Here is a 56,820-nt window from a genome sequence, read left to right as displayed (position 1 = left end):
GCAGCACCTGACCCAGCTCGACGGCCTCGCCGCCGCGGCCGCGCACGAGCTCGGCACGCCGCTCGCGACGATTTTTTTGATCTCGCGCGAGCTGGAAAAGACGGTGAAGGATCCGATCTTTGCCGCCGACCTGAAGACGCTGCGCGAGCAGACCCAGCGCTGCCGCGACATCCTCAGCAAGATCACCCAGCTCTCCTCCACCGGCGCGCCGTTCGACCGCATGAAGCTGTCGGAGCTGATCGAGGAGGTGGTGGCCCCGCACCGCGATTTCGGCGTCGAGATCAAGGTGCGGATCGCGGTGACCGCGGCCGTCGAGCCGGTCGGCTCGCGCAACCCGGCGATCCTCTACGGCGTCGGCAACATCGTCGAGAATGCCGTCGATTTCGCCCATACCACCGTCGAGGTGAACGCCTGGTGGAACAAGGACACGATCGAGCTGTTGATCTCCGACGACGGCCCGGGCATTCCGCCTGACATCCTCAACCGGATCGGCGAGCCATATCTGTCGCGACGGCGCACCCACGATGACGGCGGCGGCGAACGGCGCGGCCTGGGCCTCGGCGTGTTCATCGCGCGGACCCTGCTCGAACGCACCGGCGCCAAGGTCTCGTTTACCAACCGGACCTTTCCGGAACACGGCGCGGTGGTCCACATCACATGGCCCAGGCAGCGTTTTGAGGCTATCGAGACGCTCGAAGAAACAATAGGATAGACCGCGACCTTGCGTCGCACAAAAGGGCCGATCGACTATTGGCGGCCTTGGCACCGCCCGATTGCGAGGCCATATGTAAACGCGCTGGAGAGAGGACAACACCTTGAACGCCATCGCCGAACTGAATGAACAGGCCGACCGCTCGCTTCTCATCGTGGAGGACGACAAGCCGTTTCTGGAGCGCTTGTCGCGCGCGATGGAGACCCGCGGCTTCGCGGTGACGTCGTGCGATACCGTCTCGGACGGCCTCGCGCAAATCGGCAAGGCGGCTCCCGCATTCGCGGTTGTCGACTTGCGACTCGGTGACGGCAACGGCCTCGACGTGGTCTCGGCGCTGAAGAAGAAGCGCCCGGATGCACGCGCGATCGTGCTGACCGGCTATGGCAACATCGCCACCGCCGTGACCGCGGTGAAGATGGGCGCGATCGATTACCTGTCGAAGCCCGCGGACGCCGACGACGTCGTCGCCGCACTGCTCTCGACCAGCGCGGAAAAGTCCGAGCTGCCGACCAACCCGATGTCGGCCGACCGCGTGCGCTGGGAGCACATCCAGCGCATCTACGAGATGTGCAACCGCAACGTCTCGGAAACCGCGCGCCGCCTCAACATGCACCGCCGCACGCTGCAGCGGATTTTGGCCAAGCGCGCGCCGAGGTGACGGTGTCGTAGGGTGGATTAGCCGAAGGCGTAATCCACCACCGTTTGTCCCGGCGGAAACGAAAGAGGTGGGTTACGCCGAGCAGATGCGCTTCGCGCATCTGCAGGGCTAACCCACCCTACGAACTACGAACTCATTCCCAAAAATCCGCGTGTCCCTGCGGATCGACCAGGCGGTTGATCCGCAAGGCCGCCGCCATCGCAAAACGCACCGTCATCTGCTTGCGCGTGGCGGCGGCGAGCTTGTGCTCGGGCGCCTCGCAATGCATGTGCGCGCCATAGGCATCCGCGATGATCAGGCCGGTGTCACCGGGAAAGATCTCGCAGGGCAGATCCTGCGTGAAGGCGAAGAACAGGCGGTCGCAATGGACGCGGTATTCGTGCCATTTCTGGTCGGCACGCAGATCCTCGACCGACGACTTGATCTCGACGATCCAGATCTCGCCGCGCTCGTTCAGCGCCACCAGATCGGCGCGCCGGCCCGAGGGCAGCGGCAATTCGCTGATGCAGGAGAAGCCGAGCGAACGGAGCAGCCGCGCCGTGCCGCGCGCGATGGCGAGCGCGGTCTCTGACTGGCGGCGATCGGGCGGCGGCGCGAGGGCGATGCGGGCGGTGTTGTCCATGGCGGTGAGGATAGCCGATTCCTCCGTCGTCGTCCTGGCGAAAGCCAGAACCCATTACCCCAAGAGATTGTTGTCGCGCGAGCTGATAGCCACCAGTCTTCGCCAAACTACGCCCTGTGGTAATGGGTCCTGGATCTGCGCTTCGCTTGTCCAGGACGACGGGAAAAGCGGAACCCTCCTCGCTCAAATCACTTATCACGCAGCCGCCACACCTCGGCGGAACCACGGGCCGCGCGCGCATGATCGACGATCTCTGGTACAAGAACGGCGTGATCTACTGTCTCTCCGTCGGCTCCTATATGGACGCCGACGGCGACGGGGTCGGCGACTTCAAGGGCCTTTTGCGCCGGCTCGATTATCTGCACGGGCTCGGCATCACCACGATCTGGCTGATGCCGTTCCAGACCTCGCCCGGCCGCGACGACGGCTACGACATCGCCGATTATTACAGCGTCGATTCCCGCTACGGCACGCTCGGCGATTTCGTCGAGTTCGCGCAAGGCTGCAAGCAGCGCGGCATTCGCGTCATCATCGACCTCGTCGTCAACCACACCTCCGACCAGCATCACTGGTTCAAGGAGGCGCGGCGCGACAAGAGCTCGCCCTATCGCGACTGGTATGTCTGGTCCGACAAGAAGCCGGCCGGCGCCAACAGGGGCATGGTGTTTCCCGGCGCGCAGAAATCGACCTGGACGCGCGACAAGGAAGCCGGCGCGTATTACTTCCATCGCTTCTACGATTTCCAGCCCGATCTCAACACTTCGAACCCGCATGTGCAGGCCGAGATCCTCAAGATCATGGGCTTCTGGATCCAGCTCGGCGTCTCCGGCTTCCGCATGGACGCCGTTCCCTTCATCATCGCCACCAAAGGCGCGAAGGTGAAGAAGCCGGTGGAGCAATACGACATGCTGCGCGCGTTCCGCGAATTCCTGCAATGGCGGCAGGGCGACGCGATCATTCTCGCCGAAGCCAACGTGCTGCCGAAGACGGACATGGAATATTTCGGGCGCGACGGCGATCGCATGCACATGATGTTCAACTTCCACGTCAACCAGCATCTGTTCTATGCGCTGGCATCCGCGGATTGCCGTCCGCTCGCCAAGGCGCTGAAGGCAACAAAGCCGCGGCCGGCGACGGCGCAATGGGGCCTGTTCCTGCGCAATCACGACGAGCTCGATCTCGGCAGGCTGACCGAAGCGCAGCGCGAGGTCGTGTTCAAATGCTTCGGCCCCGACAAGGACATGCAGCTCTACGACCGCGGCATCCGCCGCCGTCTTGCGCCGATGCTGGGCGGCGACCGCCGGCGGCTCGAGCTCGCCTACAGCCTGATGTGCACGCTGCCGGGAACGCCCGTGATCCGCTATGGCGACGAGATCGCGATGGGCGATGATCTGTCGCAGCCCGAGCGCAATTGCGCGCGCACACCGATGCAATGGTCGACCGAGCCGCATGGCGGCTTCACCAAGAGCGACAAGCCGGCCTGCCCCGTCATCGACGCGGGTCCTTACGGCTTTCCGCACGTCAATGTCGCAAAACAGCGGCGCGATCCCAACTCCATGCTGAACTGGACCGAGCGTATCGTCCGCATGCGGAAGGAAGTGCCGGAGGTCGGCTGGGGCGATTTCACGGTGATCCCTGTGCGCGATCCCGCCGTGTTCATCATGCGCTACGACTGGCGCAACAATTCCGTGCTGTTCGTGCACAATCTCGACGAGAAGCCGCGCGAGATCGCGTTCTCGGCGGGACTGCCTGGCGAGACCGGCGCGCACCTCATCAACCTGCTCGCGGAAGACCACAGCCACGCCGACAAGCGCGGCCAGCACCGCGTCGTGCTGGAGCCCTATGGCTATCGCTGGTACCGCGTCGGCGGACTGGATTATCTGTTGAAGCGGAGCGATATCGACGCGACTACGGTGCGGGGGAAGAAGCATCCGGGGTGATCACGTCGTTTTGGCGAAAGCCAGGACCCATTACCCCTGGAGGTCGTTGGCGCGCGAGCTGATGACCACCAGCCTTCGTCAAACTACGCGCTGTGGTAATGGGTCCTGGATCTGCGCTTCGCTTGCCCAGGACGACTTTGGAGAATGACGCTGTCGATAAATTCTCCCTGTCGTCCCGGCGTAGCGCGCAATTGCGCGCTAGGCCGGGACGACAGCTAAGGCACCTGCACGATCACCCCTTCATTCCCGCGCAGATCCAGCACCCCTTCGAGCTTCTCGCCCTCACGATCGAGGAACGTCGACAGCAAGATCTCGCTGCCGAAGCGGATCGCGCTGGTGGTCACCGCGATCGGGTCGGGGCCGAGATTGAGCACTGCTATCACCGACTTGCCTCCGGCTGCGCGGCGATAGATCAGGAGATCGCCTTGCGCCGCGATCGGGTGATAGTCGCCGGCGACCAACGGCAGGCATTCGCTTCGCAACGCGATCAGACGCTTGTAGAGGCTGAGGATCGAGCGCGGATCGGCTTCGAGATTGGCGACGTTGTTGTGGATATGGTCCTCCGGCAGCGGCAGCCATGGCCTTACACCGGAGAAGCCGCTGGTCTGCGAAGAATCCCACTGCATCGGCGTGCGGCAGCCGTCGCGCCCCACCCCGATGCCGGGCACGTTCTTCTCGAAGGGATCGCGCACGTCCTCCGGCGCGATCGCGAGCTGGTGCATGCCGATCTCGTCGCCATAATAGAGCGTCGGTGTGCCGCGCAAGGTCAAGAGCAGCATGGCGGCGACGCGGGCCTGCTCGGGGCCGACGCGGCTTGCCACGCGCGGGCGATCGTGATTGCCGAGCACCCAGTTCGGCCAGGCGCCTTTCGGCAGCGCCCTCTCGTAATCCTCGATGATCGTCTCGATCGAGCGCGCGCTCCAGAAGGTCGAGAGCAGCGCGAAGTTGAACGGCATCTGCGCGCCGGTGAGATCGTTGCCGTAATAGGCCATCAGGCGATGCAGCGGCAGATAGATCTCGCCGATCAGTACGCGGGCGCGATACGCATCCGTGACGCGCCGCATCTCGGCGATCACGTCGTGCACCTCGTCCTGGTCGGTGGAATATTGCGTCAGGATCGTCTCGTGCGGCGGCCGGCCCTCGACGTAATGCGGGTTCGGCGGATTGTCGCGGAATTCGGCGTCCTTGATCAGGTGCCAGATCACATCGACGCGAAAGCCGTCGACGCCCTTCTCCAACCAGAACCGCATCACGTCGTAGATCGCGGCACGGACATCGGGATTGCGCCAGTTGAGGTCCGGCTGCTGGGCGAGGAAGGCGTGGTAGTAATACTGCCCCGTCGCCTCGTCGAAAGCCCACGCGCTGCCGCCGAATTCGGACAGCCAGTTGTTCGGCGCGCTGCCGTCCGGCTTCGGATCGCGCCAGATGTACCAGTCGCGCTTGGGATTGTCGCGCGAGGCGCGGCTTTCGACGAACCAGGGATGCTGGTCGGAGGTGTGGTTCGGCACGAGGTCGAGGATCAGCTTGAGGCCGTTGTCGTGCGCGGCGGCGAGCAGCGCGTCGAAATCCGCCATCGTGCCGAACAGCGGCTCGATGCCGGTATAGTCCGAGATGTCGTAGCCGAAATCGGCCATCGGCGAGGGAAAGATCGGCGACAGCCAGATCGCGTCGACGCCGAGCGATTTCACATAAGGCAGCCGCCGCAGAATGCCGGAGAGGTCGCCGACGCCGTCGCCGTCGCTGTCCTGAAAGGAGCGCGGATAGATCTGATAGAAGACGCCGTCGCGCCACCAGTTCTCGCCCTGAGCCATCTTTCGAAAATCCACCCGGAAATCTGTGCTTCGCGCGAGAGAACGCGGCAGCGACGCCCCGGTTCAGATTGGCGAGCCAATTGGGACGGCCGTGTGACGGCGGGCGCAGCTGTTCCCCGGCGCATTCCCCGTCCTTGGCACGAATCTTTTGCTTGGCGGCATGGCAAAAATCGGCATTGTGGCGCCCATGACCGAGCAAAATGACACCCAAGAATCCTCGCAGGCCAAGGCGGGCGCGATCATCGTTCCCGTGACGCTGTTCGAACAGAACTGCACCATCATCTGGGACGAGCCTAGCAAGAAGGCCGTCGTGATCGATCCCGGCGGCGACGTGCCGAAGATCCTGGAGGCGATCAAGCAGACCGGCGTCACCGTGGAGAAGATCTGGCTGACCCACGGCCATATCGACCATGTCGGCGGCGCGGCGGATTTGCGCGACGCGCTGAAGGTGCCGATCGAGGGGCCGCATCAGGCCGACAAGTTCCTGCTCGACAATGTGGTCGAGAGCGGCGCGCGCTTCGGCATGACCGGCGTGCGCAATTTCGCGCCGGACCGCTGGCTCGAGGAAGGCGACACCGTGTCGATCGGCGGCCTCACGTTCGACATCCTGCACTGCCCCGGCCACTCGCCGGGCAGCGTGGTGTTCTTCAACAAGGACCTGCGCTTTGCCCATGTCGGCGACGTCCTGTTCGCGGGCTCGGTGGGACGGACCGATTTGCCCGGCGGCAGTCACGCGACGCTGATCAACTCGATTCTGACCAAGCTGTTGCCGCTCGGCGACGATGTCGGCTTCATCTGCGGCCATGGCGCCGGCTCGAGCATCGGCCAGGAGCGGATGACCAATCCGTTCATCACCGGCGAGATGTAGGCGCTCTTTGTTTGAGCATGATCTAATCGGAAAACCGCTTCACACTTTTCCGGATCATGCTCTATTCGGCGGCGTCTGCGAGCGCCGCCGCTTCGCCGAGGTTACGCTCGCCCCATTCGCGGATCGCAGCGACGACGGGCACAAAACTCTTGCCCTTGCGGGTGAGGCGATACTCGACCTTCGGCGGCACCTCGCCGAAATCCTTGCGGTCGATCAGGCCGCTCTCCGTCAGCGCCTTCAATTCACGGCTGAGCACGCGCGGGGTGATCTCGGCGCTGCCTTCCGTGCCGCGCAGCAGGCCGCTCCTGATCTCGCCGTAGCGGCGCGGGCCGTCCTTGAGATCCCAGACGATCCGCAACTTGTACTTGCCGCTGATCATCTTCTGAAACGCCGCGACCGGACAGGTGCGCGCGGGGATCGCTCTTGCCTTCGCCATGTCGTCTCCTCCATGCGCAGCCAGCTGGCTCAAGGATAGGAGCGACGGCGAAAAAGTCCATACTATCAATTTTGTCCATACTTGCAGGATCGCGCCCAAGGCGCAGATGATGACGCACATGACGAACAGGGAGCGTCACATGAAGCAGTTCATGATCAGATACCAGTTCAGGAACGGCACGACGGAGGAATGGCACCGGGAGATCGGCCGCTTCATCAAGGCGATCGACGGCGATCCGGAGCTGAAAGGACGGATCGGCTACCGCGTCCTGAAGGCCCGCGACGACGGCAGCTACTTCCACCTCGCCAGCGCCAGCGACGATGCCGCGCAGAAAGCACTGCAGTCGCGCGACTTCTTCAGGGCCTATCAGGAGATGACGCGAAAGGTCGCCGGCGGCGAGGTGACGGTAACGCCGATCGAGGTGATCGATCAGACGGGGTAGCTCCGCTGAGCCGACGCGACCGCGTCACCACAAACTCCGCCGTCGTCCCGGCGAAGGCCGGGACCCATACGCCGGAGATGGAGTTTTGCGAAGATTAGTCGTTCGGTACTCCGACCGCGCGCCATCGATAGATTCCGCGGTATGGGTCCCGGCCTTCGCCGGGACGACGAGTTGGGAGCGGAGCTACTTCATCAATCCCGCGGCGGTCAGTGCGCGGGTGATGATCTGGCCGAGATCGAAGCCGCGGGATTCCTCCTGCTTCGGCTCGGCCGCCGCTTCGGCGACCTTCGCCCGGATGGAGCGGGCGAGATGCGGCGCGGGCGTCAGCGCCGGCTTCGCCTCCGCCTTCTTCTTCGCCTCCGCGATCCAGCCGGTCAGGCCGAAGAACTTTGCGATGTGATAGGACGAGGAGATGCCGGCCTCGATCAGGAAGGCGCCTTCCATGCCGTAGCGCTGGTCGTTGTCGGCGAGCCCCAGCGGCGTGCCGTGCGCCATGTCGGTGATGGCGTAGGACTCGACCAGCGTCTCGCCGTCCTTGTTCCACCAGGCCTGGCGCGGATAGCCGTCGACATTGGTCTCCGCCATCGGCACTTCGGGCAGATCGTGCAGATCGAGCCACTGCTTGACGATCTCGTTGGCGTTGCCGGGATTGACGGTGCGGTCGGCGCTGCCGTGCCACACCGACATCTTCGGCCAGGGACCACGATGATCGGAGGCGTTGCGCACGAGATCGCCGAGCTCGCGCGCGGGACGCGCCGGCGAATGAAACATGCCGTCCAGCGCCTCGCGCAAATTCGAGGCGATGCCGTAGGGCAGGCCGGCGATGACGGCGCCGGCCGCGAAGACGTCCGGATAGGTCGCGAGCATCACCGACGTCATGCCGCCGCCGGCGGAGAGGCCGGTGATGAAGATGCGCCTGGGATCGATGCGATGCGTCTCGACCATGTGCGCGATCATCTCGCGGATCGAGCGCGCTTCGCCGCTGTCCCGCGCGGTGTCTTCCGGATTGAACCAGTTGAAGCAGGTGTTGCCGTTGTTGACGCGCTGCTGCTCGGGCATCAACAGCGCGAAGCCGTAATGCCGCGCGAGCGTCGACCAGCCGGCGCCGAGATCGTAGCCAGCCGCGGTCTGTCCGCAGCCATGCAGCACGACGACCAGCGCGCGCGGCTTCTGCAACTGCGCCGGCACGAACGCGAACATGCGCAAGGCTCCGGGATTGTCGCCGAAGCCCGTGACCTCTTCCAGCGGACTGGATGAATCAGCGCTCCGGCCGAACTCGGCGAAGCGCAGACCGTCCAGCTTTGGCAGACGTCTCAACAAATCGACATTTCTTGCTAACGACACGGCAATTTCCTGGTGGGCGACGTACAACGTACAGCCCAACCAGATAGTTGCTGCATTGCGAAATAAAAAGACCGTGTGCTGTCTATCTCGCGAAAATCACCGGAAATCCCGCAGGAATCCGCACGTATTAACCGCACTGCCTCAACTTGATGCAGATGCGCGGCGCATCCACGTCAGAAATGCGGTGCAGATCATGATTAACGTCACAAACAGCACGAGCGAGACAAAAAATCCTGCGCGCGCTGATTGCAATGATTCGATCGCGAAGAATACCGCGCCGATTGCGGCCACTCCGGCCGCATTTCCGATCTGTGCTGTCGTGCCGTACATGCCGGAGGCCGAGCCTGCGGCGACAGGCTTGACCGTCGAGAGCACGGCACCGGACAGCGGCGCCATCACCAGCCCCTGGCCGTAACCAAAGATGCTCATGGTGAGCGCGAGTGCGAGCGGCGACGGCGTGTCAACATAGAGCACAAGAAGCGCGAGCGCGCCGAGGCCTGCGATCTGCAACGCGCAGCCTTCGATCAGCACCTTGGTGCCGCGATGCCGCGCCCTCGCGCCGCTGTGACGCGAGGCCACGACGAAAGCGATGGCAAGTGGAATGCAAACCATGCCGGCCGCGAGCGGCGGAATCTTCAGGCCACGCTGCATGAACAGCGTCATGACCAGATAGAACGAGAGATTGGCGAAGAAGAAAAAGAACGCCGCCCCAAGGCCACGCAGGAAGGCGGCGTCCGTCAGCAGTGTGAGATCGATCAGCGGCATGCCGCCGGCGCGCGCAACCGCGTGTTCTAGCTTCAGGAATGCCGCGAGGATCGCGCCCCCGATCGCCATCACCGACCACAGCCACGGCGCCCAGCCGACATCATGGCCGAACAGCAGCGGCCCGATCAGGCACAACAGCCCTGCGAACAGGACCATGCTGCCCTTGATGTCGAGCCTGGTCCCGGCCCGCCGCGGCACCGACGGCATGACGCGCCAGGCGGCCGCGGCAATGACGAGACCGCAGGGCACGTTGACGAAGAACACCGACCGCCAGCCTGTGCCGGCGAGATCGAGCGTGACGAGAAGGCCGCCGAGCAGGAAGCCTGCTGCGCCCGCAAGGCCGAGCACGATGCCGTAGACGGCAAAGGCGCGGTTGCGCGTCTCATCGGTGAACAAAAGATGCAGCGTCGCCAGCACCTGCGGAACCATCAGCGCCGCGGTCGCGCCCTGCGCCAGCCGCGCGATGATCAGCTCGACGCCGGATTGCGCGAGGCCGCACCACAGCGAGGTCGCCGTGAAGCCGAGCACGCCGGCCAGGAAGATCGTCTTGGTGCCGTGGATGTCGCCGAGCCTGCCGCCGGTGACCACCAGCGTGGCATAGGCGATCAGATAGATCGCGATGACGGATTCGATCTGGGCCGGCGTCGCGTGCAGGTCCACCGCGATGGTGGGAATGGCGACGTTCACGATGAAGGCGTCGACGCCGAACATGAACTGGGCGGCGACGACGATCGCGAGTACCCACCAGCGGCGGGTCGAATCGATCGGCTTTGTGACGGTTTGATGCATTGGCGCGCGAGCTTTCCGGAATTTATTTGCGGGCGATGCTCGCAGATCGGGATCATCGGCGCGATTACCTCCGAGGTAGGGCGTGCTTTCCCCTTGCCGCTTTGGCCCGATTGCTGCATGTCGGTTCCCGCTGAATTGGCAGGAGTTCGGAAGCCTTCCGATGTACGACTACGACATGGTGGTGATCGGCTCGGGCCCATCGGGGCGCCGGGCCGCGGTGCAATGTGCCAAGCTCGGCAAGGGCGTGCTGGTCGTGGAGAAGGGCCGGCGGGTCGGCGGCGTCTCCGTCCACACCGGCACCATTCCCTCGAAGACGCTGCGCGAGACCGTGCTGAACCTGTCCGGCTGGCGCGAGCGCGGCTTCTACGGCCGCTCCTACCGGGTGAAGCAGGACATCGCGGCCAGCGATCTGATGACCCGGCTGCAGAAGACGCTCGACCACGAGGTCGAGGTGCTTGAGCATCAGTTCAGCCGCAATCTGGTGCGCACCGCCAATGGCGAGGCACGCTTCGTCTCGCCGCACGAGGTCGAGATCACCAGCGCCATCGGCGAGACCAAGACGGTGTCGGCCGCCTTCATCCTGATCGCCTGCGGCACGCGCCCGTTCCGGCCTGACTATGTGCCGTTCGACGGCACCAGCGTGCTCGACAGCGACGAGATCATCGAGCTGCCAAAACTGCCACGGAGCCTCGCCGTGATCGGCGCCGGCGTGATCGGGGTCGAATATGCCACCATCTTCAGCGCGCTCGACGTGCCCGTCACCCTGATCGAGCCGCGGCCGACCTTCCTCGACTTCATCGACAAGGAATTGATCGACGAGTTCATGCACGAGCTGCGCGACCGCAATGTCGCGCTGCGGCTCGGCTCCAAGGTGACGTCGATCGAGAAGACGCCACAGGGCCACATCGTCACGCATCTGTCGGACGGGCGTCACGTCACCACGGAAATGCTGCTGTTCGCGGCGGGACGCGTCGGCGCCACCGACCGACTCAACCTGGAGGCCGCCGGCATCGCCGTCGACCACCGCGGCCGCATCACGGTCGATCCGGTGACCTTGCAGACCAGCGTGCCGCACATTTACGCCGCCGGCGACGTGATCGGCTTTCCGAGCCTTGCCTCGACCTCGATGGAGCAGGGCCGCGTCGCCGCCTGTCATGCGCTCGGCATGGAGCCCTTGGCGCCGCCGGAGTTCTTTCCCTACGGCATCTATTCGGTGCCGGAGATCTCGACCGCCGGCCTCACCGAGGAAGAGGTCCGTACGCGCGGCATTCCCTACGAGGTCGGCATCGCCCGCTTCCGCGAGACCTCACGCGGCCACATCATGGGGCTGAACAGCGGCATGATGAAGATGATCTTCTCGACCAAGACGCGCCGCCTGCTCGGCGTGCACATCCTCGGCGAAGGCGCCACCGAGCTGATCCATATCGGCCAGGCCGTGCTCAACCTCAAAGGCACGATCGATTATTTCATCCAGAACACGTTCAACTATCCGACGCTGGCCGAGGCCTACAAGATCGCCGGCCTGGATGCGTGGAACAGGATGACGCGGTAGTGGTAGGTTTTCGCCTCTCCCCGCGCGCGGGGAGAGGCCGGAATTCAAACGCAGTTTGAATTCCGGGTGAGGGGGAGTCTCCGCGAGTCGTCTGTCCATTGGAACGACGCCCTCTCAACACGTCATTGCGAGCGCAGCGAAGCAATCCAGAGTCTTTCCACGGAGGGATTCTGGATTGCTTCGCTGCGCTTGCAATGACGGGGTGGGAGCCATCTCGAAAACCCAACAATCTCCGTCCCCGCGGAGACTCCCCCTCACCCCTACCCTCTCCCCGCAAGCGGGGAGAGGGAGAAGCACCACGCATGCCTGCATTCCGCCGCGCGGGACATCGCGCGATTGCGTTCGTCGTCTCCGGCACGTAGCCTCACGCCACCAACAAGCAGAAAAATTCAGCCGGAGAGAACGCCATGGCGCGCCTGAAGTTCGGAGCCTTCCTTGCCCCGCATCACCCGATCGGGGAGCATCCGATGCTCCAGTTCCGGCGCGATCTCGACCTCGTCGAGCAGCTGGATGCGCTCGGCTATGACGAGTTCTGGTGCGGCGAGCATCATTCCTCCGGCTGGGAGATGATCGCTTCGCCCGAGATGTTTCTGGCCGCAGCCGGCGAGCGCACCAAGCGGATCAAGCTCGGCACCGGCGTCATCTCGCTGCCCTATCACCATCCCTTCAACGTCGCCCAGCGCATGGTGCAGCTCGACCACATGACCGGCGGCCGCGCCATCTTCGGCTCCGGTCCCGGCGCGCTGGCCTCCGACGCGCACACCCTCGGCATCGACCCGATGACGCAGCGCGACCGCCAGGACGAGGCGATCGCCGTGATCCGCCGCCTCTTCAACGGCGAGCGCGTCACCGCCAAGAGCGACTGGTTCACCATGAACGACGCCGCGCTGCAGATCCTCCCCTTGCAGGAGGAGATGCCGTTCGTGGTCGCTTCGCAGATCTCGCCGTCCGGCATGACGCTCGCCGGCAAATACGGCATCGGCATCATCTCGCTGGGCTCGATGACGACGCAGGGCCTGATGTCGCTGCAGCAGCAATGGCAGTTCGCCGAGGATGCCGCCAAGAAGCACGGCACCACGGTGAGCCGCGCCGACTGGCGCGTGCTGCTGACCTTCCATATCGCCGAGACTCGTGAGCAGGCGCGCAAGGAAGCCGGCGCCGGGCTGATGCGCTGGCACAACGAATACAATGTCGGCACGCTGCAGCGGCCGGGCCTTACCGCGTTCTCCTCGCCGGACGAGGCCGTGGACAAGACCGCCTTCGTCGAGGGCGCCGCGTCCACCATCGGCACGCCCGACGATCTCGTCAAAACCATCAAGAACGTGATGGACGTGTCCGGCGGCGTCGGCGCCATCATCGGCTTCGTGCACGACTGGGCCAATCCGGAGAATACGCGCCGGAGCTGGGACATGGTGGCGCGCTACGTCGTGCCGGAGATCAACGGCTACATCGATGGCTTGCGCAAGTCGCAAAAATTCGTGATCGAGAACCGCGCGATCTTCGAGCGTGCAGGCCAGGCCGTGATGGCCAAGATCATGGCGAACGAGAAGGCTGCCGAGGCGCTGAAGGTCACCGGCCCCGGCCGCGTCGCCATTCCCGCCGTCAACGCGCCGGATCTGAATGCGGCGGCTAAACGAATGGGATAGACCGGTACGGCTGCGAATGCGCAGGGGCATAGCGGCACATCGTTCGGTCCGGACTGTGCTATGCTGCGAGTAAAGCGGAGCTATCAGCATGTCGATGCAGGGCGGGTCCTCTTCCAAGGTCCCCTTCGCGCCGCCCAGGCGTAATGAGCTGACGCACATTCCCGGCGACGAGGGTTTGCCGATCATCGGCAAGACGTTTCAACTACTGGCCGATCCCAAGGGTTTCATCGAGGCGTACGCCACGAAACACGGGCTCGTCTTTCGGACCCATTCCTTCGGCCAGACCAACGTCGTGCTGCTCGGGCCCGAGGCCAACGAGCTCGTCCTGTTCGACCAGCAAAAACTATTCTCGTCGACCCATGGCTGGAACCATGTGCTCGAATTGCTATTCCCGCGTGGCCTGATGCTGCTCGATTTCGACGAGCACCGCCTGCATCGCAAGGCGCTGTCTGTCGCGTTCAAGTCTGGACCGATGAAGTCTTATCTCGACAAGCTCGACAAGGGCATCGCAGCGCGGATCGCGCAGTGGAAGGCGAAGCCTGGCTCGATTCAGCTCTATCCGGCGATGAAGCAGTTAACGCTCGACCTCGCAGCGACATCGTTTCTTGGCGCCGATATCGGTCCCGAGGTCGAGGGGATCAACCGCGCCTTTGCCGACATGGTCGCGGCCTCCATCGCTCCGATCCGCCGCCCGTTGCCGGGCACGCAGATGGCGCGCGGCGTGGCTGGCCGCGAGCGCATCGTCGCCTATTTTCGCGAGCAGATTCCGCGTCGTCGCGCCAGAAGCGGCGGAGAGGATCTATTCTCACAGCTCTGCCACGCGACCCACGAGGATGGCGCGCTGCTGTCGGAGCAGGACATCATCGACCACATGAGTTTCCTGATGATGGCCGCGCACGACACGCTGACCTCGTCGCTGACCTCCTTCATCGGCGAGCTCGCCGCCAACCCGGACTGGCAGGGCAAGCTGCGCGCGGAGGTTCTGGCGCTCGGACTTGCTCCTGATGCCCCCAGCAGCTTCGACGATCTCGAAAAAATGCCTCTGTCGGAAATGGCATTCAAGGAGTCGCTAAGGATCAGGCCACCGGTGCCCTCGTTACCGCGTTATGCCATGCGTGATTTCACCTTTATGGGATACTCCGTTCCTGCTGGGACCCGGATCGGCGTCAACCCGCTGTACACGCATCACATGAAGGACATCTGGCCCGAGCCGGGCCGCTTCGATCCCTTGCGTTTCACCGAGGAAGCCCAGCGTGGCCGCCACCGCTTCGCCTTCGTGCCGTTCGGCGGCGGCGCGCATATGTGCCTCGGCCTGCACTTCGCCTATATGCAGGCCAAATGTTTCGCGCGACACTTCCTGCAGAACATCGAGGTGTCGCTGGCGCCGGGCTACAAGCCGGACTGGCAGATGTGGCCGATCCCGAAGCCGCGGGACGGGCTGCGGGTGACGGTGAAGGCGGTTTAGGCGACCCTTCGTAGGGTGGGTTAGCCGAAGGCGTAACCCACCTCTTTAGTCTCCGCGGTAACAGAAGTGGTGGGTTACGCCGGCGCCTGCGCTTCGCGCAGCCGCTGTCTAACCCACCCTACGGCACCGTCGCCGGAGCGGCTACGCCCCCTGATCGAACGCCTTGCGCAAGGCCGACAAGCCCTGCTGCTGCTGGCTCCAGTTACGGCCGCCGGTCATGGCGCCGTCGATGACGAGGTCGTGGCCGTTGATGAAGCTGGATTCGTCGCTGGCCAGGAACACCGCGGCCTGGGCGATATCATCAGGGAGACCTGCGCGCGGGATCGGCTGCGCGGTCTTGTAGACCTCGCGCATCACCGCCGGCGTCTTCTCCGCGGCGTCGGTCGAGAGCCCCAGCGCCTTGCCGAAGATACCGGTCGCGATCGCGCCTGGTGAGATCGAGTTGACGCGCACATTGGACTCGCCGAGCTCCATCGCCACGCATTTGGTGAGATGGATCACCGCAGCCTTGGCCGCGCCATAGACGATCGACGAGGAGAAGCCGGCAAGACGGCCTGCGATGCTGCCATTGTTGATGATGCTGCCAGATCCCTGCTTCTTCATATGGGGCGCGGCGTGCTTCATGCCGAGCACGACGCTGCGCACCAGCGTCGCCATCGCCGCGTCGAAGCGGTCGACCTCGAGACCCTCGATGCCACCGGTCTGCGCCGGGCCGCCGGCATTGTTGAACAGGCAATCGATGCGGCCGAACTTCTCCACCGCGAGCGCGATCAGCGCCTGCATCTGCGCTTCGACCGTCACGTCGGTCTGGAGGAAGACGCAGTTGGCCCCGAGCTGCCGCGCCAGCGCCTCGCCTTCCGGTATGCGCCGCCCGGCGATCACAATTTTGGCACCTTCGGCAACGAAGACTTCCGCAGTCCGCAATCCGATCCCGCTCGTCGCGCCCGTGATCACCGCCACCTTGCCGTCCAGCCTGCCCATGGAATGTCCCTGCTTTCGAACCCCTTGACGCCGAATGGCGAACACCGATCGACGACGGCACCGCGACAGCCGGCGCCGCGACGGTCACTATTCCTGCCGGCTTCCGACAAGGCAAGCTTTGCTTGCGCGCCCGACATGCGTAACATTCAGGGCGAACGCACGTCGCAACCGGGCTGCGCATGCAGAAGCTGATCGAGGAGTTCCGCAAAGGCTGGCAGGGCGTGGCACCGCCGTCGCTCGGCCTCAGCATCGCCTTTGCGATCGCCTGCCTGCTGGTTGCGACGCTGGCGCGCTGGGGCCTCGCCCATGTCCGCCCCGACGTCTACTTCACGCCTTACTTTCCGGCCGTGTTCTTTGCCGCCGCCTTCGGAGGTTTTCGGCTCGGCATCGTGACGGCGATCATCGGCGGCGTGCTTGGCGTGGTCCTGAATTTCAGCGATGCCATTGCCGACAACGCCCGCTTTGCCCTGCTGGCGCTGTACTGGGTGGTCTGCGCACTCACCATCTGGGGCGTCGAGCATTATCGCACGCTCCTGATCGAGCAGCGCCGGATCTCCAAACGCCTGATCGAGGAAGAAGACTACCGCAAGCTGCTGGTCGACGAGCTCCAGCACCGGCTGAAGAACAAGCTCTCGACCGTGCACGCCGTGATTCACCAGGTGCTGCACGACCAGCCGCAGGTCTGGGCCCGGATCGATCCGCGGCTGCGCTCGCTGGCCACGACCGACGATCTGATCTCAAGGATCGACAAAGGGGGCTGCGACATCCGCGACCTGCTGATCGCCGAACTCGGGCCCTACGGCCATGTCCGCTTCACCCTCAACGGCGACCGGCTGTTCCTGCCACCGAAGCTCGCAGTCACGCTGTCATTGATGTTTCACGAACTCGCCACCAATGCAGGAAAGTATGGTGCATTCTCCGCGCCCCGCGGCCTGCTGCAGGTGTCATGGACCGTCAGCGACGACCGCCTGACCGTCACCTGGGACGAAACCGAAGGGCCGAGCGTGGACAAGGTGTCCGAGCCCGGCTTCGGCACCAAGCTGCTGAAATCGGCGCTTTCGGCTTTCGACGGCAGGACCGAGCTCTCCTATCTCAAATCCGGGCTGCATTGCATCATGCAATGCCGCATCCCCAAGAACGGCTAGCCTCGATCCAAGCGAAAGCGATCCGCGCACTCCGCTCGCAGTTTCGCATGCGTCGTTGACGCTCTGTTAATGACGATTTTCTGCGCGCGTCGCATCGCCGCAAAACACCCCCGTATTTCTCCGTACCCCTTAACCAAACTTAAGAGGGAGCTGCGCATGATAGCGTGCATTGCAAAGGCGCGCTGAACAACAAGATTCATGACTTCTATGAACGACAACAAATATTCCGGCGCGAATGAAGCCGAACTCGGGTTTCTCAAGGAAATCGTTAGAATGCTGCCGGCCGGCCTGACCGTGCAGGACGCCCATGGCGAGCTTCTGCTGGTTAACGATGCTGCCGCGGCCCAGCTCGGCATGGACGGCAGCCGGCCCTCTCCGGATCTGGCGCCGCGCCGCGAAGCCTGCCGGAGGGCGCTGAGCGCCGGCCGGGCCGTCGTCACCGAGGAAGCGCTTCACGACGGCGCCGCGCGCCAGGTGCTGCTCACGACCCATCGTCCCGTTCGCCTCGCCGGACGCGAGCTCCTGATCTCGGCCTCCTCCGACATCACCGAGCAGAAGAATTTCGAGGACCAGCTGTTCCGCTCGGCCTATTTCGACGAGCTGACCGGCCTGCCCTCGCGCCGCGTGATCGAGCATCGCGCCAACAGCCTGCTCGCGCGCGATCGCAGCAGTGAGCGTTTCGCGCTCGCCTTTCTCGACGTCGACAATTTCAAGCACATCAACGACTATTACGGCCACGCCGTGGGCGATGCACTGCTGGTCGAGCTGTCGAAGCGGCTCGGGCGCGACCTGCGCGATTCCGACATGCTGTCGCGCATCTCGGGCGACGAATTCCTGCTGCTGCTCTCTCCGATCCAGAGCCAGGAGGAAGTCGCCGAGTTCATGCAATCGACGCTGGAGCGGCTGACCGCGCCGTTCTTCATCGACCATTCGGAAGTCTTCGCCTCGACCTCGGTCGGCATCAGCCTCTACCCCGACCACGGGCGCAGCTTCGAGACGCTGCGGCAGAACGCCGACATCGCGATGTACCGCATCAAGAACAACGGCAAGGGACTGGCCGCGTTCTTCGACGCCAGCATGGAGCGCGAGGCGCTGGCGCGGAGCAAGATCGAGCAGTCGCTGCGGCTCGCCATCCTGGAAAAGCGCTTCTGCTGCGCCTTCCAGTCCAAGGTCGACATCCGCACGCAGGCCGTGAAGGGCATCGAGGCCCTGGTGCGCCTGCGCGACGACGAAGGCGTGATCCAGGCGCCGGGCTCGTTCATCAACCTCGCCGGCGAGCTCGGGCTGATCGACGAGCTGACCCATCTCGTGCTGGCCGAGATCGTCAAGTCGATCGACCTGATCAACGACACCTTCGGCGCGGAAGCGACCATCAGCATCAACGTCGCCGCCAAGCAGGCCGGCAATCCCGAGTTCATGCGCAGCTTTGCGCGGGCGCTGGAGGAGACCGGCTTTCCGCAGCGCTTCATGATCGAGGTGACCGAGGACGCCTTCGTCGCCAAGAATCATTTCCAGGCCGAGATCCTGCCGATGTTCCGCAAGCTCGGCGTCGGCATCTCGATCGACGATTTCGGCACCGGTTATTCCTCGCTCTCGGCACTCGCCGACATCACCGCGGACGAGATCAAGATCGACCGCTCCTTCATCACTGACATCCACAAGCGTCCGCGCAGCCAGGGCATCTTGCGCGCGATCGAATCCCTGAGCGAGGCGCTCGGCATCACCGTGATCGCCGAGGGCCTCGAATCCTACGAGGAGCTCGCCTATCTCCAGGCCGCGACCAAGATCCGCTACGCGCAGGGCTATTACTTCTCGCGGCCGATCTTCCTGGAGGAGCTGAAGCTCGCAACGCCGGTCTCCAGCGAGTCGCGTCCCGGTATCGCCAGCCGCCCGATGCAGCAGAACCGCCAGGGCTATTCGCGGGCGAGCGGGTATCGGAGGTAGGGTGGCAAGCGCCGCTCCAATCTCGGTGTCGTCGCCCGGCTTGACCGGGCGACCCAGTATTCCAGAGACAGTCGTTGTTGAATCGATAGGCCGCGGCGTACTGGATGCCCCGGTCAAGCCGGGGCATGACAATGGAGGGTGTGGCCTGCGCCCCAACGCCCAATTCCCCCTTTGAAATTACTGTCCTTTTGCTAATACACAGGCGGGCTTCCCGCGAGGCACGTCATGTCCGTTCCCACTTCTGCCGTCAGCGACCCCGCCTATCTCCGTGCGCGCGCGATGGTGACGCTGTTCGAGCGGCTGGAGAACCTCTGCGAGGGCGCGATTGCGATCGATCGCGGCGGGCGCGTCGTCTACGTCAACGAGAAATATCTGGCCTCGCTCGGCCTCGAGCATACGGCGGACGCGATCGGCCGGCCGATCGAGGAAATCATCCCGAACAGCCTGATGCGGAAGGTGGCCGAGACCGGCGAGCCGATCCTGCTCGACATCATGGAGCTCGGCGGCGAGCAGCTCGTGGTGACGCGGATGCCGATCGAGGACGAGAACCGGAAGGTCATCGGCGCGATCGGCTTCGTGCTCTACGACCATCTGGAGAGCCTCAAGCCGCTGCTCGCCCGCGTCGCCCAGCTCGAGAGCGATCTGCGGCTGGCGCGACGGCAATTGTCCAACGCCCGTGCCGCGCGCTTCACCTTCGCCGATTTCGTCGGCACGACGCCGGGAATCGCGCAGGCCAAGGAGCTCGCAGGCCGCGCCGCGCGGCAGAGCGTCACGGTGCTGCTCACCGGCGAAACCGGCACGGGCAAGGAGATGCTGGCGCAGGCGATCCACAACGCCTCCTCCCGCGCCGACAAGCCGTTCGTCAGCGTCAATGTCGCCGCGATCCCCGAGACGCTGATCGAATCCGAATTCTTCGGCACCGCGCCCGGGGCCTATACCGGCGCCGACCGCAAAGGGCGCGAGGGGAAATTCCGGATCGCCGACGGCGGCACGCTGTTCCTCGACGAGATCGGCGAGATGCCGCTGCAGCTGCAGGCGAAGCTCCTGCGCGTGCTGCAGGAGCGCGAGATCGAGCCGCTCGGCTCGGACAAGATCAGCAAGGTCGACGTCCGCGTCATCGCCGCGACCAATGTCGATTTGCGCAAGCGCGTCAGCGACGGCGCATTCCGGCCCGATCTCTACTATCGCCTCAACGTGCTCTCGGTCGACCTGCCGCCGCTGCGTCAATGCCTCGACGATCTCCCCGACATCTGCGCCCGGCTGCTCGACGACATCAGCGCGTCCGGCGACTACGTCAAGGCCAAGATCACGCCGAGCGCGCTGGCCGCACTCGCCCGCTATGATTGGCCGGGCAACGTCCGCGAGCTCCGCAACATCCTCGAGCGCGCGCTGATCCTCAGCGATTCCGGGCGGCTGACCGGCGACGATTTCGTCCGCATTCTCCCTGTTGGCGCCGAGGTCAGGCTCGCACCGCCCGAGCGGCCGGCGGGAACGGTGGTGCCCTATGCGGAGGCCGAGGCCGAGTTCGAGAAGCACACGCTCGAACAGGCGCTCGCCGCCAGCAACGGCCAGATCTCGGAAGCCGCCAAGATGCTGCAGATCTCGCGCGCGACCTTCTACAAGAAGCTCGCCAAGTTCGGCCTCGCCACGGGGCCAGCCTCCGTCTGAGTTTCGAGACTCAGCCGTCCAGAGTCTCGGAATCCTGACACGCGACCTGGCCGCTCTTTCCCGAGGCCTTTGCTGAATCTGCTGGGTTTTCAGCCAATTTGCGCAAACCTGTGGCATCTGGCGCGGAGCTTGCTCTTCGCTTTGCACAATGACGCGTGCTGCACATGCGCATTCGCAACCAGGGAGGACGCAAGATGAGTGAAGCGATCTCGGTCCATCAGCTTCAGACCAGACAGCCCTCGCACGTCACGGTCGCCACCGCGAGCCTGATCGGCACGGCGATCGAGTGGTACGACTTCTTCCTCTACGGCACCGCCGCGGCGCTGATCTTCAACAAGCTGTTCTTTCCGACCTTCGACCCGATGATGGGCACGCTACTGGCGTTCGCGACCTACGCGCTCGGCTTCATCGCGCGCCCGCTCGGTGGCATCGTGTTCGGGCATTACGGCGACAAGATCGGCCGCAAGACCATGCTCTATCTGACGCTGCTGATCATGGGCGCGGCGACCGCGGCGATCGGCTTCCTGCCGACCTACGAGACCGCCGGCATCTGGGCCGCGATCCTGCTGGTGACATGCCGCCTGATCCAGGGTTTTGGCCTTGGCGGCGAATGGGGCGGCGCGGTGCTGATGGCGGTCGAGCATGCGCCGGCGGACAAGAAAGGGTTTTACGGCAGCTGGCCGCAGCTTGGCGCGCCGCTCGGCCTCGTGCTCGGCACGCTGGTGTTCTCGGTGGTGTCAGCAATGCTGACCGATGCGCAGCTCTATGCCTGGGGCTGGCGCATCCCGTTCCTGTTCTCGATCGCGCTGGTGCTGGTCGGCCTGTGGATCCGCTTCACCATCGCGGAATCGCCGGAGTTCCAGAAGGTCAAGGACACCAAGCAGGAAGTGAAGATGCCGATCCTCGAGGCGATCAGGATGTACCCGAAGAACATCCTGCTCGCGATGGGCGCGCGCTTTGCCGAAAACGGCTTCTTCTACATCTACGCGACCTTCGTGCTCGCCTATGCCACGCAATCGCTCGGCATGAACAAGCAGGACATGCTCAACGGCGTGCTGATCGGCGCGGCGATCGAGACCTTCACCATCCCCGCCTTCGGCGCGCTCTCCGACCGCCTCGGGCGGCGGCCGATCTACATCTTCGGCGCGGTGTTCTCGGCGCTGATGTCGTTCCCGCTGTTCATGCTGCTTTCGACCAAGAACCCGCAATACGCCTGGATCGCGATCGTGCTCGGTCTCGCCGTCGGCCACGCCGCGATGTACGGCCCGCAGGCGAGCTTCCTGTCGGAGCTGTTCGGCACCAAGGTGCGCTATAGCGGCGTCTCGCTCGGCTACAACCTCGCCTCGATCTTCGCCGGCGCGCTGTCGCCGCTGATCGCGACGGGATTGATGACGGCCTACGCGCCGGCGACCTGGCCGATCTCCCTCTACATGATAGCGCTGGCGCTGATCACCGTCGTCTCGGTCTATTTCGCCACCGAAACGCGCAAGGTCGCCCAGCCCTGAACGGGCTGAGCGCGGCCCCCGCGACGCCGGAGCGGCTGGTCGCCAGCCGCTCCACGCGGTACGAATAGAGGCAAGCGAGAAGAACCGGCATGCGGTCCGCAACAGACATGGGAGGGAATGCCATGAGCCAGCATCCTGCCTTGCCCTATTTGCGTAACGCCGAGAAGGGCAAAGTCGTCACCGCGGCGGAAGCCGTCATGCTGATCCGTGACGGCGACACGGTCGCCACCGGCGGCTTCGTCGGCATCGGCTTTGCCGAGGAGATCGCGATTGCGCTGGAGGAGCTCTATCTCTCCAACGAGGGCGATGCGCCCTACACCCAAGGCAAGCCGCGCAATCTGACGCTGGTCTATGCGGCCGGCCAGGGCGACGGCAAGCAGCGCGGCCTCAATCATCTCGCGCATGAAGGCCTGGTCCGGCGCGTGATCGGCGGGCACTGGGGCCTTGCCCCCAAGCTGCAGCAGCTCGCGATCGCCAACCAGATCGAGGCCTATAATTTGCCGCAGGGCGTGATCACGCACCTGTTCCGCGACATCGCGGCGCATCGGCCCGGTCACATCACCCGCGTCGGCATGGGCACCTTCGTCGATCCCCGGCATGGCGGCGGCAAGCTGAACGCACGCACCACCGAGGACATGGTGGAGCTGATCACGCTGCGCGGCGAGGAGTGCCTGCTCTACAAGACGTTCCCGATTCAAGTCGGGATCATCCGCGCCACGACAGGCGATCCCGACGGCAACCTCACCATGGAGAAGGAGGCGCTGACGCTGGAGGCGCTCGCCATCGCCATGGCGGCGCATAATTCCGGCGGCATCGTCATCGCCCAGGTCGAACGCGTCGCCGAGAGCGGCAGCCTCAATCCGCGACAGGTCAAGATCCCCGGCATCCTCGTCGACTGTGTCGTCGTGTCGAGACCTGAGAACCATTGGCAGACCTTCGGCACGCAATATAATCCGGCCTTCTCGAGCGAGATCCGCGTCCGCGCCGCTTCCCTGCCAGTGATGCCCGTCAGCGAGCGCAAGATCATCGCCAGGCGCGCCGCCCTCGAGCTCAAGGCCAACAGCGTCGTCAATCTCGGCATCGGCATGCCCGAGGGCATCGCTTCGGTCGCCAATGAAGAGCGGATCATCGACCTCATCACGCTGACGGCGGAACCGGGCGTGATCGGCGGCATCCCGGCGAGCGGGATCGATTTCGGTGCGGCGATCAACACCCAGGCGGTGATCGACCAGCCCTATCAGTTCGATTTCTACGACGGCGGCGGCTTAGATGCCGCCTTCCTCGGCCTCGCCCAGGTCGACCGCGCCGGCAATCTCAATGTCAGCAAGTTCGGGCCGAAGCTTGCGGGGGCCGGCGGCTTCATCAACATCAGCCAGAACGCCAAGGAGGTCGTCTTCGTCGGCACCTTCGGCGCAGGCAAGCAGCGCATCGCGGTGAATGACGGCAAGCTCGCCATCCTCGACGAAGCCAAATCACGCAAGTTCGTCGACAAGGTCGAGCACGTCACCTTCAGCGGCCCGTTCGCCGCCGCGCGCAAGCAACGCACGCTCTATGTCACCGAACGCTGCGTGCTCGAGCTCAGGCCGGACGGGCTCGAGCTCACGGAAGTTGCGCCCGGCATCGACATCGAGCGCGACATCCTGCGCCTGATGGACTTCAAGCCGCTGATCCCGCGCGATCCTGCCCTGATGGATGCCCGCATCTTCCGCGACGGACCCATGGAGCTGCGCGAGCGCCTGCTCACCATCCCGCTCGACCAGCGCTTCACGCTGGACGAGCAGCAGAACCTGTTCTTCGTCAATCTGGAGCGCTATCCGCTGCGCAGCAAGGCCGAGATCGACGCCATCGCGGCGCTCGTCGAAGCAAAGCTCGCTCCGCTCGGCCGCCGGGTTTACACCATCGTCAATTATGACAACTTTTCCATCCTGCCGGAGCTGATGGACGATTATTCGGCCATGGTGCGCAGCCTGGTCGACCGCTTCTATTCCGGCGTGTCGCGCTACACCACGTCGGGCTTCCTGCGCATCAAGCTCGGCGAAGCCCTGGAGAAGCGCGGCGTCGCGCCGCATATCTTCGAGAGCGCGGAGGAAGCCCAGTCGGATCGACGTCAGGCCGAGGGGGCCGACGCATCGCACACCATGCGGCAAGCCCAAAAATGATGCATGCTCGAAAGGCCGACACGCTCGGCCGGAGGTTCAATTGCAATGTTCGTAGTGTTGTGCAAATCGCTGTTATCGAGAAACTTTGAATCAGGAGGGACCATCGTGCGTCGATCATTCATCATAACAACAACCATCCTCGCTCTCGCCGCGAGCACCTCCGCACGGGCCGACGATTTCAAGGTCGCGCTGATCTACGGCAAGACCGGTCCGCTGGAAGCCTATGCCAAGCAGACCGAGACCGGCCTGCAGATGGGTTTTGAATACGCCACCAAGGGCACCATGACCCTCGACGGTCGCAAGATCGTCATCATCACCAAGGACGACCAGGGCAAGCCGGACCTTGCGAAGGCCGCGCTCGCGGAAGCCTATCAGGACGACAAGGCCGACATCGCCATCGGCACGACCTCGTCGGCCGCGGCGCTCGCGATTCTCCCGGTCGCCGAAGAGAACAAGAAAATCCTGATCGTCGAGCCCGCCGTCGCGGACCAGATTACCGGCGAGAAATGGAATCGCTACATCTTCCGCACCGCGCGCAACTCCTCGCAGGACGCGATCTCCAACGCGGTCGCGATCGGCAAGCAGGGTGTCACCGTCGCGACGCTGGCGCAGGACTACGCCTTCGGCCGCGACGGCGTCGCCGCCTTCAAGGAGGCGCTGGCCAAGACCGGCGCGACGCTGGCAGCGGAAGAATATGCCCCGACCTCGACCACCGACTTCACCGCGGTCGGCCAGCGCCTGTTCGACGCGCTGAAGGACAAGCCCGGCCGCAAGGTGATCTGGGTGATCTGGGCCGGCGCCGGCAATCCGCTGGCAAAGCTCCAGGACATGGACCCGAAGCGCTACGGCATCGAGCTCTCCACCGGCGGCAACATCCTGCCGGCGCTCGCCGCCTATAAGAGCCTGCCCGGCATGGAAGGCGCGACCTATTACTTCTACGAGATCCCGAAGAACCCGGTGAACGACTGGCTGGTCGCCGAGCACCAGAAGCGCTTCAAAGCGCCGCCGGACTTCTTCACCGCGGGCGGTTTCGCGGCCGCGATGTCCGTCGTCGCCGCTGTCACCAAGGCGAAGTCGACCGACACCGAGAAACTGATCACGGCAATGGAAGGCCTGGAGTTCGACACGCCGAAGGGCAAGATGGTGTTCCGCAAGGAAGACCATCAGGCGCTGCAGAGCATGTATCACTTCAAGGTCAAGGTCGATCCGAACGTCGCCTGGGCCGTGCTCGAGCCGGTGCGCGAGCTGAAGATCGAGGACATGGACGTTCCTGTCCGCAACAAGCGGTGATGGCTCCGCCTCTCCCATCGGGAGAGGTCGCGCCGAACGCGCGGGTGAGGGGTTAAGCTCTCTCGTGGGACCTCAGTCCCCTCACCCGAATTGCTGCTGGACGATGCGTCGCATCGCCAGGCGCAAATCGACCTCTCCCCCGGGGAGAGGTTTACCGTCCCAGCCGAGACACCTTACCGACATGACGCTCACCCTCGAAACTCGCGACCTCACCATCCGCTTCGGCGGGCATGTCGCGGTCAACAACGTCACCTGCACGTTTCGCCCGGGCGAGCTCACCGCCATCGTCGGGCCGAACGGCGCCGGCAAGACCACCTATTTCAACTTGATCTCGGGCCAGCTGCGCGCATCGAGCGGCAGCATTCTGTTCGACGGCACCGACATCACCCAGCATTCCGCGCCGATGCGGACCCGTGCGGGTCTCGGGCGCGCGTTCCAGCTGACAAATCTCTTTCCGAACCTCACCGTGGAAGAGAATGTCCGCCTCGCGGTGCAGGCGGCGAACGGCACCCATTACGACATGCTGCGGCCCTGGACGGTGCGCCGCGACCTGATCGCGCGGGCGGATGCCATCCTCGACCAGGTCGCGCTCGGCATTCGCCGCGGCGTCACTGCTACCGCGCTGTCGCATGGCGACCAGCGCAAGCTCGAGGTCGCCCTGATGATCGCGCTGGAGCCGAAAGTGTTCATGTTCGACGAGCCGACCGCCGGCATGAGCATCGACGAGGTGCCTGTCGTGCTCAACCTGATCGCACAGCTCAAGCAGGACAGGAGCAAGATCATCCTGCTGGTCGAGCACAAGATGGATGTGGTGCGTTCACTCGCAGACCGCATCATCGTGCTGCATAACGGCCAACTCGTCGCCGACGGCCCGCCTGCCGAGGTGATCGCCTCGCCGATCGTGCAGGAAGCCTATCTCGGCGTAGCACCGAAGAGCGCAGCATGACCGATCTCCTGAAACTCTCCGGCGTGCACACTCATATCGGGCGCTATCACATCCTCCAGGGCATCGATCTTGCCGTCCCGCAAGGACAGGTCACGATGCTGCTCGGCCGCAACGGCGCCGGCAAGACCACGACGCTGCGCACCATCATGGGCCTGTGGCAAGCCTCCAGCGGCGAGATCAGCCTCGCGGGGATGCGCATCGAGAGCCGCGCCACGCCCGACATCGCCCGGCTCGGCGTCGGCTACGTGCCGGAGAGCATGGCCGTGTTCTCCGACCTCACGGTGAAGGAGAATCTCGTTCTCGCGGCGCGCGACGCACCGATGGACGACAAGCAGCTGGAATGGATTTTCGGCTTCTTCCCGGCGCTGCGCCGGTTCTGGCTGTCGCGCGCGGGGAGTCTCTCGGGCGGACAAAAACAAATGTTGTCTATCGCGCGCGCGATCGTTGAACCGCGAAAACTGCTCCTGATCGACGAGCCGACCAAGGGGCTGGCGCCCGCCATCGTGATGGCGCTGATCGAGTGCCTGAAGGAGATCAAGCGCAAGGGCGCGACGATCCTCCTGGTCGAGCAGAATTTCTTTGCCGCCCGCGAGCTCGGCGACAATGTGCTGGTGATGGACAACGGCACCATCGTCCATCGCGGCGAGATGGCGGCGCTCGCCGCCGACGTGCCGCTGCAGGAGCGGCTGCTCGGCCTGAGCCTGGAGGCGCATCAGTGACTGACCTTGCCGCAACCGATCCCCTGCCGAAGCCGAAGCGCGACATCGCGCCGGTCCTGCTGCCGATCGCTCTCGCGCTTCTGATGATCCCGCTGATCGGCTCGACCAGCTCCTGGCTGACCCTGACCGCCGCGAGCCTTGCCATGGGCATGATGATCTTCATCATGGCCTCAGGGCTCACGCTGGTGTTCGGCCTGATGGACGTGCTCAATTTCGGGCATGGCGCCTTCATTGCCGTCGGGGCCTATGTCGCGACCCTGGTGTTGGCGCCGTTCGCGGCGTCGATCCAGGCGGATTCGCTCTGGATGAACCTCGCGGTGCTCGCCCCGGCCGCGCTGCTGTCGATGGCGGTGTCGGGCGCGCTCGGCCTCGTCGTCGAGCGCGTGCTGATCCTGCCCGTCTATGGCCAGCATCTGAAGCAGATCCTGATGACGACCGGCGGCCTGATCGTCGCCGAACAGACGCTCTATGCGCTGTGGGGGCCGCAGATCATCCCGATGCCACTGCCGGCCTCGCTGCGCGGCTCCTTCATCCTCGGCGACGTCGCCATCGCCAAATACCGCGTGCTGGCGATGCTGATCGGGCTTGCCGTCTTCATCGCGATCCAGGTCGTGCTCAACCGCACCAAGCTCGGCCTGTTGATCCGCGCCGGCGTCGAGAACCGCGAGATGGTCGAGGCGCTCGGCTATCGCATTCGCCGGCTGTTCCTCGGCGTGTTCATGACGGGCTCGGCGCTGGCCGGCCTCGGCGGCGTGATGTGGGCGCTGTATCGCGAGCAGGTCCACGCCTCCATGAGCGACGACCTCACCGTCCTGATCTTCATCGTCGTCATCATCGGTGGCCTGGGGTCGATCGGCGGCTGCTTCATCGGCGCGATCCTCGTCGCCATGGTCGCCAATTATGGCGGCTTCCTGGTGCCGAAACTCGCCCTCGTCTCCAACATCCTGCTGATGGTCGCCATTCTGATGTGGCGGCCGCGCGGCCTCTATGCGGTGACCAGCCGATGATGATCCTCTCCGGCGATCCGCCGCGCAGCCGCATTCTTACCCTTGTTCTCGTCGTCATCATCCTGGCGCTGGCGGCGACGCCGTTCCTGTTCCCGGGCGCCAAGGCGCTGAACGTCGCGGCCAAGATCTGCGTCTTCGCCGCGCTGGTCGCCTCCTACGATCTCCTGCTCGGCTATACCGGCTCGGTGTCGTTCGCCCACACCATGTTCTACGGCATCGGCAGCTACGCCATCGCGATCGCGCTGTACGGGATGGGCCCGAACTGGGCGGCGGTCGCCACCGGCATCGTCACCGGCCTGCCGCTTGCGGCGCTGCTTGCGCTCGCGATCGGCCTGTTCTCGTTGCGGGTGGCCGCGATCTTCTTTGCCATGATCACGCTCGCGGTCGCCTCCGCCTTCCAGGTGCTGGCATCGCAGCTGTCCTGGCTGACCGGCGGCGAAGACGGACGCAGCTTCCAGCTGCCGGAGCTGCTGCGCCCCGGCACGGTGCTGATCTCCAAGAACCTGTTTGGCTTCGAGATCAACGGCCGCATCCTGACGTTCTATCTGGTGTTCGCGGTCTCGGCGCTGATGATCCTCGCGCTGCTGCGGGTGGTGAACTCGCCGTTCGGCCGCGTGCTGCAGGCGATCCGCGAGAACCGCTTCCGCGCCGAGGCGCTCGGCTTCCGCACCGTCTTCCATTTGACCTACGCCAACTGCCTCGCGGCCCTCGTCGCCGCCAGCGCCGGCATCCTGAACGCGCTGTGGCTGCGCTATGCGGGTCCCGACACCTCGCTCAGCTTCTCGATCATGCTGGACATCCTGCTGATGGTCGTGATCGGCGGCATGGGCACGATCTACGGCGCGATCATCGGCGCCACCATCTTCATCCTGGCGCAGAACTATCTGCAGTCGCTGATGGGCGTCGCCTCGAAGGCGGCGTCGGAAGCCGGCCTGCCGCTGCTGCCGGGGCTGCTGCATCCCGACCGCTGGCTGCTTTGGCTCGGGCTGCTCTTCATCGCCAGCGTCTACTTCTTTCCGACCGGCGTGGTCGGACGGCTGCGCCATGGCGGCGGCAAGAAGACCGCGGGCGCCTCGCATTAAGCATCGATTAATGATGCAGCGCAGCGGTTGTTGCTGGCGCAGCGCAACTGCGACGTGCTTCGCGCCTGCCGGCACACGAGCGCGACAGCACAACCGGATTTAATCCTTAGGTAACTGGTTTTCCTAAGCTTTGCGCCATTTGTGAGGTGTATTCCTGTTCCTCCAGGGAGGGGGAATGCGCCAGGTCTTTTCCACGATGGCAGCCGCAATGTCCGTAGCCGCGAAAAACGGCTGGGCCGCCTTGGCGCGTCGTGGCCCTGTCCTGTGGCTGACCCTGTGCGGCGTATTGCTGGTCGCGGGGATCTTCGCCGTGACCGCCATGGCCGTCGGCGAATTTCGCGAACGGACCCTGGCCAACCGCGAGCGCGAGCTGGAAAATACGGTGCAGCTGATCGCGCGGCACTTCGATCAGCAGTTTGAAGACTCCGATGTCGTTGCCGCCGATCTGATCGGTCAGATGAACCTGCCGGAGATCAGCTCGCCCGCGATGTTCCGCGAGCGCCTATCGGGCCTTGCGGCGAACCAGATGCTCCGCAGCAAGGTCAGCTCGGTCTCCTATCTCGGCGACATCGCGATCTACGATGCCGACGGAGAGCTCATCAACTGGTCGCGGGCCCAGCCGCTGCCCAAGATCAACGTGTCCTCGCGCGCCTATTTTCAGACGCTCAAATCCGATCCGATGGCCGAGCCGGTCATCCTGGAATCGGTCCGCAGCTTCATCATCGGCAAATGGACCACGGTCGTCGCACGACGGCTGCGCGGCGCCGACGGCACCTTCTTCGGCGCGATGGTCCGCCGGATCGATCCGGACAGCTACCAGAACTATTTCGCATCCGTGGCACTTGCGGAAGGCACGGCGATCTCGCTGTTCGACCGCGAAGGCAAGATGCTGGCGCGCTACCCGCATGCCGAGGAGCTGATCGGCAGGAGCTTCAAGGATGCGCCGCTGATGCGGAAGGTGCTGACCAAGGGCGGCCAGCACACGCTTCGCGTGATTAGTCCGGTCGACCACGAGGAGCGGCTCGGCTCGGCGGCGTCACTGCAGCATTTCCCGCTGGTCATCGTCGCCACCAACACCACGGCTGCAGCGCTTGCGGACTGGCGGCAGCAGACCGGCTTCATGGTCACCACGGCCGCGCTTTCGGCCGCCGTGATCGCCCTGATCCTCTATCTGATCATTCGCCAGATCCACCGGCAGAACCGCGAGGCCCAGGAGCGGATCGAGGCGGAGCGCCTGCGGCTCGACACCGCGCTCAACAACATGTCGCAAGGGCTGATTCTCTACGACGCCGCCGGTTACATCGTCACCTGCAACCGCCGCTACGCCGACATGTTCGGCCTTTCCCACGACGTCATCAAGCCCGGCTGTCACATCCGCGAGGCGATGTATCATCGCAAGGAACGCGGCGCGTTCGGCGGCGACGTCGAGGCATTTTGCGCAGATGTCATGAGGATCGTCGCCGAAGGCACGGTCTCCAGCAGGGTCCACGAGCTGCCCAACGGCCGCGCCTTCCAGGTCATCAACACCCCGCTCGCGCAAGGCGGCTGGGTCGCGACGATCGAGGAGATCACCGAGCGGCGCAATCTGGAGCAGGAGCGCGACCGCAACTACATGTTCCTGCGCGAGATCATCGATCACATCCCTTCCCAGATCACGGTGAAGGACGCTCGCACACGGCAATATCTGCTGATCAACCGGACCGCCGAGGAGCAGTTCGGCCAATCGAGCGAAGCCATTATCGGCAAGACCCCCCGCGACATCTACCCGGATGACTCCGCCAGGATTGTCACCGAGGACGACGGCGAGGCGCTGCTAACCGACACCGGGTTGTTCAAGGACGAGCATCCCTGGCCGAGCCTGACCAAGGGGATGCGCTACATCACCTCGACCCGGATCGGGATTCGCGACAAGTCCGGCGAGCCGCGCTATCTCATCAGTGTCGTCGAGGACGTCACCGAGCGGCGGCGTGCCCACGAGAAGATCGCGCATATGGCGCATTACGATGCGCTGACCGACCTGCCGAACCGCACGCTGTTCCGCGAGCAGATCGAGCGCGAGCTTGCGAAGGCCGCCGGCGGCGAGCCATTCGCGCTGCTCTATATCGACGTCGACGAGTTCAAGGGCATCAACGATTCGCTCGGCCATCACGTCGGCGACGAGCTGCTGAAGGCGATCGCGACCCGCCTGCGCGGCTGCCTCAAGAAGGGCGACCTGATCGCACGGCTCGGCGGCGACGAATTCGCGGTGATCCAGACCGGGATCCGATCCTCCGCCGACGTGCTGTCCTTCGTCACGCGGATCTACGAAGCGATCCGGCAGCCCTATCACTGCCTCGGCCACCAGCTCTCCACCGACGCGAGCATCGGCATTGCGCTGGCGCCGCAGGATGGCAGCGATCTCGACCAGCTCATCAAGAACGCCGACCTCGCGATGTACGGCGCCAAGGCCGAGGGCCGCCGCACCCACCGCTTCTTCGAACCAGAGATGGATGCGAGCGCCAAGGCGCGCCTGACCATGGAGCAGGACCTGCGCCAGGCCCTGGTGAACGGCGGCTTCGAGATCCACTATCAGCCGCTGGTCGATCTGCGTTCCGGCGAGGTCTCCGGCTGCGAGGCGCTGCTGCGCTGGCGCCACCCCGAGCGCGGCATGGTCTCGCCGGCGGAGTTCATTCCGATCGCCGAGGATACCGGCCTCATCAACGAGCTCGGCGACTGGGTGCTGCGCATGGCCTGCAACGAAGCCGCGACCTGGCCGACGCATATACGGGTTGCGGTCAACGTCTCGCCGGTGCAACTCAAATGCGACACGCTGGCGCTCAGGATCGCCGGCGCGCTCGCCGCCTCTGGCCTTGATCCGCGCCGGCTCGAGCTCGAGATCACCGAGGCCGTGCTGATCCGCGATGACGAGGCGGCGCTGTCGATCCTGCACCAGCTCCGTTCGATCGGCGTGCGCATCGCGCTCGACGATTTCGGCACCGGCTATTCCTCGCTCAGCTACCTCAAGCGCTTCCCGTTCGACAAGATCAAGATCGATCGCTGCTTCGTCGCCGACATCGCGGAGACCAGCGGCGCGCCCGTCATCGTGCAGGCGGTGGTGAACATCGCCGCCGCCAGCAGCATGACCACGGTCGCCGAGGGCGTCGAGACCGAGGCCCAGCGCGAGATGCTGCGTAACCTCGGCTGCACCGAGATGCAGGGCTACCTGTTCAGCGCGCCGAAGCCGGCCGCCGAGGTGCGAAAACTGTTCGGCCCCGGCAATGCCGCGCCGGTGGCGGCGGTGGCCTGAGATGGCGAAGCCGGGCAAGGCGCGGACCGGGAGCGTCGACGCTGCGGATTCCTATGCCGCGCGGCTGATGCAGCATCTGGTGGTGCCGACCTTCGTGATCGACCCGAAGCGCCGCGTCGTGATCTGGAACAGGGCCTGCGAGCGGCTGACCGGCGTCACCGCCTCCGAGGTGATCGGCACCAGCAAGCACTGGCAGGCCTTCTATGAGACGAGGCGCCCCTGCCTTGCCGATCTTGTCGCGCTCGACCGTCCCGAGCGGCTGCCGGAATTCTATTCGGAATATGCCGCGCGCGGCCATAACGGGCTCGGCTTTTCCGCCGAGAACTGGTGCGTGATGCCGAAGCTCGGCAACCAGCTCTATCTCGCCATCGATGCCGGCCCCATCCACGACGAGGCCGGCCAGCTGATCGCGGTGGTGGAGACGCTGCGCGACCTCACCGACCAGAAGCGCGCCGAGATGGCGCTGAAGGAGCTCGCCACCAAGGACGGGCTCACCGACCTGTCGAACCGCCGCTCGTTCGACCAGATGCTGATGAGCGAATGGGCCCGCGCCGAGCGCACGCAGAAGCCGATGGCGCTGCTGTTCGTCGACGTCGATCATTTCAAGCTGTTCAACGACCACCACGGCCACCAGACCGGCGACGAATGCCTGCGCGCGATCGCCGCCGTCGTCAGCCGGCATGCCGTGCGCCCGCTCGACCTCGCCAGCCGTTATGGCGGCGAGGAATTCGCGCTGATCCTGCCGGACATGGATTGCGATGCCGCCTGCGTCATCGCCGAAGAGATCCGCATCGCCGTCATGGCCTTGCGGATCGCCCATGGCGCCCATGGGGCCGGCGACCACGTCACCCTCAGTGTCGGCGTCGCCAGCCGCATTCCCGGCGCGGCCGACGGCGGCCCCGACCGGCTGCTGGGCGAGGCCGACGAGGCGCTCTATGTCGCCAAGCGGCTCGGCCGCAACCGCGTCATCTGCGCCGAAAGGGTGCTGGCCGAGTTCGCGGCCCTCGGCCGGGAGGCGGCACCGGTTCCGGCGCCTTTCCGGCGCAAATCGGCCTAGCCGCCGTGCGGCGAGAAGCGGTTGCCCGCCCCGCGCCAATCGGCTAAATGAACGCCACTGCACCCGTAGCTCAGCTGGATAGAGCGTTGCCCTCCGAAGGCAAAGGTCACACGTTCGAATCGTGTCGGGTGCGCCAGCGATCCCAATGGCCTGCCAGACCAACGGCGACGCGGCACCCCCCAATCTGGTGAATGCCGTCCAGGCGGGCGCCCGCCCCTCTCCCTCCGTGAGGGTTTCAGATCGAGCCCGCGACCGGCGACACGATCATCTCCTTGCCGCAGGCGCTACACCGCGCACTCGTGCCGACGACCTCGCAGGCCGGGTCGCCTGAGCCGATGCTGCGCCGGCATTTCGGACAGACATAGCCGTCAGCTCTCTCGACGAAATCGCTGGATGGCCCGACATAGGCGCAGATCATGTGATGCAGGATCCGGTCGAATGCGAGACCATTTCGGCAGACCGGGCACATCGTTTCATCCGCGCTGATCTGCACCTTCGTTTCCTTTCGATGCGACGTCTTCGACCCTATTGCAGGCCCAGCAGCCGGACCAAAGCTGCGGCAAATCGGGACGCCAGGTTCGTGTAGTACATGTGAACGGAAACCGTCGAATTCAGCGGGGGCGGAGCGGCGTCGGCGACGAAGCGGATGCGCGCGATCTGGGCAGCCGTGCGCTCGCGCGTCAGCGGTTGCCGGCCTGCGGCGTAGACGACCGAGACCGGCAGTATCTCCGCGATCGTTCCGGCGATGCGGCGGTTGCCGAACACCACGAGCACTTGATTGCCGACCCTCGGCTCGACCAGGCGCGCATTCGGAATGTACCAGTCGACGAAGATGTCGGTGGGATCGAGGATTTCGGCGATCGCCGTGCCCGCCACGAGCGATTGCCCGACATTGGCGAGATTGGTCGAGACGATGCCGGCGACGGGCGCCAGCACCTGGCCGCCGGCGAAATTCCGCTCCACGTCGTCGAGATGGTCGCGCAGCTGCTGGCCAAAATCGTCCAGATCCGCCAGCTGGGAGATGGACTCCGCGATCTCCGCCTCCTGCGAAATGACGGACTTGCGGGCGAGACCGCGCTCCCGCAGCAGTTCGAGGCGAAACGCCAGGCTCGCTGCGCTCGACGCTTCGATCTGGTCGACGGCATCTTCCGTCAACGTCCTGTACGCTTTCGCCGCTTCGAGCGTTTCCTGCGCGACGCGTGCCCTGATGCGCAGCTCCGATCGCCGGCTCGCGATGTCGGCCAATGCGCGCATATAGGTCGCCACGATGTTGTCGCGCTCGGGCGACCGGATCTGTGCGATCCCGTCCCCGGCCTTGACCGTGGTGCCCGGCGTCACCATGACCTCTGCGACCTGCACCAGATAGGGAAGCGAAACGACGTGCGGTGGGGACGAGACGGTCCCCGGTCCGCTCAGATAGACCAGTGGCGCGCCGAAATAGACGACCAGGAAGGCGAGCACGCCGAAAACGGCCGTCGCATAGGTGAGGCGCACGAGCCGTCCCGCAGCGCTGCGGCGGCTTTCCACGGGATCGGGGACATTCGGGTCCAGCCTGTTGATCGCGACATTCATCGGCGTGCTCCTCCCCTAGCCGGAAAACAGTGCGCGACGGACGCGCGGCGGCACGAAGTCATCATTCACTGAAGCGGCGAAGATGATCTCGGAGGAGTAGGAGACCAGCCGGGCGCATTTCAGATAGACGCTCTGATAGACCGGGAAGACCAGCGCGGCCCCGAGATCGAGAATTCTCGGCGCACGCTTGAACATGACGAAGGCGAGGCCGAGGTTGAAGAACGAGATCCATGTCAGCAGGACGTAGATCGCGGCGAGAAGCCAGAAGGCGTCGGCGCCGAGCAATGCCACGAGATAGACGAGGTAGAACGGAAAACTGAGCGTGGGGATCAGGTCGAACAGGATGAAATCCAGCCTCTGCAGCGTGTCGGGGAACCGCTCGAAGCGATGGAAGAATCGCAATTCGCCATACATGATGAGGCGGATTCGCAAGGCGTCGCGATCCCACCGCGCGCGCTGGCGCAGCAGGCCGAGGCCGCTGACGGGTCCTGCCGTCTCGACCCACGCTTCGGGCACGAAGCGAACGAGATAACCCAGCCGTCGCAGCCGCAGGCTGAACTCCAGATCCTCTCCCGGACCAACGTCGAGCCCGCCCTGCCGCATGAAGACGTCGCGACGGTACATGGAGCAGGCGCCGGACAGGCAGGCGATCGCATCGACGGTGTCGAGGATCGTCCTGCCGGCGCTGATCGACATCAAATATTCGATGCTTTGAAGCCGCGTCCAGATCGAGCTGGCTTCGTTGCTGATTGCGATGTTGCAGCTCGCGCCCGCGACGCGCGGATCCGTGAATGCGGATGCGAGCCCGGCGACAGCCGCCGGTTCGAACAGCGTGTCGGCATCGACCGTCAGGAGCAGCTCGCCGCTGGCGAATCGGGCGGCGGCGTTGATCGCGGCACTTCGGCCGCAACGCGTGCCGTGGCAGATGACCATATCCACCAGCCCCGCCGCGCGTGCCCGCTCGGCGATTGCGCGCGTGTCATCGGTGGAGCCGTCATCGACGACGATGATCTCGAGCGGCGGCAGGGTCTGCCGACGCAGCGACTCGATCGAACGAAGCAGTCCGGGCCCGCCGTTGAAAGCGGGCACGATCACGCTGACCGATGCGCTGATCGGCGTTTGCCGTTGGGGCAGCGCGCCGGCCAGGCCGAGCAGGGAGAGCGACAGCAGTGAAAACGTGTAGCGGGGAATATCGAAGATGATGACCGCGAGCGCGAGCTGAATCCAATTCGTGTCGGCGATCAACTGCAATGCTTCGAGCATGCTGACCTACCCTCCCCGGATAGCGAGCGCGCACCTGGACGAGAACAAGCCAGCTACTCGCGCGAGACCGAGGAAACATCGGTGGACCGGCCCGCCTCGTCTGCGTCTCTTCCGAAGACGGGCCGTCAACTCGGAGTTTAGCATATCCCTTTGCCGCAACCGGGCGAAGGGCTTTGCGAAGAGGGGCGACGCGCGGGAACCCGATCGGTTAGAATTCGCGGAAAATCGGTATGGATACGACGTTAGGCCACGGCATGAGCGCCGCGGTGCATGCGCCAGTTGCGACATCCAGCTACAGTTTTGAGAACCGGACGGGAAAGAGGGCTCCATGCAGGCATGTCGAACGATCGTTGCCGGATTGTTTGGATTGTTGCTGGCTGGGGCTGCATCTGCCGGCGAACCGACCGAATGCGACCGCCTGGCCGGCTCGCCCACCGACCCAAACCGGGCCGGCGCGGGAATTGGCCTGTACGGGATCCAAGCGGCTGAGGCCATCCTGGCTTGCGAAAGGGCATCGGCTGCCGACCCGAGCAATCCGCGCCTCCTCTTCAATCTCGGCCGGGCGCATGACGCGAGCAGCCTCGTCGACAAGCGGCCCGACCAGAAGGCAGAGGCCGGACGCAATTTCAAGGTCGCGGCAGACCAGGGCTATCCCGCGGCGCAAGTCGCCCTGGCGGCTTTCTATTGGTACGGCTGGGGCGGCTTGCAGCGGGATACGGGACAGGCCATGCATCTGTTGGCAAAGGCGATGGCGTCGGACACCAAGGAGGCCAACGCGCAACGCCAGAACCTGTTTGGAGACACGACCTTCAATCCTGACGCCAACGAGACACAAATTCGCATCATCAAGGACGCCGCCGATGCCGGTGATGCCGACGCGCTCTATGCGCTCAGCCTGCCGTTGAACCTAAGCGCGGGCCCGGACGCGCAAGCAGAACTTGCTCGGCTCCTGCACAAGGCGGCGGCGCACGGCAGCGCTCCCGCGGCTCGCGATCTCGCAAGGCTGTATTTCCGGGGCAGTCACGGCCTGGCGAAGAACCCGGAGGAATCCTCGCGCCTTTTTCAACAGGCCGTGGACGGCGACGATCCCCAGACGTGGGACTCGGTCGCGATGCTCTATGAGCGAGGCAATTTCGGCCTGCCGAAGGACGAAAAGCAAGCCGCCCGGCTCTACCAGCAGGCAAGCAACGAGGGCAATGCATCCGCGCAATACGACCTCGCGAGGTTCTACGAGGAGGGCAAGGGTGGACTGCCCCGGGATGCCCGTGAGGCGGCACGCCTCTACGGACTGGCAGCCGATCAGGGCAACAGCAATGCAGTCCTCGCACTCGCGCGCTACATGGCAGAGGGTGGCGGAGGCTTTGAGGCGAGCAAGGCCCGGGCGGTCGCTTATCTCAGGCGCGCCGCACGCTGGAGCACGCGGGCGAAGGACGAATTGGCGAGGATGGGCGCACAATAATTGCGCAGGACCCGGTAGAACTACCGGGAAACACGCAGGCCGAGGCCGTATTCCCCTCGCATCATCCTCGGCGACGTAACACGCACGTAACCGTATTCGAGTTTGCGGCACCGGCGAGGCGCCGGCTTTAACCTCATTCCAAATACCCGAAGCCTAACGTCCTCCCCCGAAGACCGACCGTCGCAGGGAGCAACGTTGCTGGCCGCTCGCGCAAACAAAGGGTTGTTGGCGGAGTTCGCGCAGGAGGGACAGCCACCTCCCATGCGCCGCATCGCCTCGACGCGTCCGGTCGTCGTGCTGATGCTATGCGGCGGATTCCTGATCGCGCTGGTCGTCTGCACCATCGCCCTCATCCTGTCCAACCTGCGCTATCACGCGATCGAGGAGAGCAAGCAGCAGCTGCTCGCAACCGCCACCGTGCTGGCCAATCAGGCGGCGCGCGATTTCGACGCCGCCAATCTGATCGAGGCGAGCCTGATCGAGCACATGCAGACGCTCGCAGTCGTCTCCGACGAGGTCTACGCGCGTGCCATGGCAAGCCGTGACATCCAGCTCATGCTGGAGGACAAGATCGGCGGCTTCCCGCATATCGAGGCCGTGATGCTGGTCGGCGCCGACGGCAAGGTGATCAACTCGTCCGTGGCGTGGCCGACCCCACCCCTCAATATCGCGGATCGGGATTATTTCCGGACGCTCAAGGCCGACCCCGCCCTGAACACGAAGCTGGGCCGGCTGGAGCGGGATCCGCGCAGCGGAGCCTGGACGATCCCGCTGGCGCGGAAATTCATGGGATCCGACGGAGAATTCCTCGGCCTCGTGGTCGGCACCATCAAGGCTCAATATTTCGAGGAGCTGTACCGGACGCTGGTCCGCGGCCCCGATGAATCCATCACACTGCTTCGCCAGGACGGCACGATGCTGGCGAGCCATCCGCATGCCGATAGCGCGATGGGCAGATCCCCGCTCGGCAAGTCCCTGTCCGAGGGCAAGCTGAGCGAGATCACGCGATCCGGCGGCGGCGTGGTCCGGTGGCGTGACGAGGCCAGCGGCTCCGAGCGCCTGATCGCGGCCGCGCACCTTGCCGGCCTTCCGGTGCTCCTGACCACCAGCACCACGTTGTCCGCCGCACTGGCCGGCTGGTGGACCGAGGCCCTGTTCCTGATCGGACTCACGATCGTGCTGGTCGTCGCCATCGGCGGCACCGGAGCCGTCGTCGTCCAGTATTTCCGCAAGCAGAGCATCCAGCTCGACGCCACGCTGAACAACCAGTCGCAGGGCGTGTGCATGTACGATGCGCATCACCGCCTGATCGTGTGCAACGACCGCTACGCGGAGATGTTTCATCTCCCTGGCGAGCTCACGCGGCCCGGGACCACGCTGCGACAGATCTTCGACCATCAGATCTCGCAAGGTCTCCATTCCCAAAGCGGCGGCGAGAACCATATCCGCGGGCTGATGACCATCGTGACAGCCAACGAGCCGGCGAGCATCGTCGCGGAGATGTCGGACGGACGTGCCGTCGTGATCGTGTTCCGGCCGGTGCCGGGCGGCGGTTTCGTGATGACGGTCGAGGACATCACCGAGCAGAAGCGCGCGGAGAAGCGGATCGCCCATATCGCACATCACGATGCGCTGACGGGCCTGCACAACCGCGCTTCGTTCTCCGAATATCTCGCGACCATTGTGGACGAGGCGATCCGGGCCGGCGAGACATTCGCGATCCTGTGCCTCGATCTCGACCGCTTCAAGGAGATCAACGACCTGCATGGCCATCTCGTCGGGGACGCCTTGCTGCGCGAGGTGGCGCGGCGCCTGCAAGAGGTCGCAGGGGACGCCTTCCTGGCGCGGGTCGGCGGCGACGAATTCATCGTGGTCCTGCTCGGCGATGCGCAGGCCGCGGCGGCAGGTCAACTGGCGGAGCGGCTGCGGACGGCTCTCGTCGGCGATATCGAGCTTGCCGGCCGGCAGGTGCGCATCGGATTGAGCGTCGGGATCGCGCGCGCGCCGGCCGACGGAAACGACCCGACCACGCTGCTGGCCAATGCCGACATCGCGCTCTACCGCGCCAAGGCGGAGGGACGCAACGCGATCCGTTTCTTCGAGCCGGAGATGGGGGCGCAGCTGCGCGACCGCAGCGAGTTGCAGCACGATCTTCAGTCCGCCGTGGCCAATGACGAGCTGCGGCTCGATTTCCAGCCGCTGGTACGGATCGGCGGCGAGATCGTCGGCTTCGAAGCATTGGTCCGCTGGCATCACCCGCGTCGCGGCCTCGTCCCACCCGGCACCTTCATTCCGCTCGCCGAGGAGAACGGGCTGATCGTCGCGATGGGAGAATGGATCCTGCGTGAAGCGTGCCGCGAGGCCGCATCCTGGCCGAACGAATTGAAGATCTCCGTGAACCTGTCGCCGGTGCAGTGCCGCAACGACGACATCGTGCGCCTCGTCCACGAGATCCTGATCAGCAGCGGGCTGCGTCCGCACCGGCTCGAGCTCGAGATCACGGAGGGCGTGCTGATCGACGACTTCTCCGGGGCGGTCTCGATCCTGCGCAGGCTCAAGGCGCTCGGCGTGCGCATCGCGCTCGACGATTTCGGCACCGGCTATTCGTCGATGTCCTATCTCCAGGCCTTCCCGTTCGACATGATCAAGATCGATCGCAGCTTCATTTCGAACCTCGATCACGCGCAATCGAAGGCGATCCTGCGCGGCGTCATCGGGCTGGCGCGCGGGCTCGAGCTTCCGGTCACCGCGGAGGGCGTGGAGACGCAGGCCCAGCTCGACGTGCTCTCCCACGCAGGCTGCGACTATGCACAGGGCTTCCTGATCGGACGGCCCGGCGCGATCCGGCAATACGCACGGATCGTCGGCCGGGATCGGTCCGAGGCGTGGGCCGGCCTTGCATCCACGGCTTGAGCGGACGGCATGATCGACCGCTCCAGATACGATTTGTCGATCTCCAACGAAGGGCTGGAACATGACCATCAGGATGATCCTGGCCGCGGCGGCGCTGAGCATCGCGGCCCAGGCGGCGACGGCCGAGGAGCTGACCGGCGTGCTGGACAAGATACGGCGCACCGGCACCATCACGCTCGGCCACCGCGAATCGTCGATCCCGTTCTCGTACTACGACGAGAATGAAAGGGTCGTCGGTTACGCCATGGACCTCTGCTACCTCGCGGTCGACGCAGTGAAGGCGCGGCTTGGCCTGCCGAAGCTCGACGTCAAGCTGGTGCCGGTCACGCCATCGGGTCGCATCCCGTCGATCCTCAGCGGAGCGATCGATCTCGAATGTGGAACGACCACCAACAATCTCGAGCGGCAGAAGGTGGTGTCGTTCTCGACGACCTATTTCGTCGCCGCGAACCGCTTCGCCGCCAGGGCGGCCGCCAAGCTCCGGACGCTGGATGACCTCAAGGGCAAGGTCGTCGTATCCACCATCGGATCCACCAACATCAAGCAGATCAGCGACCTCAACGGACGGCAAAACCTCAATCTCACCATCCTCGCGGCCAAGGACAATGGCGAGGCATTCCGGATGCTGGAGTCAAATCGCGCCGATGCCTTCGTGATGGACGACATCCTGCTCTACAGCCGGGTGGCGGATTCGGCGAATCCCGGCGACTACACCGTATCCGACGAGGCGCTGTCGATCGAGCCGTACGGCATCATGATGCGCCGCGACGATCCCGCGTTCAAGAAGGTGGTCGATGACGCAATCGCCGCCGTCTATCGCAGCGGCGAGATCGAAAAGATCTACGCCAAATGGTTCCAGGCTCCGACGCTGCCGAAGGGCATCAATCTCAACGTTCCGATCAGCGGGCCGCTCAAACGCGCGATCGCGGATCTGATCGACAGCGGCGATCCCGACGCCTATCGGGCCGGCGGCACAAAGTAAGATCGCGATCACCGGACCTCGCGCTCCGACCTCGACAGGCCGGAGCGCAACGGCATGGCCGGACCTGGCGTCAGCGAACTACACGTCCAGCGCGTCTGCTTCACCTAGAGTCCCGGTCAGGTCAGCATTGAAATGATCGCCTGAACCTGATCGGACGCAGACGTCACCAGTCCGTCATATGACGTTTGGCCGTGCGCGGCGGCCTTCAGGATGCATTCGGCGACGGCCGCTTTCAGGCCGAACACCGATTGATCGGCCGGCACACTCGCCATCACGGTCTCGAGTGCCTGACGCATCGTCTGAATGAGCTCGGAGCTGTATTGCATGGGCCGTCCTCCGAGGCTCATATGGGACCACATTCCAAGCCCTGCCACTCACAAGCCTGAGAGTGCTCTTTGAACCCGTCGAGACTGAACGCCTCAATTCAAACGCCAGATGGACGCATTGAGCACGCCGGCAAAGGCCATCCAGCGGCGACGAACAACAACAACTGAAGCCTCCAACACCTCGCGCTTCTCTCTCCGCGATTGTATCATCTTGGCATGAGCGATTCCGACACGGTGACGGGCGCAGCCTCGCCCGTGCGCAAGATCATCCATATCGACATGGATGCTTTCTATGCGTCCGTGGAACAGCGCGATCATCCGGAGCTGCGCGGCAAGCCGGTTGCGGTCGGAGGCTCGGCGGAACGCGGTGTCGTTGCCGCCGCCAGCTATGAGGCCCGCAAGTTCGGCGTCCGCTCCGCGATGCCCTCGGTCACTGCGAAGCGGCAATGCCCCGAGCTGATCTTCGTCAAGCCGCGCTTCGAGGTCTACAAGGCGATCTCCAGGCAGATCCGCGAAATCTTTGCCGAGCACACGCCGGTTATCGAGCCCTTGTCGCTGGATGAAGCCTATCTCGACGTGACCGAAAACCTGCAAGGCATCCCGCTGGCACGGGACGTCGCCTTGCGCATTCGCGAGAAGATCAAATCAGAGACGGGCCTCAACGCCTCGGCCGGCATCTCCTACAACAAGTTTCTGGCCAAGCTTGCCTCCGATCATCGCAAGCCCAACGGTCAGTTCGTGATCTCGCCGGAGATGGGTCCTGCCTTCGTCGAGACGCTGCCCGTCGGCAAGTTCCATGGCATCGGTCCGGCGACGGCTGCGAAGATGAACGCGCTTGGCCTGTTCACCGGCCTCGACATCCGCAACCAGACGCTGGAGTTCATGAACGCGAATTTCGGCAAGTCGGGCGCCTATTATTACTGGATCTCGCGCGGCGTCGACGAACGGCCGGTCCGGGCCAACCGGATCCGGAAGTCGATCGGCGCAGAAACCACGTTCTCGACCGACCTCGACGCATTCGACGCGCTGGTCGGCGAGCTCAAGCCTCTCGTCGACAAGGTCTGGCGCCATTGCGAGGCGACCGGCAACCGCGGCCGCACCGTCACCTTGAAGATCAAGTTCGCCGACTTCGAGATCATCACGCGCAGCAGGTCCGTCACGGCGACGGTTGCGGGCCGGGACGAACTGGAGCGGCTCGCCTGCGGCCTGCTCGAAATCGAAATGCCCCTGCCCAAGCGCGTCAGGCTGCTGGGAGTTTCGCTGTCCTCCCTCCAGGTCGGGGACGATGCGGAGCCGCAGCTCACGCTGGGCATCTGAGCCAGGCCAGCCCTCGGCAAACGCGACATCTTTATCCGCGACGCGGCGGCCGACCTGTCGTAGAGACACCGGATATGCCTTAATTGCCATTGATGCTGGAATGCTTGCCTTATTGATACGTCTGGGACTGCGCTTCGAAGACCGGATCGAGGAGCGGCGGTTTGTCGACCAATACGTCCGGGGCAGCCTCGGGTGGACGCAGATCGCGATGCTGCTCGGCGCCGCCACCTATGCCGGCTACACGCTGTGGGATTGGGTGCTCTACCCCGAGGTGGTCCCGACCACGCTTGCCATCCGCGGCGGCACGGCCGTGTTCATTCTGCTGCCACTGACCGCGCTGCTGTCGCGGCGATGGATGAAACCATGGGCGGAGACGATCTTCCTCGTCTATTGCGTCAGTCCCGGCTGCATCCTGCCGAGCATCTATCTGGTCCTGCCGTCGGGCTTCACCTTTGCCGCGCCCGGCATGATGATGATCATCCTGTTCGTCTCGACCATGCTGCCGTTGCGGATCGGCTCGCTGGCGATCTTCTGCCTGCTGTCCTGGGTCGCGCTGATCGTCGCCGAGACGTTCGCGCCGACGTTGCCGATGGGCCTGCGCTTCATCAATCACTCGCTGGTCGGGAACGCTTATGCGCTATCGCTCTACGCCGTGGCTGCACGCGAGTACCGGGCGCGAAAACAGTTCCGGACGTCCGAGGCGCTGCAACGGGAGAAAGAACGCTCGGAGAAATCGCTGCGCGATCTGCGCGCGACCCAGGAGCACCTCGTGCAGGCAGAAAAGCTCGCCTCGCTCGGCCAATTGGTGGCAGGTGTCGCGCACGAGGTCAGCACCCCGCTCGGCCTGGCGCTCACGACCTCGACGACGATGCAGACCGATCTGCAGACGATGGCGGACGCATTGAATGGAACGTCGGTGCGACGATCCGATCTCACGAGGGGAATTGACCGGCTCAGGCAGGGGCTCAACCTGACTTTCGATAGTCTGCACCGCGCATCTGAAATGGTGCACAGCTTCAGGCAGGTCGCCGTCAACCAGGCCGACGAGGACCGGCGCACATTCGAGCTCAGGGACTGGCTGTCGGAGTTGATGTCCAGGCTCGGGCCGCTGCTGTCGCACCATGCTCTGGCGGTCGATGTCCAGTGCCCAGCGGGAATCAGGCTCAACAGTTACCCCGGCGCATTGGCGCAGGTGATCAGCAACCTCGCGCTCAATACCGCCGGCCACGCCTATCCCGACAAGAAAGGCGGCAGGTTTGCGATCACGGTCAGCCAGCCGGAACCGAAATCGGTCCGCCTCGTCTGCACCGATGACGGCGTCGGCATTCCCGACGAACTGCAGGGGCACATCTTCGATCCGTTCGTCACGACGAGCCGCGAAAGGGGCAATGCCGGGCTCGGCCTGCACATCGCCTTCAACCTGGTCGCGTCATCGCTCAACGGGCGCCTGCGGCTCGAGAGCAAGACGGGTCCGGGAACTCAGATCGCCATCGAGATTCCGGTCGAGGCCTGACGGTGGCAGGATGTTCAAGCCCGCCACCGACGCGAGTGTCGATCCTGGCGGACCGCTCAATGCTTCATCTGCTCGAACACCACGATCACGCCGGTCGGCTCGGGCTCATGCGCCATCAGGCGCGTCAGGTCCGAATCGCTCCAGTCGGCGAGACTGACGACCTCGCCGCTCTGCCGGTCTGCTCCGAGTGACGGAGTGGGTTCGAGCACCTTGAGGCCCATTTCGTCGACGAAGAAGGTGTGCTCGCCGAACATGCTGTTGAGCTGCGGCATGGCCGGATGCTCGTCGGGCAGCACCTGGGCGCCGAGTTGATGAACGGTCTGCTTCACCTGTTCGGATGTTAGCTTCATGCGCTGCTCCGTTGCTATCGTGTCCGGTTTCATCGGCTTGGGCCAGAGCGGGCGTTCCCTGCGCCTGTGCCGCCTGGCTCAGACTTCCGAACAGGTGCTGCGCACAAATGTTCCCTCAAAATGCATTTCGTGATCGTGCGTTTCATTTGCCGCGCTGACGGCACGAGATCGCCACACGATGCACATGATCCGGCGTGGATGCGCTAATCTGCGGCTTCGACGATCCGGATGTCGCGATCGGCACCGTCGCCGAGCAGATCGTGCGCGGCCTGGTAGGCCGGGCTTGCATAGGCCGCTTTGGCGCTCTCGACGCTGTCGAACTCGATGAGAACGACGCGTTCCATCTGGCCGAGCTCGAAGGCCGCCGCCGGCACGCCGCGTGCGAGCACGCGGCCTCCGGCCGCCTCGATCGCCGGCCGCGACAGCTTGGCGTAGGCCGCCATCGCATCGGGATTCTTGATCGCACGGTAGGTGGCAACCCAATAGGCTTTGGCCATTTTGATTCTCCGAGGTGCTCGTGACCTATTGCTCGCTGCGGTTCTCGCCGACCGACAGCGCGCAGATGCGTGACAGATATGTGTAGGGCAGACCGGTCTCCTCGGCCCAGGCGTTGAACTGCGCCTGCACCTTGGCGAGATCGCCCTTCGATTTCACCTCTTCGGCGATGTCGAGTCCGGCATCGCGCAGGCACGCGACGACGTCCTTGGAGGTGACGAAACCGTCCCAGCCGACGAAGCGCAGCAGCATCTGGCCGGTATTGCCGCCCAGCCGGCTGCCGCGCTTGGTGAGGAGATCGAGCAGGCCGACCTCGTTCGACGGCGGCCATTTCGCCAGAAACTTGCCGAAGCTGCCGTGCTCCTTCGCGATCTCCTGCACGAAGGCGGCGTTGTCGCGCACCGACATGATCTTGGCGCCATTGCGCACGATGCGCACATCGCGCAGCAGGCCTTCCCAATAGTCCTCGGGCTGGAAGCTCAGCTTGGCCGGCTGGAAATGCAGGAAGGCGTCTTCAAAGCCGTCCCATTTCGAATCGATCACGCTCCAGGCGAAGCCGGCGCAAAACACCCGCTTGGTCATCTCGGCGAGGATGCGGTCGTCGCCGAGCCTGGCCAGACGCTTCAGGTCGGGCTTGTCAGGCATCAGCTTGTCCAGCGCCTTGGGCCCGCCCTTGCGCTTCTCGGCGCGCGCACGAATGGTCTTGAAGGAGGTCATGTGGACACAGGTATTGAGGGAAGGCCACGACACCAGAATTCGGCGATCCGGTCCAGCCCTCGCGTTACCTGCCCCCCTTGCACTCTGCGACGCGCCGCAGCATGCTGTCGTTCGTTGCATTGACCTGAAGGAGCGGCCGGGCTGGTCTGCTTCTTGCTTTATGCCGTTTTGGAATCCCCTGACATTTTTCGATCTCTCGCCGACGGATTTTTCATGCGCTGCCTGGTCGTGGCCGACCTGCACTACTCGCTGCCGCAGCTCGACTGGCTCGTCAGCGCGGCGCCGCAATTCGACCTTTTGATCTTCGCCGGCGATGCGCTCGACATCGGCTCGATGGTGGATTTTCGCGCGCAGATCGTGGTGGTGAAGAAATACCTTGCGCTGCTGGCCGCAAAGACCCGCGTGATCCTCTGCTCCGGCAATCACGACCTCGACGAGCGCAATGCGGAGGGCGAAAAGATTTCGCGCTGGATTTCGGAGGTACGCGAGCTCGGCATTGCATGCGACGGCGACAGCCTCACCATCGGCGACACTCTGTTCACGGTGTGCCCGTGGTGGGATGGCCCGCTGGTGAAGCAGCGTCTCGTCGAGCAGTTGCGCGATGCCGCCGCGAGCCGGCCGCAGCGCTGGATCTGGGTGCATCATGCGCCGCCGGCGGATTCACCGACGAGCTGGGGCGGCAAACGCTTCTTCGGCGATGTCGAGCTGGTGCAGTGGATCATGCAGTACCAGCCTTCCATGGTGATCTCGGGCCATGTGCATCAATCGCCCTTCATCACCAATGGATCGTGGTTCGACCGGCTGGGCCAGACCTGGGTCTTCAACACCGGCCTGCAGCCCGGCCGTCCTCCGACCTACATCGTGCTGGATTTCGATGCGGACAAGGCGTTCTGGCTGGCGGCCGGCGAAGCGCAGTGGATCGACCTTGCCGCGCCGCTGAAGCGGCCCGCCGCTCCGATCGAAGCGCCGCCCGACTGGCTCACATTCTTGGATCAGATTGCCGATCCGAGCCTGGCGAGACCTCAAGCGGCGGCAGGTTGATCATGCTCTGCAGCACCTCGCCGACCATGGCCAGATGCGTGCCGTGGCCGGCATATTGCCGCTTGAGATCGGCAAGATAGGTGTTGGCGACGTTGAGCCGCTGCGCCAGCATCTTTGCGATCAGCAGCGCGATGCCCGGCTCCTTCTTGAGGAACGAGGCGGCGTCCTCCAATTCGTAGATGACGGCATCGGAGCAGGCCCGCACGGTTGCGGTATACGGCAGGCCCAGCAGCACCGACATTTCGCCCAGGACCGCACCGGGCTCGGTGACGGTGGCGACCACCATCTCGCCCTTGAGCACCTCGAGCTTGCCTTGCATCAGCACGTAGAGATGGCCGCTGGTGCCACCCTCGGTGACGACGAGCGTGCCGGCTGCAACCTGCCGTTCCGTTCCGCCGGTGCAATAGTCCAGGACTGCGCGCATCTTGCGAAAGCTCCCATCGCTGGGGATACCCTATCCTCCCGATACTAGAGCACGATCCGTGCCACGCGGCAAATCAACGCGGGTGCGTCCGGCGCGGGAGGCGCTTGGCGAGACCGCCCACCAGTACTTGGACATCGCTGCCAATCATGCGGCTGAAAACGAACAGCTCGTTTTCCTGTGCCGCACGTCACACACGCGAAAGCGAGGGCACCTCTTCGGGCAAAATGGCCTGCAGGCCGCCAAAGCGGCGCTCACGGTTGTGGAAGGCGGCGAGCGCGTCAGCGAGATCGCTCGCCTCGAATTCGGGCCACATCCGCTCGGTGAAGTGCAGCTCGGCATAGGCGCCCTCCCAAAGCAGGAAGTCCGACAGCCGCTTCTCGCCCGAGGTGCGGATGATGAGATCGACGTCGCGCAAACCGGCCTCGCCGGTGACGAGCTGGGAGAAGGCTTCGCGGGTGAGGCTGGTCAGCGCCGCCGCCTTGGCCGCCGCGTTGAGGATGGCCTCGCGCGCGGAGTAATCGACGGCGATACGCAGATGCAGCGTGCTGCCATGGGCGGTCGCCTCTTCGGCGCGCGCGATTGCATTGGCGATGCCGTCAGGCAGCCGGTCGCGGCGGCCGATCACGGTGAGACGCACGCCGTTCCTGACGAGGCTCTGTACCTCGTTGGCGAGATAGAAGCGCAGCAGGGTCATCAGCGCGGCGACCTCGGCCTTGGGCCGCCGCCAATTGTCGGTGGAGAACGCATAGAGCGTCAGCGTGCCGATGCCCTGCTTGGGCGCCGCCTCGACGATGCGGCGGATGGTCTCGACGCCGGCCTCGTGGCCGCGCACGCGCGACAGGCCGCGCCGCGTGGCCCATCGTCCGTTGCCGTCCATGATGATGCCGACATGAAGCTTGTCGTTGCGGGACGTGATTGCACTTTGCATTGCAAAGTCTCCGGTCAAAAAAGGGGAGGATCAGGTCGAGACGATACCAAGGCGGCCGAGCGGCTGCGCCTCGCGGCCGGCGGCTTTCGCCGCGTCACGCACCAGGCGTTCGAGCACGGCGAGATAGTCGAGGAAGCGGCGGCGGCCGGCTTTGGTCAGGCGACAGGTGGTGTGCGGGCGATTGCCCTCATAGCCCTTGGTCACCTCGACGAGGCCGGCCTCCTGGAGCACGGCGAGATGCCGGCTGAGATTGCCGTCGGTCAGGCCGCAGAGCTGCTTGAGGTCCGCGAACGCCAGACCCTTCGGGTGCGCCATCAGCGAGGTCAGCAGCCCGAGCCTCGCCTTCTCGTGGATCACGCGGTCGAGCCCTTCATAGGAAAAAGGCGCGCTGTCAGTCTTCGACATCGTTGTCTCCGGACGCGAAATACAGAATGCCCGCCATCACCGACTGCCCGATCACGAAGGGCAGCCCCATGGTCCATGGCGACAGCGTATGGGTTCGGCTCGCGAGCACCACGACCGCAAAGCCCGAAACGAAATACCAGGCCCCTGCGAGCGCGACGGTGCGCGGCAGCGAGCGGACCGAGGCGAAGATGCCGAGCGACACCAGAATCTGCCACAGGCCCGGCAACAGCCACAACGTCTCGCTCGCGAACTTCCACATCACCACCGCGAGCAGCACGCCGGCAACGCCCGCGGGCAGAAACTGCTCGACGGCCTGATGGATCATGGCATCGGCAAGGCCGGAATGATGACGGCGCGAACGCGCGCGCATCTCGATCCCGATCATCAGGCAGGACAGCACGGCGGCGACGAACCAGCCGAAGAAAAAGCCGACCGGCTCGCTGGTCGGGTCACCCAGCAACCAGGCTTGCAGGACAGCGGTGAGCAGCGCGACGGCGCCGGTCGCCGCCATCGTCGCCGGGCCATAGCCGCGGAACGCCGTGCCCGCCGCGATCTGGCTGCGGATCGCCACGATGTCAGCCAGTGCCTTGTCGAGATCGCGCATCGGCAACGCCGAAACCTCGCTTCGCCCAGGTTTGCGAGGGCGAACGCCCTCTTACTTTGTACTGCAAAGTATATCGGATCGCAAAGTAATGGCAAGCCCGAAAGTCGCTCCGGCGGGACTGGATCCGCGCCGACAACTGCCGGTTGCACAGCACCCGTCCCCGCAGATAAGATGCATGCAAAAGCGTTCCGGGGGCTGGCATGTGGCTTAAGTCGTTGATCGTAGCGTCTGTGTTGCAGGTGGATGTCGTCGGGGCGAACGCGGCGGGGCCGTTCGGCTCCGTCAATGTCGGCAACTGGATCGGCGGCGCCTTCAGCAATGACGCGACGGGTGCGTTCTCGCATTGTGCGGCGACGACGCCCTACGCCAACGGCGTCATTCTCGTGGTGGGCTACAATGCCGCCGGCACCTGGTCGCTGGCCTTTGCGAGTCCCAGCTACCGCTTCAAACAGGGCGAGAACGCCGCGATCGACGTCATCTTCGACGGACAGGAGCAGGCAAGATTGTTTGCCACCGCCAATCAGCCGAACATGCTCACGGCCGTCATGCCCGCCAATGTCGTGCGAACGTTTCAGAAGGCAAGCCTGATGGTCGCGACGAGCGGCCGCACCGTCCTGAACTTTGATCTGACCTCGACTGGACCCGTGATCGCGGCCCTGGCCAATTGCGTCACCAGGGTAAAAGCCGACGGGCTGAGCAAGGCGGGCGATTTCACCAAGGGCGCGGCCAAGCCGGCAGCCACGGCGGAGAAACAGGCGCCACCGCCGGCCGGCGGCAAACCTACGAGGGCCAAGAACGGCACTGGCTTCGTGGTCAGCGCGAACGGCCACATCGTCACCAACAACCATGTGATCGACGGCTGCGTCGGCGACATCAAGGGCAACCTCACCGGCGAGGCCTCGATGATACTGCGCGTCGTGTCGAGCGATGCGAACAACGATCTCGCTCTCCTGCAGGCGCCGTCGACGACGACATTCAAGGAGTTTGCGCGGATTCGTGACCGTTCAATCCGCTCCGGCGATGCCGTCATCGCAATCGGCTTTCCCTTCCATGGCCTCCTGAGCTCGGATTTCACCGTGACCACCGGCATCGTCAGCTCGCTCAGCGGCATGCGCAACGATTCGCGTTTCCTGCAAATCAGTGCCCCCATACAGCCCGGCAATAGCGGCGGGCCGCTGTTCGATACCACCGGTCAGGTCGTGGGCGTGGTCACCGGAAAGATCCCGGCATTGCGTATCGCCGCTGCGACCGGCAACATCCCTGAAAACATCAACTTCGCCATCAAGACCGGCGTGCTGCGCGACTTCCTCGACAATTCCGTGGTGCCCTATCAGACCGCCGAACCGAAGAGCGAGCTCAAGACCACCGATATCGCCGGTAACGCCCGGCCCTATACGATGCTGATCTCGTGCAACGCGACGGAGCAGGCCGACGCGAAGCGGTGAGGACGGGTGCTGTCCGCGCCTTACCTACTGATGTCGTCCTGGCGAAAGCCAGGACCCATTACCCCAAGAAGGAGTTTGGCGAAGATTGGTCGCCCGGTACAGCAACCGAGCGCCATCGATAGATTCCGCGGTATGGTCCTGGCTTTCGCCAGGACGACATCGGGAAACGAACTGCCCCCTCACCCGTGGCAGCACGCCGCCTTCGCCGTCTGCGGCTCGTACTGGTCGCGCAGGCGCACCCAATCCATCGGATAGGGCAGGCCTTCCTCGTGACGGCCGAGCGGGGTGAGATCGAGATACTGATAGGCGGCGTTCATCATGTCGAGGCCGCGGGCGAAGCAGGAATAGGTGTGAAAAATCTCGCCGGCCTCGTTGCGGTAGAACACGCTGATGCCGGGCAGCTCGGGTCCGTAGATCGGCGTGGTACCGAAATTGTACATCGGCTTGCCGGTCGCGATCTCGTCCGGCGAGAACGTCACGCCGTAATCTCTGTTGAAATCGTTGTCGCCTGACGAGACCCAGTCGAAGGTCCAGCCCATCCGCTTCTTGAAGGCCTCGAGCTTTGCGCTTGACGCCAGCGAGACCGCGGCCATGGACGTGTCGCGCGCGGCCAGATGCGGCACCATGCGCTCGAACCCATCGGCCCAGAACGAGCAGCTCTTGCAGGCCGCGTCCCAGTCGGGCGCGAACATCACGTGCTGGACGACGAGCTGCGGGCGGTTCTTGAAGAGGTCGGACAGCGTGACCTTGCCGTTCGGCCCGGTGAAGACGTAGGGCTTGTCGACCTTCACCCAGGGAAGCTGGCGGCGCTCGTCGGCAAGCCGTTCGCGGGCCTGCGTCAACTCCTTCTCACGGGCGAGATGAGCCTTGCGTGCCGCAATCCACTGCTCGCGCGAGACGATCTGATGTTGCTGCATGGCATTCTCCCTTGGAATTCAGGCGACGAAGGCGTCGAGCTTGTCGAAGAACGAGCTCCAGCCGCGCTGATGGTTGTCGCGTGCGGTCTCGTCGGCGAACTGGGCGTGATGGAACACCATCAGGGTGCCGGCGCTATCAGGCTTGAACGAGATCGTGACCAGCGATTCGCGCTCCGGCGTCGAATGCCAGGCCCAGGTGAAGACCAGGCGCTCGTTCGGCACCACCTCGCGATAGCTGCCGCCGGCCTCGAAATATTCGCCATCGTCGCGGGTGAAGCTGATGCGAAAGCTGCCGCCGGTGCGCACATCGAGCTCGGCTTGCAGCGTCGCCGGCCTCATGTTCGGCGGCCCGAACCACTGCACTAGCTGCTCGGCTTGCGTCCAGGCGGCGTAGACTTTTTCCGGCCGCGCGCGGAGCCGGCGCGTGAGCGTGAGGCTTGGTCGCTCCGTTGGTCGTTCGGCGGCGTTGACGGCTGCGTTGGCCATGTCTCTTCCTCCACGAAGGCGGCAAGACGGTCGAGATTGTCGGACCAGAACTGGGCGTAGCGATTGAGCCAGTTCATCGCCTGCTCCATCGGCCGCGCGGTGAGCCGGCAGGACACCGTGCGCCCGGTCTTCTCGCGCACGATCAGGCCTGCATCCGTGAGCACGTCGAGATGCTTCATGATCGCCGGCAGCGAGACCGGGAACGGCGCGGCCAGCTCGCTCACCGACAGGCCGTCCGCTTCGCCGAGGCGTGCGAGCAATGCACGCCTCGTCGGGTCGGAGAGTGCCGCAAAGGTCCGGTCCAGCGTCTCGTCCTGATACTTAACCATATGGTTTAGTATAAGCGCGAACGAAAATGCGTCAAGCCGGAACCCGCGGGCACGGGTCCGCACGACTGCGTGATCAGGCTGCGCTCGTCGGAAGCGCGATCAATACGGTGCGACGGGCCGCGTGCGCCGGGGCGGGCGCGGCGGCGGCACCTGCTGCTGGCCGTAGGCAACGCGCGGATTGGGGCCGCAATACAGCAAGCGGCCGGAGATGCTGGCCAGGCACTGCCCATAAGTGCTGTAGGCGCATTCGCCGGGATAGTCATATTCACCGCCCTGGGCGCACCAGGGATAGTCGCCGGCAGCGGCCGGCGTGACGGTGACAACGCCGGCAAGGATCGTTGCACCCAACGTCAGCAGCGCCAATTGCGTCTTGCGCATGATCCCAACTCCATTGCTCACGGCGCGAGATACGCGCCATCTATCATCAGGTTTCGCCGCAGCGTTTTATTCCAGATCAACGGAACGACACGCGCAAGAAAAAAGCCCTGCAGAACGGCAGGGCTCCCTTCCCAATCATCACAAGATCGCTACTCGACCTTCAGGCCGGCGAACTCGACCACCTTTTTCCACTTCTCGGTCTCGGCCTTGATCTCATCGCCGAAGGCCTCGGGCGTCTGCACCCGCGGCTCGCCGCCGAGCTCGACCAGGCGCTTGGCCATGTCCGGCTCCTTCATCAGCGTGTTGATCTCGCTGTTGAGCTTGGCGATGATCTCCTTCGGCGTGTTCTTCGGCGCGCCCATGCCGAACAGCGCGCTGGCCTCGTAGCCCTTCACCGTGTCGGCGATCGGCTGCACGTCGGGCAATTGCGGCGAGCGCTCCGCGGTGGTGACGCCGATCGCGCGCAGCGAGCCGGAGCGGATGTGCTGGATGATCGAGGGCATGTTGTCGAAGATCACCTGCACCTGGCCGCCGAGCATGTCGGTGATCGCGGGCGCCGCGCCGCGGTAGGGCACGTGCTGCATCTTGCAGCCGGTCATCGCCATGAACATCTCGCCGGACAGATGCACCGAGGTGCCGTTGCCGGACGAGGCCATGTTAACCTTGCCGGGATTGGCCTTCACATATTCGATGAACTCGGCGACGTTCTTGGCCGGCACGTCCTTGTTGACGGTCATCACGTTCGGCACGCGCTGGAACGAGGCGACCGGCGCGATGTCGCGCACGAAGTTGAACTTGAGGTTGCTGTACAGCGAGGCGTTGATGTAGTTGGCCGGATTGACCAGCTGCAGCGTGTAGCCGTCAGGCTCGGCATTGATGACCGATTCGGTGCCGATATTGTTGCCGGCGCCCGGCTTGTTCTCGATCACGAATTGCTGGCCGAGCTTTTCCGACAGCCGCTGTCCGATCAGCCGCGCCAGGATGTCGGTGGCACCGCCCGGCGGATAGCCGACCACCCATTTCACCGGACGGGCCGGATAATCGGCGGCGAAGGCCTTCGACAGCGGCGTGGCTGCCAGCGGACTGGCGGCGAGCAGGCCCAGCGCGGTACGGCGAGTGATCATCTCAAGGGTTCTCCCAGTGTTGTTCTTGAAGGGCCGTTGTTCTTGAAAGCCGGATGTCTTGAAAGCGGCGTCCGCGCGGTTGTAACAAAGCTTGCTGCGGGCGGAAAGTGCGCGGGGCGCATCACGACGAAAGGATAAGGCATGCCGGTCAAGGTCAAAGCCCTCGATCATCTCGTGATCAACGTCGCCGATGTCGCGGTGACCGCCGAGTGGTACCGCAGGATTCTCGGCATGGAAGTCAAGGTCTTCGACCCCGGCGGCGGCAAAGCGCCGCGGACTTCCCTTCATTTCGGTAACCAGAAGATCAACGTCCGGCCGCGCGATGCCGACAAGGTGGAGTGGTTCACCGCGGATCACCCAACCGTCGGCAGCGAGGATCTGTGCTTCCTCACCTCCTCCGCTCCGGACGAGGTGGTGGCGCATTTGAAGGCACATGGCGTCGCCATCGAGGAAGGCCCGGGCCCCAGGCAGGGCGCCCGCGGCACGCTGCGCTCGGTCTATTGCCGGGACCCCGATGGCAGTTTGATCGAGATCTCATCGTACGAAAACTAGACCCGTCATTCCGGGGCGATGCGCAGCATCGAACTATGGTGCGCAGTTGCGCACCTGAGAACCTCGAGATTCCGGGTCTGGTCCTTCGGACCATCCCGGAATGACGAAACGAGCGCGCGGCCACAGCGCAGTGCACTGCCATCCCCCGATTTGCTCCCCGCGTCATCCGATGGCAGGAAGACGCAATAATCAAAAGGCAGCCGCCAGCAAGATGCGGGCTGCACGGGGAGGTGCTCATGCCACTTCAACACACCGCAACTGGAATCGTCGGTCCGTTCGACGGGCTCGACGTGCCCTGGCTCTTGAGGATGCGCGCGGAGGTCCGGCGTGATCATCCGTTCCTGATCTGGGCGCCGTTCGACGCGCCGGCGCGGCGCTGGAGCTATGGCGAGTTTCACGAGCGGGTCGGTGCGCTCGCGGCGGGGCTCGCGCGGCGCGGGGTGAAGCCGGGCGAATATGTGCTCATTCATCTCGACAATTGCATCGAGGCGATGCTGGCCTGGTTCGCCTGTGTCGAGCTGGGGGCCATCGCAGTCACCACCAACACCCGCTCGGCACCGGCGGAGATCGCGTATTTCGCCGATCATTGCGGCGCGGTCGCCGCGATCACGCAGCCGGCCTATGCGGAGATCGTCGCGCAGAACTGCCGCAACGTCCGCTGGCTGGCGGTGACCTCGCATGATACGGGCGTGGCGCCTACGCAAGCGGTCTCGCGCGGCGAAAGCTTTGAATCGCTGTTCGCCGACAGCGCCGACCGTCCCAGGCGCGCGACCGATCCGCTGGCGCCGTGCAGCGTGCAGTACACCTCAGGCACGACGTCGCGCCCCAAAGCGGTGCTGTGGACTCACGCCAACGCGCTGTGGGGCGCCAAGATCAACGCCGCGCATGAGGACCTCCACGCCGGCGACGTGCACCAGACCTACCTGCCGCTGTTCCACACCAATGCCCTCGCCTACTCCATGCTGGCGACGCTGTGGGTCGGCGCCACCTGCGTGATCCAGCCGCGCTTCTCCGCGAGCCGGTTCTGGGGCGTCGCGCGCGAGCACGGCGCGACCTGGACCTCGACCATACCGTTCTGCATGAAGGCGCTGCTCGAGCAGAAGATCCCGAAAGACCATAAGTTCCGCCTGTGGGGCACCGCGATCAACGAGCCGCCCGCCTTTGCCGCCTTCGGCGTCAAGATGATCGGCTGGTGGGGCATGACCGAGACCATCACCCACGGCTCGTCGGAGAAGTCGACCAGCCCAACATACCCATGTCGATCGGCCGCGCCGCGCCAGAGTACCAGATCCGCATCACCGACGATGAGGGACGGCCGACCGAGGTCGGCGACACCGGCAATCTCGCGATCAAGGGCATCCCCGGCCTGTCGCTGTTCGCCGAATACCTGCACAACGAGACGGCGACGCGCGAGAGCTTTGATGCGCACGGCTTCTTTCTC

The 56,820-nt window shown here is 64.6% G+C and carries 50 protein-coding genes, 1 tRNA gene and 1 pseudogene (2 of these 52 only partly in view); 30 read left to right on the top strand and 22 right to left on the bottom strand.

Annotated features, from left to right (window positions below; all coding sequences use genetic code 11):
* Positions 1-712, top strand: the 3' portion of a protein-coding gene (locus XH79_RS22310) for an ActS/PrrB/RegB family redox-sensitive histidine kinase (RefSeq protein ID WP_271582937.1). It extends 611 nt beyond the left edge of the window; only the last 712 of its 1,323 coding nucleotides appear in the window; its start codon lies off the left edge, out of view; its stop codon occupies positions 710-712.
* A 103-nt stretch (positions 713-815) separates the two neighbouring features.
* On the top strand, positions 816-1,370 hold the full coding sequence (locus XH79_RS22305; RefSeq protein WP_027563303.1) for an ActR/PrrA/RegA family redox response regulator transcription factor: 555 nt from the start codon (positions 816-818) through the stop codon (positions 1,368-1,370).
* A 133-nt stretch (positions 1,371-1,503) separates the two neighbouring features.
* Here the strand turns inward: XH79_RS22305 and XH79_RS22300 are convergent, their stop codons facing one another.
* Complete coding sequence (locus XH79_RS22300; RefSeq protein WP_271582936.1) at positions 1,504-1,992, bottom strand: MmcB family DNA repair protein; 489 nt, start codon at positions 1,990-1,992, stop codon at positions 1,504-1,506.
* Positions 1,993-2,231: 239 nt separating this feature from the next.
* On the opposite strand from XH79_RS22300, the gene XH79_RS22295 reads away from it, so the two are divergent.
* Positions 2,232-3,932 carry an alpha-amylase family protein gene (locus tag XH79_RS22295; RefSeq protein ID WP_271582935.1) on the top strand — a complete coding sequence of 567 codons (1,701 nt, stop codon included), beginning with the start codon at positions 2,232-2,234 and terminating at the stop codon, positions 3,930-3,932.
* A 215-nt stretch (positions 3,933-4,147) separates the two neighbouring features.
* Here XH79_RS22295 and XH79_RS22290 read toward each other — a convergent pair whose 3' ends face one another.
* Entirely contained in the window at positions 4,148-5,743 is a 1,596-nt protein-coding gene (locus XH79_RS22290; RefSeq protein ID WP_271582934.1) for an alpha-amylase family glycosyl hydrolase, read from the bottom strand.
* Positions 5,744-5,930: 187 nt separating this feature from the next.
* Here XH79_RS22290 and XH79_RS22285 point away from each other — a divergent pair, with 187 nt between their 5' ends.
* Positions 5,931-6,611, top strand: a complete 681-nt coding sequence (locus XH79_RS22285; RefSeq protein WP_271582933.1) for an MBL fold metallo-hydrolase — start codon at positions 5,931-5,933, stop codon at positions 6,609-6,611.
* Between the two features lie 61 nt (positions 6,612-6,672).
* On the opposite strand, the gene XH79_RS22280 is transcribed toward XH79_RS22285, so the two are convergent.
* Positions 6,673-7,047 (bottom strand): winged helix-turn-helix transcriptional regulator, encoded by a 375-nt coding sequence (locus tag XH79_RS22280; RefSeq protein ID WP_212340389.1) that lies wholly within the window; start codon positions 7,045-7,047, stop codon positions 6,673-6,675.
* A 139-nt stretch (positions 7,048-7,186) separates the two neighbouring features.
* On the opposite strand from XH79_RS22280, the gene XH79_RS22275 reads away from it, so the two are divergent.
* Positions 7,187-7,489 carry a hypothetical protein gene (locus XH79_RS22275; RefSeq protein WP_212340388.1) on the top strand — a complete coding sequence of 101 codons (303 nt, stop codon included), beginning with the start codon at positions 7,187-7,189 and terminating at the stop codon, positions 7,487-7,489.
* Between the two features lie 183 nt (positions 7,490-7,672).
* Here XH79_RS22275 and XH79_RS22270 read toward each other — a convergent pair whose 3' ends face one another.
* Both XH79_RS22270 and XH79_RS22265 read right to left on the bottom strand, forming a co-directional pair.
* Complete coding sequence (locus XH79_RS22270) at positions 7,673-8,833, bottom strand: extracellular catalytic domain type 1 short-chain-length polyhydroxyalkanoate depolymerase (RefSeq protein ID WP_271582932.1); 1,161 nt, start codon at positions 8,831-8,833, stop codon at positions 7,673-7,675.
* Between the two features lie 141 nt (positions 8,834-8,974).
* Complete coding sequence (locus XH79_RS22265; protein ID WP_271582931.1) at positions 8,975-10,387, bottom strand: MFS transporter; 1,413 nt, start codon at positions 10,385-10,387, stop codon at positions 8,975-8,977.
* Positions 10,388-10,547: 160 nt separating this feature from the next.
* Here XH79_RS22265 and sthA point away from each other — a divergent pair, with 160 nt between their 5' ends.
* From sthA to XH79_RS22250, 3 genes are all read left to right on the top strand, one after another.
* A complete protein-coding gene (sthA, locus tag XH79_RS22260) occupies positions 10,548-11,939 on the top strand; it encodes a Si-specific NAD(P)(+) transhydrogenase (RefSeq protein ID WP_271582930.1) in 1,392 nt (463 codons plus the stop codon).
* 407 nt (positions 11,940-12,346) lie between these two features.
* Positions 12,347-13,585, top strand: coding sequence for an LLM class flavin-dependent oxidoreductase (locus tag XH79_RS22255; protein WP_271582929.1), 1,239 nt, complete (start codon positions 12,347-12,349; stop codon positions 13,583-13,585).
* 88 nt (positions 13,586-13,673) lie between these two features.
* Complete coding sequence (locus tag XH79_RS22250) at positions 13,674-15,050, top strand: cytochrome P450 (protein ID WP_271582928.1); 1,377 nt, start codon at positions 13,674-13,676, stop codon at positions 15,048-15,050.
* A gap of 141 nt (positions 15,051-15,191) precedes the next feature.
* Here the strand turns inward: XH79_RS22250 and XH79_RS22245 are convergent, their stop codons facing one another.
* Positions 15,192-16,031 carry an SDR family NAD(P)-dependent oxidoreductase gene (locus XH79_RS22245; RefSeq protein WP_271582927.1) on the bottom strand — a complete coding sequence of 280 codons (840 nt, stop codon included), beginning with the start codon at positions 16,029-16,031 and terminating at the stop codon, positions 15,192-15,194.
* A gap of 179 nt (positions 16,032-16,210) precedes the next feature.
* Here XH79_RS22245 and XH79_RS22240 point away from each other — a divergent pair, with 179 nt between their 5' ends.
* The 13 genes from XH79_RS22240 (at position 16,211) to XH79_RS22180 (ending at position 33,975) form a co-directional block, all read left to right on the top strand.
* Positions 16,211-17,176 carry a sensor histidine kinase gene (locus XH79_RS22240; protein WP_271582926.1) on the top strand — a complete coding sequence of 322 codons (966 nt, stop codon included), beginning with the start codon at positions 16,211-16,213 and terminating at the stop codon, positions 17,174-17,176.
* Positions 17,177-17,383: 207 nt separating this feature from the next.
* On the top strand, positions 17,384-19,120 hold the full coding sequence (locus tag XH79_RS22235) for a putative bifunctional diguanylate cyclase/phosphodiesterase (protein ID WP_271582925.1): 1,737 nt from the start codon (positions 17,384-17,386) through the stop codon (positions 19,118-19,120).
* A gap of 225 nt (positions 19,121-19,345) precedes the next feature.
* Positions 19,346-20,788 (top strand): sigma-54 interaction domain-containing protein, encoded by a 1,443-nt coding sequence (locus tag XH79_RS22230; protein ID WP_271582924.1) that lies wholly within the window; start codon positions 19,346-19,348, stop codon positions 20,786-20,788.
* 194 nt (positions 20,789-20,982) lie between these two features.
* The gene (locus tag XH79_RS22225; RefSeq protein WP_271582923.1) at positions 20,983-22,293 is read left to right on the top strand and encodes an MFS transporter; all 1,311 of its coding nucleotides are present in this window, start codon (positions 20,983-20,985) and stop codon (positions 22,291-22,293) included.
* A 122-nt stretch (positions 22,294-22,415) separates the two neighbouring features.
* Positions 22,416-24,452 (top strand): acyl CoA:acetate/3-ketoacid CoA transferase, encoded by a 2,037-nt coding sequence (locus tag XH79_RS22220; RefSeq protein ID WP_271582922.1) that lies wholly within the window; start codon positions 22,416-22,418, stop codon positions 24,450-24,452.
* A gap of 105 nt (positions 24,453-24,557) precedes the next feature.
* Complete coding sequence (locus tag XH79_RS22215) at positions 24,558-25,742, top strand: substrate-binding domain-containing protein (RefSeq protein ID WP_212340365.1); 1,185 nt, start codon at positions 24,558-24,560, stop codon at positions 25,740-25,742.
* A gap of 181 nt (positions 25,743-25,923) precedes the next feature.
* Positions 25,924-26,688 carry an ABC transporter ATP-binding protein gene (locus XH79_RS22210; RefSeq protein WP_271582921.1) on the top strand — a complete coding sequence of 255 codons (765 nt, stop codon included), beginning with the start codon at positions 25,924-25,926 and terminating at the stop codon, positions 26,686-26,688.
* A complete protein-coding gene (locus XH79_RS22205) occupies positions 26,685-27,407 on the top strand; it encodes an ABC transporter ATP-binding protein (protein WP_212340358.1) in 723 nt (240 codons plus the stop codon). Before XH79_RS22210 ends, XH79_RS22205 begins: the two co-directional genes overlap by 4 nt.
* Positions 27,404-28,414 (top strand): branched-chain amino acid ABC transporter permease, encoded by a 1,011-nt coding sequence (locus XH79_RS22200; protein ID WP_271582920.1) that lies wholly within the window; start codon positions 27,404-27,406, stop codon positions 28,412-28,414. The genes XH79_RS22205 and XH79_RS22200 overlap by 4 nt, the downstream gene beginning before the upstream one ends.
* A complete protein-coding gene (locus XH79_RS22195; protein WP_271582919.1) occupies positions 28,411-29,496 on the top strand; it encodes a branched-chain amino acid ABC transporter permease in 1,086 nt (361 codons plus the stop codon). Before XH79_RS22200 ends, XH79_RS22195 begins: the two co-directional genes overlap by 4 nt.
* A 175-nt stretch (positions 29,497-29,671) precedes the next feature.
* Positions 29,672-32,782, top strand: a complete 3,111-nt coding sequence (locus tag XH79_RS22190; protein ID WP_271582918.1) for a bifunctional diguanylate cyclase/phosphodiesterase — start codon at positions 29,672-29,674, stop codon at positions 32,780-32,782.
* A 1-nt stretch (position 32,783) separates the two neighbouring features.
* Positions 32,784-33,839, top strand: coding sequence for a sensor domain-containing diguanylate cyclase (locus tag XH79_RS22185; protein ID WP_271582917.1), 1,056 nt, complete (start codon positions 32,784-32,786; stop codon positions 33,837-33,839).
* A gap of 59 nt (positions 33,840-33,898) precedes the next feature.
* Positions 33,899-33,975 (top strand) — tRNA-Arg (locus XH79_RS22180).
* A gap of 99 nt (positions 33,976-34,074) precedes the next feature.
* On the opposite strand, the gene XH79_RS22175 is transcribed toward XH79_RS22180, so the two are convergent.
* The 3 genes from XH79_RS22175 to XH79_RS22165 are packed head-to-tail and all read right to left on the bottom strand — an operon-like array spanning position 34,075 to position 36,674.
* Positions 34,075-34,332 carry a hypothetical protein gene (locus XH79_RS22175; protein ID WP_271582916.1) on the bottom strand — a complete coding sequence of 86 codons (258 nt, stop codon included), beginning with the start codon at positions 34,330-34,332 and terminating at the stop codon, positions 34,075-34,077.
* Between the two features lie 32 nt (positions 34,333-34,364).
* Positions 34,365-35,411 (bottom strand): HlyD family secretion protein, encoded by a 1,047-nt coding sequence (locus XH79_RS22170; protein ID WP_271582915.1) that lies wholly within the window; start codon positions 35,409-35,411, stop codon positions 34,365-34,367.
* Positions 35,412-35,426: 15 nt separating this feature from the next.
* Positions 35,427-36,674, bottom strand: coding sequence for a glycosyltransferase family 2 protein (locus tag XH79_RS22165; RefSeq protein ID WP_271582914.1), 1,248 nt, complete (start codon positions 36,672-36,674; stop codon positions 35,427-35,429).
* A 328-nt stretch (positions 36,675-37,002) separates the two neighbouring features.
* Between XH79_RS22165 and XH79_RS22160 the strand changes: the two genes are divergently transcribed.
* The 3 genes from XH79_RS22160 (at position 37,003) to XH79_RS22150 (ending at position 42,028) form a co-directional block, all read left to right on the top strand.
* Complete coding sequence (locus XH79_RS22160; RefSeq protein WP_271582913.1) at positions 37,003-38,133, top strand: tetratricopeptide repeat protein; 1,131 nt, start codon at positions 37,003-37,005, stop codon at positions 38,131-38,133.
* Between the two features lie 261 nt (positions 38,134-38,394).
* Positions 38,395-41,046, top strand: coding sequence for a bifunctional diguanylate cyclase/phosphodiesterase (locus XH79_RS22155; RefSeq protein ID WP_271582912.1), 2,652 nt, complete (start codon positions 38,395-38,397; stop codon positions 41,044-41,046).
* A gap of 61 nt (positions 41,047-41,107) precedes the next feature.
* A complete protein-coding gene (locus tag XH79_RS22150; RefSeq protein ID WP_271582911.1) occupies positions 41,108-42,028 on the top strand; it encodes an amino acid ABC transporter substrate-binding protein in 921 nt (306 codons plus the stop codon).
* A 116-nt stretch (positions 42,029-42,144) separates the two neighbouring features.
* Here XH79_RS22150 and XH79_RS22145 read toward each other — a convergent pair whose 3' ends face one another.
* The gene (locus tag XH79_RS22145) at positions 42,145-42,354 is read right to left on the bottom strand and encodes a hypothetical protein (RefSeq protein WP_212340340.1); all 210 of its coding nucleotides are present in this window, start codon (positions 42,352-42,354) and stop codon (positions 42,145-42,147) included.
* A 216-nt stretch (positions 42,355-42,570) separates the two neighbouring features.
* On the opposite strand from XH79_RS22145, the gene dinB reads away from it, so the two are divergent.
* On the top strand, positions 42,571-43,671 hold the full coding sequence (gene dinB / locus XH79_RS22140) for a DNA polymerase IV (protein WP_271582910.1): 1,101 nt from the start codon (positions 42,571-42,573) through the stop codon (positions 43,669-43,671).
* Positions 43,672-43,771: 100 nt separating this feature from the next.
* Positions 43,772-45,184: a sensor histidine kinase gene (locus XH79_RS22135; RefSeq protein ID WP_271582909.1), complete on the top strand. Its 1,413-nt coding sequence runs from the start codon at positions 43,772-43,774 to the stop codon at positions 45,182-45,184.
* Positions 45,185-45,240: 56 nt separating this feature from the next.
* On the opposite strand, the gene XH79_RS22130 is transcribed toward XH79_RS22135, so the two are convergent.
* From XH79_RS22130 to XH79_RS22120, 3 genes are all read right to left on the bottom strand, one after another.
* The gene (locus XH79_RS22130) at positions 45,241-45,534 is read right to left on the bottom strand and encodes a hypothetical protein (protein ID WP_212340336.1); all 294 of its coding nucleotides are present in this window, start codon (positions 45,532-45,534) and stop codon (positions 45,241-45,243) included.
* Between the two features lie 203 nt (positions 45,535-45,737).
* A complete protein-coding gene (locus tag XH79_RS22125; RefSeq protein ID WP_212340334.1) occupies positions 45,738-46,031 on the bottom strand; it encodes a DUF1330 domain-containing protein in 294 nt (97 codons plus the stop codon).
* A 25-nt stretch (positions 46,032-46,056) separates the two neighbouring features.
* Positions 46,057-46,746: a DNA-3-methyladenine glycosylase I gene (locus XH79_RS22120; protein WP_271582908.1), complete on the bottom strand. Its 690-nt coding sequence runs from the start codon at positions 46,744-46,746 to the stop codon at positions 46,057-46,059.
* 213 nt (positions 46,747-46,959) lie between these two features.
* On the opposite strand from XH79_RS22120, the gene XH79_RS22115 reads away from it, so the two are divergent.
* Entirely contained in the window at positions 46,960-47,787 is an 828-nt protein-coding gene (locus XH79_RS22115) for a metallophosphoesterase family protein (RefSeq protein WP_271582907.1), read from the top strand.
* Here the strand turns inward: XH79_RS22115 and XH79_RS22110 are convergent.
* The 4 genes from XH79_RS22110 to XH79_RS22095 form a co-directional block, all read right to left on the bottom strand.
* Positions 47,726-48,211, bottom strand: a complete 486-nt coding sequence (locus tag XH79_RS22110) for a Crp/Fnr family transcriptional regulator (protein WP_212340322.1) — start codon at positions 48,209-48,211, stop codon at positions 47,726-47,728. The two genes, XH79_RS22115 and XH79_RS22110, sit on opposite strands and share 62 nt — an antisense overlap.
* 187 nt (positions 48,212-48,398) lie before the next feature.
* Entirely contained in the window at positions 48,399-49,139 is a 741-nt protein-coding gene (locus XH79_RS22105) for a di-trans,poly-cis-decaprenylcistransferase (protein ID WP_271582906.1), read from the bottom strand.
* A 30-nt stretch (positions 49,140-49,169) separates the two neighbouring features.
* Positions 49,170-49,544 (bottom strand): winged helix-turn-helix domain-containing protein, encoded by a 375-nt coding sequence (locus XH79_RS22100; protein WP_212340318.1) that lies wholly within the window; start codon positions 49,542-49,544, stop codon positions 49,170-49,172.
* Positions 49,531-50,148 carry a hypothetical protein gene (locus XH79_RS22095; protein WP_212340316.1) on the bottom strand — a complete coding sequence of 206 codons (618 nt, stop codon included), beginning with the start codon at positions 50,146-50,148 and terminating at the stop codon, positions 49,531-49,533. The genes XH79_RS22100 and XH79_RS22095 overlap by 14 nt, the downstream gene beginning before the upstream one ends.
* A gap of 200 nt (positions 50,149-50,348) precedes the next feature.
* On the opposite strand from XH79_RS22095, the gene XH79_RS22090 reads away from it, so the two are divergent.
* Positions 50,349-51,593: a S1C family serine protease gene (locus XH79_RS22090; RefSeq protein WP_271582905.1), complete on the top strand. Its 1,245-nt coding sequence runs from the start codon at positions 50,349-50,351 to the stop codon at positions 51,591-51,593.
* A gap of 179 nt (positions 51,594-51,772) precedes the next feature.
* Here XH79_RS22090 and XH79_RS22085 read toward each other — a convergent pair whose 3' ends face one another.
* The 5 genes from XH79_RS22085 to XH79_RS22065 form a co-directional block, all read right to left on the bottom strand.
* Complete coding sequence (locus tag XH79_RS22085) at positions 51,773-52,510, bottom strand: DUF899 domain-containing protein (protein ID WP_271582904.1); 738 nt, start codon at positions 52,508-52,510, stop codon at positions 51,773-51,775.
* A gap of 18 nt (positions 52,511-52,528) precedes the next feature.
* Positions 52,529-52,873, bottom strand: coding sequence for an SRPBCC family protein (locus XH79_RS22080; protein ID WP_271582903.1), 345 nt, complete (start codon positions 52,871-52,873; stop codon positions 52,529-52,531).
* A complete protein-coding gene (locus tag XH79_RS22075; protein ID WP_271582902.1) occupies positions 52,873-53,325 on the bottom strand; it encodes an ArsR/SmtB family transcription factor in 453 nt (150 codons plus the stop codon). The genes XH79_RS22080 and XH79_RS22075 overlap by 1 nt, the downstream gene beginning before the upstream one ends.
* 99 nt (positions 53,326-53,424) lie before the next feature.
* Positions 53,425-53,703 carry a DUF3551 domain-containing protein gene (locus tag XH79_RS22070; RefSeq protein WP_212340306.1) on the bottom strand — a complete coding sequence of 93 codons (279 nt, stop codon included), beginning with the start codon at positions 53,701-53,703 and terminating at the stop codon, positions 53,425-53,427.
* A 149-nt stretch (positions 53,704-53,852) separates the two neighbouring features.
* Complete coding sequence (locus XH79_RS22065; RefSeq protein WP_212340304.1) at positions 53,853-54,827, bottom strand: Bug family tripartite tricarboxylate transporter substrate binding protein; 975 nt, start codon at positions 54,825-54,827, stop codon at positions 53,853-53,855.
* Between the two features lie 141 nt (positions 54,828-54,968).
* Between XH79_RS22065 and XH79_RS22060 the strand changes: the two genes are divergently transcribed.
* Positions 54,969-55,379, top strand: coding sequence for a VOC family protein (locus tag XH79_RS22060; RefSeq protein ID WP_271582901.1), 411 nt, complete (start codon positions 54,969-54,971; stop codon positions 55,377-55,379).
* Positions 55,380-55,615: 236 nt separating this feature from the next.
* Positions 55,616-56,820, top strand: a pseudogene (locus XH79_RS22055) (AMP-binding protein) (it continues 375 nt past the right edge of the window).

This window comes from Bradyrhizobium sp. CCBAU 45389, assembly GCF_028128625.1.
GTDB lineage: Bacteria > Pseudomonadota > Alphaproteobacteria > Rhizobiales > Xanthobacteraceae > Bradyrhizobium > Bradyrhizobium liaoningense_B.
The sequence above is the reverse complement of the archived record's forward strand: the minus strand, read 5'-3'. Positions and strand labels throughout refer to the sequence as shown.

Excerpts from the sequence above, each read along its gene's own strand:
- XH79_RS22300 (WP_271582936.1), bottom strand. The coding sequence starts at position 1,992 with ATGGACAACACCGCCCGCATCGCCCTCGCGCCGCCGCCCGATCGCCGC.
- XH79_RS22295 (WP_271582935.1), top strand. The coding sequence starts at position 2,232 with ATGATCGACGATCTCTGGTACAAGAACGGCGTGATCTACTGTCTCTCC.
- XH79_RS22290 (WP_271582934.1), bottom strand. The coding sequence starts at position 5,743 with ATGGCTCAGGGCGAGAACTGGTGGCGCGACGGCGTCTTCTATCAGATC.
- XH79_RS22285 (WP_271582933.1), top strand. The coding sequence starts at position 5,931 with ATGACCGAGCAAAATGACACCCAAGAATCCTCGCAGGCCAAGGCGGGC.
- XH79_RS22280 (WP_212340389.1), bottom strand. The coding sequence starts at position 7,047 with ATGGCGAAGGCAAGAGCGATCCCCGCGCGCACCTGTCCGGTCGCGGCG.
- XH79_RS22275 (WP_212340388.1), top strand. The coding sequence starts at position 7,187 with ATGAAGCAGTTCATGATCAGATACCAGTTCAGGAACGGCACGACGGAG.
- XH79_RS22265 (WP_271582931.1), bottom strand. The coding sequence starts at position 10,387 with ATGCATCAAACCGTCACAAAGCCGATCGATTCGACCCGCCGCTGGTGG.
- sthA (WP_271582930.1), top strand. The coding sequence starts at position 10,548 with ATGTACGACTACGACATGGTGGTGATCGGCTCGGGCCCATCGGGGCGC.
- XH79_RS22255 (WP_271582929.1), top strand. The coding sequence starts at position 12,347 with ATGGCGCGCCTGAAGTTCGGAGCCTTCCTTGCCCCGCATCACCCGATC.
- XH79_RS22250 (WP_271582928.1), top strand. The coding sequence starts at position 13,674 with ATGTCGATGCAGGGCGGGTCCTCTTCCAAGGTCCCCTTCGCGCCGCCC.
- XH79_RS22245 (WP_271582927.1), bottom strand. The coding sequence starts at position 16,031 with ATGGGCAGGCTGGACGGCAAGGTGGCGGTGATCACGGGCGCGACGAGC.
- XH79_RS22240 (WP_271582926.1), top strand. The coding sequence starts at position 16,211 with ATGCAGAAGCTGATCGAGGAGTTCCGCAAAGGCTGGCAGGGCGTGGCA.
- XH79_RS22235 (WP_271582925.1), top strand. The coding sequence starts at position 17,384 with ATGAACGACAACAAATATTCCGGCGCGAATGAAGCCGAACTCGGGTTT.
- XH79_RS22230 (WP_271582924.1), top strand. The coding sequence starts at position 19,346 with ATGTCCGTTCCCACTTCTGCCGTCAGCGACCCCGCCTATCTCCGTGCG.
- XH79_RS22225 (WP_271582923.1), top strand. The coding sequence starts at position 20,983 with ATGAGTGAAGCGATCTCGGTCCATCAGCTTCAGACCAGACAGCCCTCG.
- XH79_RS22220 (WP_271582922.1), top strand. The coding sequence starts at position 22,416 with ATGAGCCAGCATCCTGCCTTGCCCTATTTGCGTAACGCCGAGAAGGGC.
- XH79_RS22210 (WP_271582921.1), top strand. The coding sequence starts at position 25,924 with ATGACGCTCACCCTCGAAACTCGCGACCTCACCATCCGCTTCGGCGGG.
- XH79_RS22205 (WP_212340358.1), top strand. The coding sequence starts at position 26,685 with ATGACCGATCTCCTGAAACTCTCCGGCGTGCACACTCATATCGGGCGC.
- XH79_RS22195 (WP_271582919.1), top strand. The coding sequence starts at position 28,411 with ATGATGATCCTCTCCGGCGATCCGCCGCGCAGCCGCATTCTTACCCTT.
- XH79_RS22190 (WP_271582918.1), top strand. The coding sequence starts at position 29,672 with ATGCGCCAGGTCTTTTCCACGATGGCAGCCGCAATGTCCGTAGCCGCG.
- XH79_RS22185 (WP_271582917.1), top strand. The coding sequence starts at position 32,784 with ATGGCGAAGCCGGGCAAGGCGCGGACCGGGAGCGTCGACGCTGCGGAT.
- XH79_RS22170 (WP_271582915.1), bottom strand. The coding sequence starts at position 35,411 with ATGAATGTCGCGATCAACAGGCTGGACCCGAATGTCCCCGATCCCGTG.
- XH79_RS22165 (WP_271582914.1), bottom strand. The coding sequence starts at position 36,674 with ATGCTCGAAGCATTGCAGTTGATCGCCGACACGAATTGGATTCAGCTC.
- XH79_RS22160 (WP_271582913.1), top strand. The coding sequence starts at position 37,003 with ATGCAGGCATGTCGAACGATCGTTGCCGGATTGTTTGGATTGTTGCTG.
- XH79_RS22155 (WP_271582912.1), top strand. The coding sequence starts at position 38,395 with ATGCGCCGCATCGCCTCGACGCGTCCGGTCGTCGTGCTGATGCTATGC.
- XH79_RS22150 (WP_271582911.1), top strand. The coding sequence starts at position 41,108 with ATGACCATCAGGATGATCCTGGCCGCGGCGGCGCTGAGCATCGCGGCC.
- XH79_RS22145 (WP_212340340.1), bottom strand. The coding sequence starts at position 42,354 with ATGCAATACAGCTCCGAGCTCATTCAGACGATGCGTCAGGCACTCGAG.
- dinB (WP_271582910.1), top strand. The coding sequence starts at position 42,571 with ATGAGCGATTCCGACACGGTGACGGGCGCAGCCTCGCCCGTGCGCAAG.
- XH79_RS22135 (WP_271582909.1), top strand. The coding sequence starts at position 43,772 with ATGCTTGCCTTATTGATACGTCTGGGACTGCGCTTCGAAGACCGGATC.
- XH79_RS22130 (WP_212340336.1), bottom strand. The coding sequence starts at position 45,534 with ATGAAGCTAACATCCGAACAGGTGAAGCAGACCGTTCATCAACTCGGC.
- XH79_RS22125 (WP_212340334.1), bottom strand. The coding sequence starts at position 46,031 with ATGGCCAAAGCCTATTGGGTTGCCACCTACCGTGCGATCAAGAATCCC.
- XH79_RS22120 (WP_271582908.1), bottom strand. The coding sequence starts at position 46,746 with ATGACCTCCTTCAAGACCATTCGTGCGCGCGCCGAGAAGCGCAAGGGC.
- XH79_RS22115 (WP_271582907.1), top strand. The coding sequence starts at position 46,960 with ATGCGCTGCCTGGTCGTGGCCGACCTGCACTACTCGCTGCCGCAGCTC.
- XH79_RS22110 (WP_212340322.1), bottom strand. The coding sequence starts at position 48,211 with ATGCGCGCAGTCCTGGACTATTGCACCGGCGGAACGGAACGGCAGGTT.
- XH79_RS22105 (WP_271582906.1), bottom strand. The coding sequence starts at position 49,139 with ATGCAAAGTGCAATCACGTCCCGCAACGACAAGCTTCATGTCGGCATC.
- XH79_RS22100 (WP_212340318.1), bottom strand. The coding sequence starts at position 49,544 with ATGTCGAAGACTGACAGCGCGCCTTTTTCCTATGAAGGGCTCGACCGC.
- XH79_RS22095 (WP_212340316.1), bottom strand. The coding sequence starts at position 50,148 with ATGCGCGATCTCGACAAGGCACTGGCTGACATCGTGGCGATCCGCAGC.
- XH79_RS22090 (WP_271582905.1), top strand. The coding sequence starts at position 50,349 with ATGTGGCTTAAGTCGTTGATCGTAGCGTCTGTGTTGCAGGTGGATGTC.
- XH79_RS22085 (WP_271582904.1), bottom strand. The coding sequence starts at position 52,510 with ATGCAGCAACATCAGATCGTCTCGCGCGAGCAGTGGATTGCGGCACGC.
- XH79_RS22075 (WP_271582902.1), bottom strand. The coding sequence starts at position 53,325 with ATGGTTAAGTATCAGGACGAGACGCTGGACCGGACCTTTGCGGCACTC.
- XH79_RS22070 (WP_212340306.1), bottom strand. The coding sequence starts at position 53,703 with ATGCGCAAGACGCAATTGGCGCTGCTGACGTTGGGTGCAACGATCCTT.
- XH79_RS22065 (WP_212340304.1), bottom strand. The coding sequence starts at position 54,827 with ATGATCACTCGCCGTACCGCGCTGGGCCTGCTCGCCGCCAGTCCGCTG.
- XH79_RS22060 (WP_271582901.1), top strand. The coding sequence starts at position 54,969 with ATGCCGGTCAAGGTCAAAGCCCTCGATCATCTCGTGATCAACGTCGCC.